This is a genomic window from Shewanella sp. GXUN23E (assembly GCF_050865035.1).
Lineage (GTDB): Bacteria > Pseudomonadota > Gammaproteobacteria > Enterobacterales > Shewanellaceae > Shewanella.
Map to the genome: position 1 here is coordinate 1 of NZ_JBOZWP010000019.1, position 57,671 is coordinate 57,671.

Below are 57,671 nucleotides of genomic sequence, written 5' to 3' on the forward strand. Positions count from 1 at the left end.
ATCATCGATGGATAACCTGCCGTTGGCACCCATTCTGACTTCAGACTCCGGAACAGTCTTTCCATCGGCGCATTGTCCCAACAATTTCCCCGGCGACTCATGCTTTGGGTGATGCGGTAGCGCCATAGGCGTTGTCGGAAAGCTCGACTGCTATATTGGCAACCTTGGTCCGAGTGGAACATCAGTCCGTTAGGTCTGCCTCTTTGCTCAAATGCCATATCCAGCGCTTTAATCGCCAACTCAGCGTCTGGCTTATTCGACAGCGCCCAGCCAACAACACGTCGGCTGTACAAGTCCATGACCGTTGCCAGATAACACCAGCGACTGCCTGCCCAGATGTAAGTGATATCGCCACACCAGGACTGATTCGGGATACTTGGCGCAAAGTCCCGAGCCAATCTATTAGGAATATCCGGTCGCTCAATCGTGGCGCTTTTATATGCGTGAGAGCCTGGCTGCTTGCATATCAGGCCCAACTCTTTCATGAGACTGCGCACTCGATAGCGACCAATCTTCTCCCCTTGTTCACGCAACATAGAAACCAACGTTCGGCTGCCCGCAGAAGACCGACTTTCTGTGAATAAGCGATTAACCTCGCTGCGTTGATGCAGTCGTTGTGCATTCACCAAACGTTTGCGGCTCAAGTAGTCATAAAAGCTGGATGGTGCGATATCAAATACTGAACAGACCAATTCCACAGCCTCCTGCCCTCTCAATTGGTCTATCAGCGCGTACGTTCGAGTTCGTCCTGCATCAAGAGAGCGGTTGCCTTTTTTAAGATGGCTTTCTCTCTCTCCAGTCGATTAATTCTGGCTTCCAGCTCCTGAATCTTTTGCTGCTCAGGCGTCAATGCTTTACTCAGTGGCGTTGCACCCCCACGTTCGGCTTCCAACTGATTGACCCATCGTCTGAGTGCAGTCTCGCCGATATCCAGTGAGCGACTGGCCTCTGGGATGGAATAATCTTGATCCAGTACCAAACTGGCGGCTTCAAGTTTGAACTCTGGAGTAAAGGAACGTCTTTTTCTGGTCATGAAACACCTCTTAATCAGGTGGTAACTGTACCACCTAAAATGGTGTCCGGGTTCATTAGACCACTACACACATTCGCCCACAAACTTAAGTGAGAAGCTTCATCTTAGGATGGGGCTTTTTGAGTTTTGTTTCCCGATGACCTCCGTCCAGAAAGAGCCATACGATCCCCCTGGTGGAGCGAGCAATTGCTGCTTCCTTTTCGTATTCACACCACTTCGGATTAACTCAGATTCACTGGCACCTTATGGCAAACCGGGTAGGCTGCTTAGTTATTTATCTATTTTGCAGGATACCTTTATGAAAGTGCAGATAACGACTCTGATGGCTCCTTTGATATTGGTAATGTCAGCCCCCGTGTTTGCCAATGACTTCTCTAACCAAAGCGCTTGGCAGGCGCTGCAGGGAACCGAAGGGCATTGGCAGGGGCAGATCAGGTACGCAAACTCCAATCCGCAGCTGGTCGACCTTAGAATGAATACTGAAGTCACTCCCGATCAGGAGACACTTATTCGTTACCTGACGTATGCCGATCAGGGACAGATGGTTTACGCCGTTAGTCTGATGACACAAAATCCGGAGACAGGGAATCTGGTAGAGTCATATTTTCGTAACGGCAATGGAACGTTACATAGATATCAGGTCAATAATGCGGAGTTTAATGATGTTGGCCATTGGCGTATTAGTTATCAGCGGCCTTCAGATGACGGTAACGGGATAACCAAGCTGAACTGGCAGCGACAGGGAGGTAAAATGGAAAGCAAAGAGTGGCAATGTCAGCCCAACGGCAGCCAGTGCCAATTGCTAACAGAAACCCGGCTTACACGTCAGCCGGCTCAATAGGCAGAGCTCAATAGCTGTAAACAGCATTTGTTTCTCCAGGAGAGTATATGGAAATACATGTGGTAAAAGGAGATATTACCAATCTGGCTGTGGATGCTATCGTTAATGCCGCCAATTGTTCCTTACTGGGCGGCGGTGAGGTTGATGGCGCCATTCACAGAGCCGCCGGGCCAGAGCTCTTGGAAGCTTGTCGGGCATTGGGAGGCTGCAACACAGGTCAGGTTAAAGTGACGCCAGGCTTTATGTTGCCTTCTCGGCATGTGTTTCACGCAGTGGGGCCCGTATGGCAGGGGGGCGATAATCATGAGGATATACTGCTTGCCAGTTGCTATCGCGAGGCTCTGGAGAGAGCCGCTGAGCTTGCCATTAAGAGTATTGCCTTTCCCTGTATCAGTACCTGAGTGTATGGATTCCCGAAGTTCAGAGCCGCACAGATTGCAGTGACCACAGTACGCAATTTACTTCCCCAATTACCACAGCTTAAGCAGTTGATCTTTGTTTGTTTTGAAGACGAAGATCTGAGTCTTTATCAGGCTTTATTGCAGTAATTCTGGCCGAATCAGAGGCTTTTTCACCGTTTTGCTTGAAAAAGCTGCAGTCGTTCGGTTTGTCCTGAAAAAGTGCTTTACCTTTACGGGGTGTTTTAGCATAATGCCCCACGTCGACAGGGGTGTAGTTCCAATTGGTAGAACAGCGGTCTCCAAAACCGATGGTTGCGGGTTCGAGTCCTGCCACCCCTGCCAATCTTCAGAAAAGCCGTTCAGCAATGAACGGCTTTTCGCTTTTCTAAATCCGGTAAATTACCACATCACGCCATCAATCTCCCAGCCGACGCTCACATAACTCAAACATCAGATATGAAAAAGGCCACCACAGGGGTGACCTTAATGTCGTCGGCGCCAGGCGTTTACAGGGTTAAAAAGAAGGTAATCATTACCGGTACCAGCAGACTTAAGATAAAGCCGCTGACAATGGCTGTAGGTACCAAGCTGTTGCCGCCGCTTTGCTGAATAACCGGTAAGGTAAAATCCATTGCGGTTGCGCCGGCATAGCCAACGGACGTGGCTGGATAACGGCTGATCAGCGCCGGGATCAGCATAATGGCCACCATTTCCCTGAGCAGCTCATTCAAAAATGCACCGCCCCCCAATACCGGTCCCAGATAGTCTGTGACCAGAATACCGGTCAAGGAGTACCAGCCAAACCCGGATGCCATCGCCAGTCCCTGATTCCAGGGAATGTCCAGCCACCAGGCCGCCAGCAAGCCGCCCGGCAGTGAGCTTAATACCACTACCAGCGCCAGCATCATGCCTTTGGTGTTGAGCAGTATTTGTTTGAGTGGCATGGCGCTGTTACGCAGTCCAATACCGATAAGCAACAGTAACAGCAGCAAAATGGCCTCACTGGCTTCATCGACCCAAAACAGGCTGCCGGGGTGCAGAGTGCGGACAATCAAACCCAGCAGTAGCCCGATAACGACTGCAAGAATGAGCTTTCCTGAGCCCAGCAACATGGCTTTGAAGGGCAGTTTGGCTTTGTGGGATTCAACCCTGGTGTGCCAGCGTTTATCCAGCAACGGCAGTGCCAGCAGGTTGCAGGCACTGATACAGACAAACAGAACTCCGGCAACCTGCAGTATTTGCAGCAAGTTCTGGCCGAGTTGGTCCATTTTGGCGAGGCTCAATCCCATCAGGAAGAGGATTACTGATACCAATTGGCCACAGATCTGGTCGATTCGGGCGAGGTGCCGGGAATTATTCAGCTTGATCATATAGCCAACGACCAAAGGGCTAATGACAAACAACAGTCCGCTGAGCATAGAAGGGTACTCTGATTATAATTTGCCGGTCACTCTAGCCACTGCCCGAACAGATGTAAATCGCCGAATTCACACAGAAATATAAATAATTGACGTAAATCCAATGAATTGTATCAAACGAAAGATATCAGCCTGTTTTATGAGGCTGATCTGCGATGTCTGCTTCCGGCCGGATATTGGAAGAGTTGGGCCTTAGATTAATGACAGCTGGGGCGAGGCCAATTGCAGTTTGGGCAGATGGATATCGGCAGGCAACTCGTTTGCCAGTTGCTGAGTTAGGCGTCTGGCCAGTTGTGGTGCCAGCACGTTATCCGGGGTATGAATGAACAAATAAGGCTGTTTACCTTCTTGTATCCAGTTGGCCAGTTTTACCAGCCAGGGGGCAAAAAACGTATCATTGGCTTCCAATACCGGATGACCGATAAAGCGTACTACAGGAAAATTGTCGGTAGCCAGCGCATGCACCGGGACCCTGGGTTTTTTACTGTGGGCATCAATCACTGCCGGCGAGTCTGCGGGGGCTGCAAATACCGGGCGGGTATCTATCATGATGCGCGAAGCGCCCCTGTCCATCAGTAATCGATTGAATGCCCGTTCGGCTTCTCCTTTGGCAAACAGCGCAGGATGCCGTACTTCGACACCACAATGATATCCCTCCGGCATCCATTCCAGAAAGCGTGCCAGAGCATCCAGGCCGTCCGGGCCAAACGACGGTGGCAGCTGAATTTTCCAGACGCCGGTTTTGTCGGCAATGGCAGACATTGTTTGCAAAAAATCGCACAGCTGCGCGCGGCAGTTTCGCAACTGCAATTGGTGAGTAATGGCTTGTGGCAATTTGAAGGTAAAACGGAAATCAGCAGGAGTTGCATCGCGCCAGGCAAGCACGGTTTGCACCGTCGGCGTAGCATAAAAAGTGGTGTTGCCTTCGACAGTATTGAACATGTCTGCATAGGCTGCGAGTTTATCTGCGCTGCCACCATAGATGCTGCTTTGCCAGTGTTGATGAGTCCACATGGGCAAGCCAACAAACAATGCGGTATCAGACAACGACATAACTCACCCGGAATAGAATGCAGACACCTATTGTGTCTGCATTTTCCGATCAGTCAATGATGGATGGGATGATGAGCTCTGTTGCCAGGCAATATCGTTTTATCCGGATTCCAGGGTATCAATGTTTGTCGAACAGACCATGACCACTGGTAAGCAACAGCGAGACCAGTTTATCGTTATCAAGTGGCTCACCGGACAGCACACTGGCGAGAATTTCGCTGCCAAACAATTGGGGCGACAGCATGACATCGGGTTTGACCTGTTTCACCTTATTCATATTCTTGGCATCGTTGACCGACAGCACAGTCTTGGTATCCGGGCTTGAGTCTTTCACAGACAATACAATAAAGGCGTTGAGAGCATCATCATTGGTCAGCGCCAATATGGCTTTGCACTGCTCAATACCGGCAGTTTGCAGCAAGGTATTATCGGTACAGTCACCCGACAGAATATCCAGCTTACAACCGGTTTTTTGCTCGATGGCGGGAAAATCTTCCTCGGGGGATGAGGTGAGCACTGTGACATCCTCGCCGCGACTCTTGAGCTGAGCGATAGTGCTGATGGCCAGAATCGAGGTGCCACACACAATAAAGTGGTTTTTACGGTTCATGGGTTTTGGGTTCCCTTTAACAAGTTTATCCAGACCGCCCTTGATGATGGGGCCAAATACGGTTGTCAGCGAGGTCGCGAACACGGTAATCCCTGCCACGATAACTGACACAGTGAACATCCGTGCGGCTTCTGATATTGGCGTTATGTCGCCGTAACCCACAGTCGTCATGGTGACCATGGAGAAGTAGAAGGCATCCATCAGATTGTTGATTGCCGGATGAAAGCCCTCGCCGAAATACAGGGCGCCATAGGTGGAGTAGAACAGCAACACCACGAAGCTAATGAAGGCGACAATCCCACCGGCGGTTGCGCTGGAGCAGTTAAAGTCCTGGCTCAGTAATAGCAGCAATACCAGCGCAGCGCCGCACAGGTTCAGGTGAACCGTCAAATCCGGATAAAAGTGCCAGGTAAACGCCAGAATAATCAACAACAGCATAATGCTGACTGCCCAGGCGATTCTGGCACGATACAGCAGGCCTATGGCATTGAGCATCAGAAAAATACCGAGTAATAACCAGGGACCGTTGGCGGCGCTGGCCCAGTCGATATTGCTGAAGCTTTTGATGTGAAACAGGGCGATAAGATTGTCTGTATTGCCCCAAACAGACAGAGAGATCATCAGACCGTTGGCAAATACCAGCATGGCCGCCAGTACATGTCGCAGCGATCGCCAAAGGGATAAGGTTGCATGCCAGAAGCGGGAAATAGGCTTCACGTCACCCTCCGTGAGTCGAAACAGGAAGCCAGTATAGCCCAATTGCCCAATGCTGTGTTTAGCACTGTGCCATCCTTTCAAAACCTGAATACAAATTAATGTCACGGGCAGTTTTTCCACATCAGCCTGCACTTGGGGCGTTGCTGCCGCAGTCGCAGGCAACTGAATGCCCCACCCGCATAACTCAGAGGGGTGTGATTCAGCTATCAGTCTACTGTTGATGAAAGTCTTTTATTTCAGCAAAAAATCCTCATTGAATTCTCAAAATACACTCTTTTATAAATGTCAAATCATTGATTTTATGGGTTTTTAAATTTTCATCTTTTCATCAGCTTGAAACGCAAAGCGAATGCGTGACAGTGCCCGTTTTTCTGTTTGCCAATGTAGAGAATAGGCAGCGCTCAAGTGTCGATGTCGTTCAGTGAACTGTCGGGTTTAGTTGAATAAAAAACTAAGAAATATTTAGGAGTGAATGATGAATCAATGGAAAAACAAAACAGCGCTCGGCGTGTTGTTTTGTCTTGGCACTGTAGCCAGTGCGACTTCATACGCCGCCCCCAAGGCAGGCGATCCTGGCTATGGCACCCACGAAATGGGCAAAACTGCCCAGGGTATTATTGCCAATCCTGATCTGACTGAAGAAAGCAAAGGCGTTAAGACCCTGCAGGATTACATCGTGCAGGAGAAAGAGCTGTTCGACTTCCTGTTCCAGAACCACCCAGTATTCAAGTATGAAGAAGCCGGTCGCCTGAAGGGTGTTTACATGGTTTCTGACCGTGGTGGCGAATACCTGGAAGAAGGTAACTCCCAGCTGTACTCCAAGCACAAAGGTCGTCCAATGGCGATCCAGTACCGCCTGGGCGAGAAGTCTATTCTGGACTTCCCAAACAAGTTTGTTGGTCCTGAGAAGTGTGGTGAGTGTCACGCTGCCCAGTACGAGAAGTGGAGCCGCTCTCGTCACGCCAAGACAGTTCGTTTCCCTGGTGAACACCCAGAGGTAAACAACGACATCGAAAAGACCATGTACAACACCAAGGATACCTCTATCCTGCCAGACGGTATTACCCCTGATGCCATCTACGCCACTATTGGTACTCCACGTACCAAGTACGGCTTCATGGACTCCTGGCTGGTGCGTGGTTCTTACCACGTTAAAGGTGGTCTGCTGGTAGACGGTACCGGTGTTCTGACTGCCGGTGCCAACCAGTTCTCCCGTGGTTGGGCTGAGTGGCTGACTCCTGAGAAAGCCAAAGAAATCCAGAAAGTAATTCCTGAGTTCCCAACCACGCTGGAAGAGATCGGTCTGTCTGGTTCTCACCAGTGGGGTATGAGCTCTTACGGTGCCAAGTACGAGAAAGAGTTCCTGTTCCAGCCTGCGTCTTCTTACTGTGAGGTGTGCCACACCTTCAAGTTTGACTTCAAGAACAAAGACGAATTCTTTGCGGCGCTGGGTAACCCTGAAGAACTGCGCAAGCACACTATCTCCAAAGGTATTACCTGTGAAGAGTGTCACGGCGCCGGTGGTCACCTGGACGGCGGTATCGGTGGCGGCATGCCATCCAACTGTGAGCGTTGTCACCAGCGTTTCAACTTCATTGATGACCTGGCCAACACTGAAGAAGGCAAAGAGAAACTGGATTACGCATTCGGCGTGAAGATGAAGTCTTCTTGCCCATCATGCGGTACTGAAGGTTCCCAGATGTACTCTTCCATGCACTATGACAAGGGTATGCGTTGTGCGACCTGTCACGATCCACACGAAGTGACCGGTAACGACTGGACCTCTAACTTCACCAAGCCTGCGATGAAGAAAGATTGTACCGACTGTCACGAAGCGCAGAAGATCGTTGCCAACAATGCCAAGACTCACACCAACCAGACCTGTCAGGCGTGTCACATGCCTAACACTGGTTCCTGTGAAAACTTCACCGGTATGCAGTTCCCGGATATGGCCGGTTTCGACTCTGTACGTCGCAGCCACGTTTGGAAGATTGACGTTCACCCAGAGCGCAAGCACCTGAACCCACCAGAAGGCAAGCCACGTGATGCCGCTGTGAAGGGCTGGACTGTTGCCAAGGATGAGAATGGTCACCACTACCTCGACCTGATGTGGTCTTGTGCCCGTACTTCTCCATCTGACGTAGACGTTGTTGAGAACAAAGGCTGTCACAGCCCATTCCAGTCTGAACTGGAAAAAGGCATGCACTTCGAAGACCAGATGGAAATCTACGGTGAAGTACAGAAGTGGCAGAAGCCAGTGAAGGAAACCTTCGCACAGGTTGAACAGGCCATCGAGCGTATCGACCAGCTGCTGGAAGTGACCAAGCTGTCCAACGACAAGAAGAGCCAGGTTTACATGCTGACTGAAAAAGCTCAGGAAGCACTGGATCTGATCAAGGCCGACGGTTCCTGGGGTGTTCACGGTCCACGTTACTCACAGAAGCGTCTGAACGCTGCTCTGGCTTACGTGACCGAAGCTCAGGCTATCATCGACGGCTCTCTGTCTGCCAAGAAGATGTAATACCGCCCAGTGCTTGCCGGGGCTCCCGGCAAGCCTGAGCAAACTCAGTCCCGGCCTTCCGGCCGGGACAACAGGGAAACACCATGAAGAAGTTAATAAACCAATTTTTGATGTCACTGGCCTTGTTGCTGAGCGCAGGCAGCTGTTTCGCCGGTGGTGGGGAAGAGATGTCACCGGCAATCCGTCACGATATCAACCCCAGATATGTGAGCTTGCTGGAAGCGGAAGTTCTGCACAAACGTGGCGATGTTTATTTTTTCGACGTAAACACGCTCGAAATCTGGGCTGAAGGTTTCATCCCGGGAGCGGTTTTCTTCAATGTTCGCAATTGGAGAGAGTTACTTCCAAAAAATAAAGACGCCGAGATGGTGTTCTACTGTGCCAACCGTCTGTGTACCGCCAGTGTGGTGGCTGCCCGCGAGGTAATGAAGCTGGGCTACACCAACGTGATGCAGATGCCGGATGGTATCTATGGCTGGCGCATGTCAGGCCGGCCACATGAGAAACCTTAAGCCATACGTTTATCGGCCGGCTCCATCCCCATCCTGTGGAGTCGGCCACCTCAGATAAGCACGATTAAAGTAAGCACTATTTCAAGCATTAGATTGAGAATTGGATTATGAAAATCTTTAAGCAAACCCTACTGGCTACCTTTACCACTCTGGTATTGAGCAGCACTGCCATGGCCACTGAACTGAAGTCTGAACTGGACCGTGAATCCTATGCACTGGGTTCTTCAGTCGGTAAGTACATGTCCAACCAAATTTACAACCAGGTTGAGCTGGGCGCCGAAGTGAACATGGATGCCGTGGTGGCCGGTTTTGTGGATGCCCTGAAAGATCAATCCAAAATCGAAGAGGGTGACGTGGTTACGCTGTTGAACCAGCGTCTGGAATTTCTGAATGCCAAGCGTGAAGCGCAGCTGGCCAAAGTCAAAGAGCAGAACAAGGCTGACAGCCAGGCTTACCTGATTGAAAACAAACTGAAAGACGGCGTAGTAGTGACTGACTCCGGGCTGCAGTACGAAGTGTTGACCATGGGCAATGGTAACAAGCCAAAGCCGGAAGATGTCGTGACCGTTAACTTCACCGGTAAGTTGCTGGACGGCACCGAGTTTGAATCTACCTACACCCAGAACAAGCCTGCACGTATGGCGATGATGACCCTTATTCCAGGTTGGAGCGAAGGTCTGCAGCTGATGCCGGAAGGCTCTACTTTCCGCTTCACCGTACCGGCAGAACTGGCCTATGGCAGTGAAGGCGCCGGTATGATCCCACCAGAATCAGCCCTGGTATTTGAAATCGAGCTGGTGAAGGTGGAAGTACAGAAAGACAAGCCTGCCGGTATGGGCATGGGAATGGGCATGGGTGGTATGGGCAGCATGATGTCTGGCCACGAGTAAGCCTGAGCGTAGCGTTACCGTAACGAGTTGAGATAAGGGGAACCTGGGATGAACAGTTTGATGATGGCGATGGCAGGGGTGTTTGCCTGTGTGAGCGGTGCGATTGTGCTGCATCACACCAGCTACCTGCGCTCAGCCCGTCAGGCTGCCGACTGTGCCGACACGCAGTGTTCATCCCGGGGCGCCGATTATCAACCTGCTGGCATGGGGATCCTGACACCCGTCGTGATGAGCCTGTTTGTGTTCGTCCTGGGACTTGGGATCTACAGCCAGACCGGTCGTTTCAACGACTGGAACCAGGGCAAGCTTGACGACAATATTGACTACCTGGTGGCAGCCGACATCACCAAGGGACGTCAGGCCGTTGAGCATGACCCGCAAAATGAGATTGCATTACTGAATCTGGCTCAATCCTATGCCGCCGGTGGCATGTACAAGGACGCCGTGGACACTCTGGATAAGCTCTTGGCCTTTAAAGGTGAAGATGCTGAACTGCTGGGGATGAAGGCGACTGCCATGTACTACCGGGATGACAGGGCGATTGCCCCGGAAACCGGCATTGTGATTGCCCGCGCGCTGGCGCTGTATCCACAGGAATTGCAAACCCGCTTGCTGCTGGCAACGGATGCATACCTTAACGGACAGTACGCCAAAGCTATTGGACACTGGGAAATCTTGCTTGAGAACCAAACCCAGGCGTTCAACCGGGATGCCATCAATAATGCGATCTTGAAAGCGCAGAGCAAACTGAACCCGCAGGGCTGACAAAGACCTGTTGGCCGGCCGCTCAGCCGGCCCAATGAGCGCGTTAACCGACGACACACTGAAGCGACTGAACAAAATTAAAGGTCGGCTTAGGCCGACAGATGGAGGATGTTTGTGAGTGAGATTCTAGAGAGACGTAAGTTTCTTAAAGGAGTCGGAGCTTGTTCTTTGCTGATGGCACCCCTGGGTTGCAGCTCAGTAAAAGAAGAGAGCGAGGGCGCCTATAAGCCTCATTACGTCATGGTGTTCGATCAGAACAAATGCGTGGGTTGTGGTGACTGTAAAGCGGCTTGTAACAAGGCCAATGATCTGCCGGAAGGCGTATCCAAGGTATTGCTGGAACAGCAGTCAGGTCGCGTTGAAGGCCAACCCTGTCCACATTGTGGCAAGCTGGATTGCGGCTGTGAGCGTAAGTTTGTACGTGTGTCTTGCCAGCAGTGCAAGAACGCGCCTTGCGTTGCCGTATGTCCTACCGGTGCGGCTCATAAAGATCCGAAGACCGGTGTTGTGACTATGGATGACTCCAAGTGCGCCGGTTGTAAGTACTGTATTGGTGCCTGTCCATACAATGCCCGCTTTATCAACGCCAACACTGATGTGGCGGATAACTGCGACTTCTGTCTGGAAAACAAGTTGTCCAAGGGTGAGTTGCCAGCCTGTGTGCAGGCCTGCCGCTACGACGCTCTGGTATTCGGTGATGCCAACGACCCGAACTCTTTCGTCAGCCGCCTGCTGGCCGTGAAGGATTCCGTGCGCATCAAGGCCCATATGGGTACCGAGCCAAGCCTGCGTTATATCCCAATCGTGAAACTGGGGGTTTAAACCATGGACGGAACTATTGAATTCACCATGGGCCTGACCGAAGGCTTTGCCTGGCCCTGGCCAATTGCGGTGTACCTGTTTTTCGCCGGTATTTCCGGTGGTGCACTGACCATTGCTCTGTGTCTGCGCTTCTTCAAGGGCCAGACCGAGAATACGCCATTTTTGAAGGCGGCTTCGCTGGTGTCTCTGGTGACCATCGCCCTGGGTATGATCTGCCTGGTGTTCGACTTAACCAACCCATTGTTCTTCTGGAAGATGCTGGTGTTCTACAACCTGGATTCCGTGATGAGCATCGGTGTTATCGCACTGTCGGCTTATATCCCGCTGGTTGCCCTGGTTACCCTGTTTGCGCTGGAAGAAGAAGTTCGTGCTATCAAGCAACTGAACTTCCTGATCCCGGTGCTGGAGATGCTGCGTAAGTTCCGCAGCCCGGCTGAAAAGCTGACTCTGGTGCTGGCCCTGTCTGTGTGTGCTTACACCGGCTTCCTGATCTCTGCACTGATCCGCTTCCCGCTGATCAACACCTCAGTACTGCCTGCGCTGTTTGTGGCGTCTGGTCTGTCTGCCGGTGGTGCTGCGGCCAAGATGCTGGCCGTGGGGCTATTCAAAGAAGACCTGCACAGCAGCGAAATGAAGCAGCTGCACGGTGCTGAGTGGCCAATCATGTTCTTCGAAGCCCTGTTCCTGTTCATGATCGCCGTATCGCTGATGACCGGTAATGCCGGCGCTCAGTATGCGTTCAGTGCTTTCGTTGAAGGTACCTGGGCGACGCTGTTCTGGGTTGGTGTAGTGGGTATTGGTTTTGTTGGTCCGCTGCTGCTGAACTTTGCCACCGGTAAACACTTCAGCCACTCGGCTCAGGCCTTCTATCTGTCAGGTGCCTGTGCCCTGACCGGCATGATGTGTCTGCGTATGTTCGTATTGTACGCAGGTCAGTATTACGCCATCTGAAAAATTGACGGCGGACTTCGTTTCATCATCTCCGGGGTCCGCTGTCACCTGATTTCAGGCAAGGGAGTGGGGGTATGTCATGCCTGTACCCTTTACTCGCCACCCCTCCGGTTATTTCCCTGTTATCGGCAGGGGTGGTGCTTGCCATTTGGTGCTTACCAACTAAAGTGACGCCGTTGCTTTACCTTCCTCTGTCGATGGTTCGGCGTTGTTGTTTAAATTCAATAGGTTCTGTAACGCCCATGAAAAAGCTGTTATCTCTGGCAATGTTCCCCCTGCTGTTTGCCTGCAATGAGGGCGATGCCGCCAATGTCCAGGTTGCGCCTGTGGCGATTGATGACCACGACAGATGCCATATCTGTGGCATGATGATCACCAAGTATCCAGGCCCCAAAGGCCAGGTATTCCTGAAATCCTCAGACAATATTCCCAAGTTCTGCTCTTCGCGGGACATGTTTAACTTTGCTCTGCAGACTGAAAACCAGCGACAGATCACCGCCATGTATGTGCATGATGCGGCGACGACCGATTGGGAGCATCCTGCCGACTCCGCCTTTATTGATGCCAGGACGGCTTACTATGTTTATGGCACCAGCAAGAAGGCGGTGATGGGGCCTGCAGTGGCTCCTTTCAGCTCGAAAGAAGCGGCTGAGAAGTTTGCTGCGCAGTACGGTGGCCGGGTACTGGATTTTGAATCCATCACCCTGGAGCTGCTGGCCGGAACCGAATAAGTTCCCGGCGCGGGTAAACCAAGGCCGTCAGTGATGGCCTTTTTACTGATATGAATTGTTATTAAATGCCAGTAGTTAAGTAATGGCTTGATTACATTTTGCCGAAGGTCAAATTTCGGGGACGGGAAGCAGGCCATTACTTTGAAAGGCATGGTGGCGGGAGTAAAATCACAAGCTTGTTTTACCCCATTTATCAGTCCCTGAGTGCCTTGTAAAAGCGTGCTGAATTTAGACTCCGGACAGGCCATAAGTTGAAAGTCACTTCTTTTCTCGTCCTTGACGAGGCTGAAAATCTGCTGCTGGATCTGCGAACCCAGGAGCAAATCACCCTGACCTTTTCCGAGGCAGCGGTGCTGGCGACATTGCTCAGACATCACGAGCAGGTGCTGGACAAGGACACCCTGCTGGCCGCAGGCTGGCCCGATCGGGTTGTCGCGCCCACCTCTCTGACCCAATGTATCTCCACGCTGCGCAAAAAGCTGTCTGCTTATCCTGAAATCAAGCTGCATACGCTGGCCCGTATGGGTTACCAGCTGCAGATTGAAGAGGAAGATGCCGAGCCTGATACGCCCGAGATCACTGAGCCCGCGCGCAAAAAGCGGCGCCCTTGGTTACTGCTGCTCATTCCTGTGCTGTGTCTGGGGGCGGTATTAGTGTGGCAATATCAGCAGCAGGGCATTGGCTGGAAACATGAAGATGAGATCCCGCTGAACATAGGCGGGGTGCAGGGACAGGCGGAACTGTTCTTCCCCAAAGGCGCTGATCGGCCCGCTCCCTGGCGCTGGCAAAAACATATTGCTCCCGAGAGCAATCTTATCCCCAACCTGAGGCACTTCAGTGCATTTGCGCTGGCAGAGGACAGTGCCTATTCGATGGCGATTTGTCCATCCGGTGATTATCGTAACTGCGATGGCAAAGGGTTGATGAACATAGTGGCGGTGGATGACAAGCCCGCCGGTCTGAAGATGACTGAATTTATCCCGTTGATGCACAAGATGGAGCAGCGGGTGCGTTATAACCGCATCACCATTCCCGAGGGGATGTGTAAAAAGTCCGATTTTAACGAACACAACTACCAGGCTGACGTATATTTCCCGGTCGCCAACAAGTTGCTTGAGCGTTATGACCTGAATATGTCGCTGGTGTACGACACCCAGGATACAGGTAGCTTTTATTTCTCGTCCTGTCTGACGGATCAGGACTGCCTGACAGCGCCCATCAAGTACACTTTCCGTGGTGATTTCGTGCAGGATCGTGCGCAGATAGGCCACTGGAACGTGGATGTGTTCAATATCAAGGTGAAGTGCAAGAACCTGTATAACCCTGAGAAAATTAATACCTCAGCGGCCTACTTCTTCCGCAATATCCGCAAGGACGATATTCAGGATGATGAACTGACTTTCTATCGCCTGTATCAGAACAATGCCAGCGCCATCTGGATTGTGCCGCGTATGGGCAACATAGTGGTGTGGACGCGTTACAAGAAGGTGGGGCTATAGGCGCCCCCTGCGCTGACAGGGTGTCAAAGGGCGCGGTTTACCGCGCCTTTTTTATGCCTGCAGGGCACAGATATAGCGAGTCGGTAGTCAGGGCGATGCTGTAGCAAAGTGAGTTCATCACGGCACAATTTGCACCATGAGCGGCTAGTACAGAAAATATGCTTCGGCAGAAGGGGAAAGCGGGTCGCGGACGGTTCAGGCGGTACAAAAAAGGCGGTGATAGCTGTCACCGCCTTTGGCAGATCAGACTGTCTGATATCAGAGGCTGTAGTTCACTGACAGCATCCACTCACGGCCGGCTCTTGGCAGACCCTCTGACTGGGCATAGTTCTCATCCAGCAGGTTGTTGAACTTGAGCTGCCAGCTCAGGCCTTCAATCGGCAGTTGTTGAGTCAGCCCCAGGTTAACCAGAGTGTAGTTGTCCAGCTCGATGCGTTTTTCCTGCTTACCCTGATATTGTACGCTGTCGCGGGCATGTTCGGCATCGGCAAACAGGCTCAGGTCGAAAGGCAGCTCAATGCGGACGTCGGCTTTATAGGTATGCTTGGGGCGACCCTGCAGCTGCTGGCGCTCGCTGTCGGCACCCAGATTCTCGGCGTCCAGGAAGCTGTACGCTACTCCCATCTCCAGCCAGTCAGTAACCGGGTAACGGGCGCTGGTATCCACACCGCTGAAGCGATACTTGTCGAAGTTCAGGTGCTTATCGATTTCTTCACCATTGATGTCCACCGCGACTTTCTCAATGTAATTGTCGATGTCGCTGGTGTAGGCGGTCAGGTTCAGCTCAAGTGCGCCAAAGTACTGCACTACGCCAAGTTCATAGTGCCAGGAGGTCTCAGGCTGCAGATCCGGGTTACCGGCGCCGGCTTCATACAGCTGGCGGAGATCGGGATAACGCACACGCTTGGCGGCGGAGGCAAAAATTCTTGAAGAATCGGTCAGTTGCCAGTAAGCCGATGCCAAACCCGCCTCATGCAGCTGTGAATCGATATCGCTGTAATACAGAGCACCACTCAGCGTTGCGCCGTAACCCCGGTCACTCTGGTACTGATATTCGATAACCAGATCCTGCTGGTTGATGGTTTCATCCAGATGCTCCGCAGCGGTTTGGTTGCCATCACCGCTGCCGCCACCGGAACCACCACCGGAGCCACCGCCAGTGCCGCCACCGGAGCCACCGCCGGAGCCACCGCCGGAGCCACCGCCGGAGCCACCGCCGGTACCACCACCGGTGCCGCCGGTACCACCACCGGTACCGCCGCCAGTACCGCCGGCTTTGGGCTGCGCAAAGGTCAGGGTATCAGATTCCCAGCTATTGCTACGTGCGCCCAATGAGGTCGTCAACATATGGTTATCTGAGGTCATGATCCATTGCAGGTTGGCCCCCAGACCATCGGTAATGGAATGCTGCTCGCTGTCCAGCGCGTCGAACTCCTCATCCAGATAGCTGTTCCACTGTCGCTCATCGCGGGTGTAGTACACAAAGCCGCGCAGGGCGTGATTTTCATTGAGACGGTGCGCTGCCGTGCCCTGTACGCTGTAGTTATCCATATCATCCAGGCGGTCATACTTGAGCTTGCTGGCGGTAGTACGATCGGGAATGCCCCATTGGGCCTGGCGATAGTTAAGGTTCAGTCCCAGGCGGGTATCTTCACTGGCCTGCCAGCCCATTGAGCCCAGTACCGCATGATCCCGGGTATCGCTGTTGGCACGCTCGCCGGCACCCTGAGTTGCCGTCGGGATGAAATCATCACTCAGGGGATAATCATTGCGCTTGTTGAACACATAGTTGCCGAAGAAATCCAGATTGCCAGAGGCACCGCCTGCAGACACTGAGGCTTTGTAACTGTCGTCATTGCCAACACCGGCCTGCAGGCGGGCACCTTCAAGATCACTGCCCTGTTTGGTGATGACGTTGATGACCCCGCCATTGGCACCACTGCCGTACAGCAATGAGGCTCCGCCACCGACAGTGATCTGCACTTCCTGGATCTGTTCAACCGGCACCAGCTGTGGATCGAACTGACTCTCATACGGGTCATTCATGGGGACGCCGTTGAGCAGGAAAGTCACATGGCGTGACTTGTAACCACGGATATCGATTTGCGGCACACCTTTACCACCGACCCTGACGTTGATGCCGGGCACATCTTCCAGTGCCTGGGCCAGGTTGGTCAGGCCTTTCATCTGCAATGACTCGCCACTCAGGGAGATCATTGAGGCTGATAGCTGTTGAGCTGAAGGTTGGGTGCCCTGCACCACAATCACTTCCTGAACATCGAGTAAGCCGGGTTGGGCTGCCAGTGCGGGCAGGGCACTGACGACCAGTGTCCCCAGTAGGGTTTTCTTGTACATGTTGCTGTCTCTGAATGATGTTAACCGGCCAAGTTTATAGAGTTAACTATTGGTTTTTAGCCATATTGCCCTGAGTTTGGGGAGAGATCACGCCGTAATGGAGTAAAAATCCTGTAGTTACTTAAACTAACTTTTATCGTGGGACAGATTGTCCATATTGGCGGTGGTTGTGAAGATAAGTAGACAAAATTGCGCAATCTGTCGTCAAAGGAAGGGATGAGTGGGCCGGATGATAACCCGGCCCACAGGCGTTATTGCAGCGTCAGTGCCAGCTCCCGATAAGCCAGCAATGCCATTTGCCCCTGATCTTTCAGCTCCAATGCCCGCACCCTGAACGGTGCCTGCAGGCCACTGGCACGAATACGCTGTTGATCCAGTGGCAGTGTCATTACGCTCGAGTCCGGTGTCAGCCAGGTGGCCGCTTCCGTTCGCATCAGCAGGTGTTCTTTACCGCGGTGATCGGTACCTGTGACGATGGCACTTAGCTGATACCGCCCCTCCGAGGCAACATCCAGAGTAAAACTCACACCATCGGGGACATGGTTTTGCCAATGACTGTTGGCATTGTCGGTGAATCGGGCGCTGTTCACATAGGCCTTGTAGGCTGACTTGATATTGCGCCGGACCGGTACACCGTCAACCTCAGTTGCAATGCTCAGATGCAGTTCATTGAGCCCGGCATTGCTGCCACTGCGGTGAATATCCGCAGGCAGTCGAATTTGCCAGCCTTCATCCCGGGGCAGAATATCGAGTTTGTGTTCACTGCCATCTGCCAGCCGCAGCATCGCCTTGGGTGACAGGTTGACAGTGCGGCCGGTCAAATTCAGCTGCACGGCGACGGTTTCCTCGGCGTTGCTGATCGCTGCGGGGGCTGACAGTGACAACAGGTAAGGGGAGTGCTTCTCCTTCACATTGACCAGATAGCTGGCCTCCGCAGGTAATGGTTGGCTGACTTTCAGCTGATAGGTTCCTGCCGGGGCCGTTGATGACAATTGCAGCGCGCTGGAGCGATCAGTCAATCCGGCTGTTGCCAGTGCATCGGCGTCGGCTTTGGAGCTAATCAATGTACTGGCAGATTTGATGCCAGGTTTGCTGATTGAAATGCTGTCCGGTGCGATGGCGTCAGGAACCACAGGAAAACCGCTGCTCAGGTCAGTTTTGGGGACCAGCCGGATAAGGCTGCCGGGCTGGCTTACCGCCAGTGGCAGCCCCTGGTTCAGCTCCCTGCCCGTGGCTCTGAACCAATACTCATCACTTTGGCTGGTTTGTTGCCACTGAGGTGAGGTTGCAATGAACTCTCCCTGCAGTGGCTGCATGAAGACAACCGGTTCCTGACGGGTATTCAGTCCAGGCTGGCTGGGCTCTGTAACGGCTTGCGGCGTCAGATCTGTGGCTGTCGGAGGGATTAAAATCTCTGCGTGAGTGACGTTTTGGGCTGTTGTGGCCGGGGATGAACTTACCTGCTGTTCGTCGCCGCAGCCCACCAGCGTCATCGCCAGTAACGAGCCGAAAATTATTGTGGTCTTGTTCATGATAAGGTTCCTAGAGGCGGTCACGGATAAGCACATCGAGGTTAAAACAGTCTCGGCGACTTTGCTGGTGGCTTAAGGGCTCCCGGCCGCGGGTCTTGTCTTTATCCCTGAACCAGACCGTTCCGGCCGCACTTTGTGAGCTGCAGTTAAGGAAGCCGTCTGAGCAGCTGTCCAGCCAGTTTTGCGTGGTTTCCAGCGCAACCTGATTCTGATAGCCGGCACAGTAGCTGTCGCTGTCCCAAATCGCAGAGTCCACATCTGTGCCGACTACCGTTTCGAAAGTGACGCCCAGTGAGGGACGACCGGCGGTACCATTCAACCAGCTGCTGTTGTAATGAGCCATCCAGCTGACCTGCTGTTGTTTCACCGCATCTGAGGCGTAACCCAGCAACCAGCCGAGCACCTGCTCAAATGCATTGCCATTCACTACGGCATCTGCCAGTGGTGTACCACCACTGGAGGGCGCCAGCGCGATGACTCTGCGGGTTTTATTGATGATATTGGGATAGCGACTGTCCCAGGTGGGGTTGGACAGGATCCAGCGAACTACGTTGCCGCCGTTGGAGTGAGTAACCAGCAGCAGATCACTGATCCCCTGATTACTGATGAAAGACTGCAACTGCCCGGCAAGACATCCGGCAGCGGCGTCAGTCCACATATATTGTTCAAAATCGCAGTTGATGACTGTGTATTTTGCCGGATTGGGCAGGCCCTGTCTGACGGAATCGACAAAGTCCCGGGTCCAGTAATCATTCAGTGCATCGGTCTGGTGGCCTGTGCCATGCACAAAAGCGACACCCGTGGTGGCTTGAGCGAGGGGAGCGACGGCTAACACTCCCAGAAGCAGATAATGTTTCATGGTGTGTTCCCTGTTGAAGGTGTGATATTTCCTTACAGCGCAGACCAAGTTAGTGGTGAAGATAACGTGTTACAAGTCTGCTTCCGGATATTTTTTCGGTGTAAATCTATGAATGAACTTACGTTTGTTTAAAACGTAGTTTGGGTATGTCTAATGCATTGTAAGTAAATGAAAAATGCTGAACACAAGCCAGGTCTGTGTTTAACTTTTGGAGGCAAAAAGTACATCCGGGCAATTGCCTCTCGCTGGTATTTTGAGTGTTTTTTGGTAGCTTGATCGCAGACATAAAAGGAGCGCACTATGACACAGGTTCATCATCCGCTGGATGACTTCACCGAATACCCTCAGGATGAGATGCTCAAGCGAGCCAGAGATCATTATGCCGACATTCGCCGGCGACATTCCGTTCGTCAATTTTCAGATCGACCCGTGCCGCGGGAAATTATTGAGCAGTGCATATTGGCCGCCGGAACGGCACCCAATGGTGCCAATCATCAACCCTGGCATTTTGTCGCTATCGAAAGTCAGGCGATTAAAACCAGGATCCGTCAGGAGGCTGAAGCGCTGGAACAGGCTTTTTATGCCGGCAGAGCCGGGGAGGAGTGGCTGGATGCGCTCAAACCACTGGGCACCAATGCCAGCAAACCTTATCTGGAGCACGCCCCCTGGCTGATTGCCATATTCAGCCAGAAACGTGGTGGGCAGCAGGAAGATGGCCAGAGTACCAATTACTATGTGCATGAGTCAGTTGGGATAGCGACAGGCTTTTTGATCCAGGCGCTGCATCATGCCGGTTTGGTCACTCTGACTCATACCCCTAAACCCATGAGTTTTCTCACTGATATCTGTGGCCGCGACAGAGACAATGAGCGGCCTTTTATGTTGCTGGTCGCCGGTTATCCGGCTGCCGGTGCCACGATACCCGGGCATGCGTTAATCAAAAAGCCGCTGGAGCAGATACTGACAGTGCTGTAATGACAGCGTTATGCGGATGACCGGATGTGTGTTGTCGGCGTTCGCGTATATCTACAGATATCACCTGTCGGGCGCCGTTTTTTGCGGCGCTGATATCGTTCAGGTGCTGCTCTCTTCTCTACGGCTGCTGGTTTCTTACTCAGTACAGGTTGTTAATCAAGGCGTTGAGTATCTGCGTTGTGATGTATTGTCTGGAGATGTGACGCTGGCTAAGGGACAATAGCGGCAGATGACCGCGCCGATTTTATTTGCTGTGGCTCAGTCGGGTTCAATGAAAAAAATGTCGTCAATGAGCCGCTTATCTTTCTCTGCCAAGTCATCTTCAACGAACAAACTATTTTCACTAACCCAGTTATGTCAGGGTAACCCCAAATGACCTCATCCATATTCCCCGATTGGCTGACCTCCGAGCGGCTGAAAGAACAGGTAACTCACTCCAATATTGAAGTGGGTGACTACAGTTACTATTCCGGTTTTTATCACGGTAAATCGTTCGAAGATCAGTGTGTTCGCTATCTGCTGGGCGACAAGGTGACGGCGGATGTGTGGGAGGCGGGCATCTGGGGTGAGGTGGATAGGCTGATTATTGGCAAGTTCTGCTCCATTGCTTCTGGGGTCACTTTTATGTTGGCGGGCAATCAGGGACACAGGCTTGACTGGATCTCGACCTTTCCTTTTGATCCGGCACAGTTTGGCGGCAAGGTGAAATCCGGTTTTCAGCGTGCCGGTGACACGGTAGTGGGGAATGATGTGTGGATTGGCTCTGAGGCCATGATCATGCCCGGGGTGCGCATTGGTGATGGCGCAGTGATTGGAGCTCGTGCGGTGATCAGCAAAGATGTTGAGCCCTACTCGATTGTAGTTGCCAACAACAGAGTAGTGCGCAAGCGGTTCACTGATACGCAGATAGATGCGCTGCTGACATTGCGCTGGTGGGATTGGCCTGAAGAAAAGTTAAAGGCCCATATGGAGATTATGTGCAGCGCAGATGTACAGGCATTGATTGACGCGGGCAAAGAGAGCTGAAATGGGGTCAGCCCTGCTTTGCCACACTATTGCATCAGGCGAGTTCTCTGGCATTTTCTTCCAGCACAGAGGCGGAGTCACTGATGGTAACCAGCGACGAGGATACCTGCGCCGACAACTCCTGGATCTGGTGCAGTTGCTGACTTATCTGCGATGAAGAGGTGGATTGCTCGGACGCAGACTGTGAAATACGACTATTGAGGGCGACGAAGTCTTCAGTCGCCTGGCTTATGCGGTTGAAGATTTCATTGAGGTTTTCAATATTGTCCCGGGACGAGACCATCATTCCTGCCGCCACTTTCACTGTGTTGTTGACCGATTGGGTCTTGTCCTGAAGATTGGTGATCATCTGCTCAATCTCCAGTGTTGAGTGCTGAGTTCGCTGTGCCAGCGAACGCACTTCGTCGGCAACCACGGCGAAGCCCCGTCCCTGTTCGCCTGCGCGGGCTGCTTCAATGGCGGCGTTCAGAGCCAGCAAATTAGTCTGCTCGGCAATAGTTTTAATCACATCCAGTACCCGGGACACTTGCTGACTTTCGCTGGCCAGTCCCTGCATGGCTTCCTGGGTTTTGTTGAATTCATTTTCCAGTGATGAGATTGAGTTGCTTGCCTGACGAACAGAGCTCATCCCGGTGGAAATGTTATTGCTGTTGGTTCTGGCCTGACTTTCAGCCTCGTGGGTGATCTCCTGGACCTGTGCCATTTGTTCGGCCAGCAGGTTGATGGTTTCACCGGCTTTAAGCACCTTGGTATCCAGTTGGCTGGAAAGCTCGGTGCAGCTGGCAACTGTGTCCCGGCTTTCTGCCGCCAGCTTGGTTACACCGGTTGCTACTCTGGCCGTGGTTTTGCTTTTCTGGTGCAGATTGCCCAAAAGTTGATTGATCAGCTGACTGATATTCAGTGCTTCACCTTTGGTATCAACTTTGATTTCAGTGTTCAGCTGGTTATTGCCAATCACATCTTTCAGCTGCTTACTGATGCTCACCAGAGGCGCGGCAATATTGCGGTTCACCAAGAAGAAGCCGGCGACTGATACCAGCAGCATGAGCAGCATGAATGTCAGGGTCACATAGGCGTCCTGCAACAATGAGTTGTAATGACCTTCCAATGCACTTTGAGTACGGTTTTCAAGTTGCTCAAAAAACTTGTCGATGGGGGCCATGATCTTGGCCTTTTCCGCATGATAAGTGGCTGAGTGCGTCAATTCTGCTGCCAGCGCCGTGTCGGGCTGACCCTGTTTGGTATATTGGCCTGTGGTCGGGTCCTGGAAAATCCCTTTAACGGCGTTCATCGCTTTGACTTCCAGAGCCACCAGAGCATCTGAATTACCCTGAGCCTCTTTGAGCAGCGCAAATTCCCTGTCGCTGAAGCCCAGATCTTTCATGCGTTGCTGCAATGAAATGGTTGGGCCATCGGCTTTGGGTTTATCACCATAATTCAATACCAAATCCCAATAAATCCGGTGAGAGTTCTGTGGGGTGGGTTTCTGACCATTGCGTATCGCCAGGATATCCAGGTACATCTTTTCGTAATCCGGATTGCCGGTCAGCGAGTAGGTTCTGGCCAGGCGGGTCAGATCATCTGAACTCTGTCTCAACTCGTCGGCGACCTGATAAGATTGGTAGCGGACTTCTGCAGTATTGAGCAGTTCCCTTGAATAGCTCAGTACGTTGAGCATGGTGATGATGGTCAGCAATGCGAACACGCAGATGCTGCCAAATACAAAACTCATGGTGGATTTGGTTGTCATGGTGGTCCCAAAGTAGCTTTCTGTGTTGGATATAAATAGCTTAGCTCAGCTTTTTGGAAAGATGATAAAAGCTGCAAATGGGTATAGGCTTTTTTAGAAGGCGGCATGCTGCTCACCGGAAGAATATTGCTGAACGGCAGTCAGTGGCGGCTGTTGCCTGTTGGCGTTTGAACCCGCCCCTGTAAAAAGATTGAATTGAGGTCGACATGGCTTCAGCTGATACCGGTACTGATGTACTGCGATTTGCTACCATCAACTTGTTGAATTTTATAGAACCTCCTCTGGCCTGCTATGAGTCAGATAACATTTATTCGCATGCTCAGTGGCAGGCCAAGTGCGCCTGGCTTAGCAGTTATATCAAGCGTCAGCAGCCGGATGTCATTGCGTTTCAGGAGGTGTTCAGCCCGGATGCATTAACCCGGCTGTTGACTCCGCTGGGATTCACTCTGGTAGCGGTGGAAGCCCCAGGTCTGGTGGATGGATATATCTATAACCGGCCGATTAACATGATTGCCAGCCGCTTTCCTGTGCTGGAGCTGGGGGAGGTGACGGTTGATTCGCAGGTTTGTCAGGCCATGGGACTGGACACAGGTTTCGGTTTCAGCCGTCGGCCCGTATGGTGCCGGGTGCAATTGCCTTTGGTTGGACAATGCGATGTGTATGCTGTTCATCTAAAGTCGAAGCGGCCGTCGCTCGATCCTTCTGGCGTGGGCGCTGTCACTGAGCCCGATGCGGTGCAGACGCTGTCCCGTCAGCTGGGCCGGGCCTGCTCAGATTTGCTGCGCGGCGCCGAGGCGGCCATGTTGATGCACCACATCATTGCCCGTCGCAGTCAGGACCGATTGCCGATTGCGTTGATGGGGGATTTTAATGATGGGCTGGGGTCAACTGTGCTGGATGTATTGCATATCGACAACCAGATAGACGCCTGGCTGGCGGCATCTCCGGACAGACGTGATGCCGGAGTGGATTTTTATGGCTTACGCGACAGTTTCCACCTGCATTGTCTGCATGTCGGGGCCGTTGAGCGGGCACCAACCCATTACTGGGGCGGGCGCGGCAATGTGCTGGACTATATTTTGCTGTCCTGCGAGTTTGATCCCCGCAGCAGCATGAGCACTATGGATGTCACTGATTTTAGGGTCTGCGATCGGCATCTGTTCGGGCCTCAAAGTGTGCTGGATCGGGAATCCAGTGATCATGCCCCCGTGCTGGTGGAGTTGACTCCCAGAAGCTGAATACAGCAAACCCGCACGAAGCGGGTTTGTTGTTTTGGTATTGCTGAGCACGCCAAATGCCGGTGATCATAATCTCATTCAACCTCAGCACCCGCAGAGTGATTTGACTGGATGAAGGTCAAGGTATGACAGTGGTCATGCGGCGTGGCGGGCAAAAAGTTTGTTTCGCTCCGCCAATTCAGCGCTGTCAATTTAGCTTCGCCAATCAATATCCCATTATTGCGCCTGGGTTTGCCGGCGACGTCGCTGTGGGTTTGAGGGCTTATTGTCTGCTCCGGCAGAAGGCTGCGCCTGATGTTCACTCCGACGGTTGCCCTGATACTTGCCTTTATTTGCCGAACTCTTTTGTCCCTGCGCAGGCTTATGCTGAGCGCTGCCCAAAGCTTTACCATTGCCGGATTTCGACGGTCTGGATGACGCCTGCTCTTTAGTGCGGCCACTGTCTTCTGGCTTGCCTGTTTTTGACGGCCTGTTGCGCTGTGTTCTGGCTTTCCCCTGATCGGCCTTGGCCTGGTCTCCCTTGTGTTGCGCAGCTTTGGTTTTCGGCTGTTTGGTCTGGGTCTTATCGTTTTGCAGCTGGTTCAGTACCCGGTCATCGGCCTTGCGGTCCTGGCGACGGCGATTGCGGTTGCCGTTAGCGGCATTACCGGCAGGTTTATCTGACTTCTGCTGGCCCTGACTCAGCTGAGTCTGTGGCAACGGCTGCGCTGGGGCAAACCCGCTGATCTCAGCGCGCTCAATATGACGGCCGATCAGTTTTTCAATGTCCCGCAGCTGCTTCACTTCTTCACTGCATACCAGTGATACCGCCTGACCGGAAGCGCCTGCGCGACCGGTACGACCGATGCGGTGCACATAGTCTTCCGGCACATTGGGCAGATCGAAGTTCACTACCTGAGGCAGCTGATCGATATCCAGACCCCGGGCCGCAATATCGGTGGCGACCATGACCCGGACGGCGCCGGACTTAAAGTTGGCCAGGGCGGCAGTACGGGCGTTCTGGCTCTTGTTACCATGGATGGCAACGGCAGAAATCTCTTTGCCGTCCAGATACTTGGCCAGTCGGTTGGCTCCGTGTTTGGTGCGCGAGAATACCAGCACCTGACGCCAGTCGTTGGACTTGATAAGTTCGGTCAGCAGTGCCGGTTTCTGACTCTTGTCTACCGGATAAATCCACTGTTCAACCGTCTGGGCCGTGGTGTTGCGCGGCGTCACGGATATTTCTACCGGGTCGTTAATCAGGCCCTTGGCCAGCGAGCGGATCTCATCGCTGAACGTGGCGGAGAACATCAGGTTCTGACGTTTGGCAGGCAACACCTTGAGGATACGGCGGATATCATGAATAAAGCCCATATCCAGCATACGGTCGGCTTCATCCAGTACCAACACTTCCAGTGCATCGAAACTGACGGCTTTTTGGGCATGCAGATCCAGCAGCCGGCCAGGCGTCGCTACCAGAATATCCACGCCCCGCTTGAGCGCGGTGATTTGCGGATTAATGGAAACCCCGCCAAATACCACGGTATTGCGGGATTTCAGATACTTGCCATAGGCGGTCACATTGTCATCAATCTGTGCGGCCAGCTCCCGGGTCGGGGTGATGATCAGCGCGCGTACCTGCAGCGCCGCCGGACGCTTACCTTTACTCAGCAGCTCGAGCAGTGGCAGAGTGAAGCCTGCTGTTTTACCTGTGCCTGTCTGGGCTGCTGCCATGACATCCCTACCGGTTAATACCGCGGGGATGGCCTGGGCTTGAATGGGGGAGGGGGTTTCGTAGCCCTGTTCGGCTACAGCTTTCAGGATTGGGGCTGACAGCCCCAGGGAAGAAAAACTCATGCTGTTCCAGTATCGTCGTTGGCGGCGGCCCTGACTGTTGCCACATTCTGGCGGCGGGCTGCCTGGCGGGGCGCAGCTTACCGTATCCGCGCCGATTTGGCTATGAAATACCCGGTCGCACCCCGATTAATTGGGATTTAACTCCCCGGCAGCCAGCCATAACGGGATGAATTAACAGACTTTGATCCAAATCAATTTTTGTGAATTGTCTAGCAAATCCAAAGTTGCAGGTTTATTCCGGTGACGAGTGTTGAGATACTGCCTGCCGTTGTATTGGATGTGACGCGGATCCCAATGGATAAATCGCTGGAAAAACAATTAACCCTCTGGCTGAGACAACAAAAGTCTGCCTGTGGTGTGTATTTGCGCCTGTCGGTGCTGATGGGCGTTTTCAATGGTATGGCGCTGGTGCTGCAGGCCTGGTTGGTCGCCGGCATGTTGCAGGGCGTGATTATTGACAGCCGTCCGGCTACGGACTTTTCATTGCAGCTGATACTGCTGGCGGGTTTGATCCTGCTTCGTGCGGTGCTCGCCTGGGCACGTGAGCGTCTGAGTTTTCAGGCGGGATTGCAGCTGCGACAAACGATTCGGGCCGCAGTATTGGATAAGCTTGAATGCCTGGGGCCTGCCTTTATCAAAGGTAAACCGGCTGGCAGCTGGGCCAGCATAGTGCTCGAGCAGGTTGAAGATCTGCAGGACTTTTACGCCCGTTATCTGCCGCAGATGAGCCTGGCAGCATTTATTCCGCTGATTATTCTGGCGGTGGTGTTTCCACTGAACTGGGCCGGCGGCCTGATCCTGCTGGTAACGGCGCCGCTTATTCCGCTGTTTATGATTTTGGTGGGCTGGGGCGCAGCCGATGCCAACCGCAAAAACTTTGCGGCACTTTCCCGTCTGTCGGGACACTTCATGGATCGCCTCAAAGGTTTGCCAACCCTCAAGTTATTTTTCCGGCAGGAGCAGGAACTCCGCAAGATTGAGCAGGCTTCGGAAGAGTTTCGCAGCCGCACCATGGCGGTGCTGCGGATGGCGTTTTTAAGCTCCGCCGTACTGGAGTTTTTCGCCGCTGTCTCGATTGCAGTGCTGGCTGTGTACTTTGGTTTCAGTTATTTGGGACACCTGGACTTTGGCCACTATGGGGCGCCGATCTCTCTGTTTACCGGCATGTTTGTGCTGATCCTGGCGCCTGAGTTTTATCAGCCGCTGCGCGATATGGGGACTCATTATCACGCCAAAGCCCAGGCAATTGGTGCCGCCGAAGCACTGATGACACTGCTGGAGCATCCACAGCCAGAGGGGGAAGGCTTGCACAGCGTCAGCGGCCCACTGACTATCGACGCGCGAGATCTGCAGGTGATGAGCGTTGATGGCAAATGTCTGTTGGGGCCGGTCAGTTTCAGCATTAAACCCGGTCAGCATCTGGCGCTGGTAGGCCCAAGTGGCGCCGGTAAAACTTCGCTGATGAACGCTTTGCTGGGCTTTTTGCCTGTTCGTGGTGAACTCACGGTTAACGGTATCGCCCTGGCGCAGCTGGGTAAAGCCGTGCTCAGAAAACAGCTGGCCTGGCTTGGACAGGAGCCGCAATTGTTTCATGCCAGTATCAGAGACAATGTGGCGCTGGGTAATCCGCAGCTGGATGATGCGCAAATCCTCGGGTTGCTTGAACGCGCCTGTGTGCGTGAGCTGGTGGATGAGCAGCCTCAGGGGTTGGATTATCGGGTGGGCGAGCAGGGACAGGGGCTGTCGGTTGGTCAGGCGCAGCGCATCGCCCTGGCGCGGTCGCTGGCACAGAATGCTTGTGTGTATCTGCTGGATGAGCCGACCGCCAGTCTGGACAGTTTGAGTGAACGTTTGGTGCAACAGGCGCTGAATGACGCCACCGCAGATCATAGCAGCCTGATGATTACCCATCGTCTGGAGGAGCTGCGTCGCTGTGATGAAATTCTGGTGATGGATAAGGGCCTGATTGTACAGCGTGGTGACTATCAATCTCTGGCCGGTTCGCCCGGGCTGTTTGCCGATATGCTGGCCCAGAGTCAGGCCACAGCCGTGGATATTCTTGCCGGTGAGTCGTCGCCGCAGCCTGAGCAGAGTCAGGGAGTTCAATCATGAAAGCATTGTTGCCCTTTATTCGGCTGTTTAAACGCCAGTGGCTGATGATGTTTGTCGGTCTGTTTTTAAGTATCACCACCCTGATGGCCGGGATGGGACTGCTGTCCCTGTCTGGCTGGTTTTTGTCGGCTACCGCAGTTGCCGGACTGTCGGTGGTCACGGCGCAGGCCTTCAATTTCTTTACTCCCGCCGGTGGGGTGCGTTTTTTATCGATTATGCGAACCGCCAGTCGCTATGGTGAGCGATTGGCAACCCACGAAGCGACGTTCAGATTACTGACGGATTTGCGTATCTGGGTGTGGCGCAAACTGATGCCGTTGTCAGAAAAAAATCTGGCCGGTGTGCGCCGGGGTGATCTGCTCAATCGTCTGGTTGCCGATATCGACACCCTGGATCATATCTATCTGCGCCTGCTGACGCCTCTGGGCGCATCACTGGTGATGATTGGCCTGCTGTACCTGTTCCTGTCCTGGTTTGATGTCACCCTGGCCGCCAGCCTGTGTGGTGCCCTGCTGCTGGCGTGGTTTGCTTTGCCGCTGGTGTTTTATGTGCTGGGTAAAGCGCCCGGCCGACAGTTGGTGCAGGCGCGGCGCAACTATCGGGTAGAGCTGCTGGAATATTTGCAGGGACAGGCAGAACTGACCTTGTTTGGGGCCCGGGAACAATACCGCAGTCGTCTTAACAGCACAGAGCAGCAACTGCTTGGCGCACAGCGCTCCATGGCCGCCGTGACGGCTCTCAGCCAGGGGGCTCTGGTGCTGGCCAGTGGCGCGATGTTGCTGTTGATGCTGACGTTGGCAGCCAATGGTGTGGGCGAGCATGTGCCACCCGGGCCGCTGTTTGCCACCATGGTCTTTGCTGCGCTGGCCAGTGTGGAGATGCTGATGCCGCTGGCGGGCTCGTTTCAGCATTTGTCTTCCTGCATCATGGCAGCGCAGCGGGTGACTGAGATTACCGCTCAGCAACCGGATATCCTCTATCCCGCTCAGTCGCAGGCGCATATCAGCCGTGGCGCACTGCAGCTTAACGATATCAGCTTTGGTTATGATCCCGCCCGGCCGGTGCTGCGGCAGATTAATCTGACTCTGCAAGCCGGTAAGAAAGTGGCGCTGCTGGGGCAGACCGGCTGCGGCAAGTCGACACTGCTGTCGCTTGTTACCCGTCAGTGGCAGGCGGACAGCGGCAGCATCAGTATTGATGGTCAGGCGCTGACAGATTTCACCCAGGCGCAGCTGTGCGCGGGCATTTCTGTCGTGAGTCAGCGGGTTTACCTGTTTGCTGCCACCCTGAGGGACAATCTGAGTATCGCGCTGATGCCCGATGAGCAGGGCAAGGCGGTGAAAGTGGATGATGCTCACTTACTGGCAGTGCTTGAACGTGTCGGCCTGCAGACTCTGACGCAGGGTGAGCGGCCGCTGGATACCTGGCTTGGCGAAGGTGGACGCCAGTTGTCCGGTGGTGAACTGCGGCGTATCGGCATTGCCAGGGTATTGCTGCGCGATGCCCCGCTGCTGCTGCTTGATGAGCCCACTGAAGGCCTGGATAAGCGCACCGAGCGGGAGATCCTGTCGGTGTTGTTTGAGTTCGCCAAAGACAGGACTGTGCTGATGATTTCCCATCGGCTGACTGCGATGGCACAGATGGACCAAATCCACCTGCTGGAAGCGGGGCAGATCACCGCCAGTGGCACCCATGACAGCTTGCTGGCCACCAACGCTTATTACCAGAGCCTGTATCACCGGCTTTGAGTGCTGCGCGCAGCGATGACAAAAACGGCCCATTGGCCGTTTTTTGTTTATCTATTGCTTAATATTTGATTTTTGGCGCTCGGTCACTGATTTATCACGCCCGGCTTTGCACAATAGTTTCTGGCATATGCCAGAAACCAGTGAATCGATGAGGCCGGTATGGCAAGACCCAAGAAGTGCCGACATCTCAGTGCCCATGTGCCCTGTAACCTGTTCAAGCCCAACGGCATCAGGGGCTGTGAGCTGGAGAAGCTGATACTCGACGCCGACGAATTTGAGGCGTTGCATCTGGCCGATGTGCTCAGGTTGCAACAATTGCAGGCCGCTGAGCAGATGGGCATATCCCGCCAGACCTTTGGCAATCTTATCGGCAGCGCCAGGCACAAGGTTGCCCGGGCCATTATTGAAGGCAAGGCCCTGGTCTTGCCTCAACCAATAAAGGATTGAAAAAACATGATTATTGCAGTACCTCTGAGCCGGGGAAGACTGGCCAGACACTTTACCAAGGCACCTCAGATCGCCTTTTTCAATGCTGAGCACCAGCTGATGGAAACCCTGGATAATCCGGCAATGGCAGGTGGCTGCGCCGCCAAAAAAGCCATGTTGAATCTGATTAAATCCCGTGGCTGCAGCATGGTGCTGGTGGACCAGATTGGCGAGCGCATGCTGGGCAAACTGCTGGCGACCGGCGCAGTGATAAGTCGTGGTGACAGCGCCCGGCCACTGGAGCAGGTACTGGCGGCAAGTCATGACAATGCCCGTTATCTGACGCAGGCAAGCCAGGGGCGGGCTTCCTTGAATCATGCCAAAAAGGGGGGCTGCGGCGGTGGCTGTGGTTGTGGCGGTCACAGCAAGGCCAAGGCTCAGCCCAGCCTGCTGACCAAAGCTGATACTGTGGCCTCACTGAGCTTTCGCGGCTTCAAAAAGCTCTGAAGACCGGCGACATCGACCCGGGCTGATTGACTCATCCCGTCGCAGATATGCTGATGTAACTGATTGAATGGCGGTTTTTACCGCCATTCTTGCACTGCGACAAGTTTACCTCGAAAAACAAAAGCTATCCCGGGGGGCAAACTAATGTGCCTCGTCACTCCTCTTTCCTCTGTCTAGACTGTGAAACCAGATAACGGATTGCACAGGAGCGACACAAGATGAACAAACAGCAGCAGGCGACGGCGGCTCAGTCCTGGATTGAGCTGAATGCAGATTTCAGTGCCGCGGTAATACTGTCAGCCCCGGCGCTGAAATATGCTCCCACACCTATGCCCGGTGTCAGGCGCATGATGTTCGAACGGGTGGGCGATGAAGTTGCCCGCCGGGCCACTTCCTGCGTGACCTATCAGGCGGGCAGCCATTTCAGTCCCCACACTCATCCCGGTGGTGAGGAGTATCTGGTGCTGTCCGGCACATTTTCAGATCAGCGCGGGGATTTCTCGGCTGGCTGGTATGTGCGTAATCCTCCGGGCTCATCCCACGCTCCCTTTACCCGCGAGGGCTGCGAAATATTCGTTAAGCTGTCGCAGATCCCCGATGACGAGACTGACTTTCTGCAACTGGATACCCGTGCGGCCAACTGGCAGTCGTTGTCTGATGCCGAGGAAGAATTATTGCTGTGGCAATCGGGCAATGAGCTGACCTGTCTGCATCGGGTGCAGGCGGGCTTCTGCAGGCAGTATAGGGAGTCTGACGTGCTGGAGCTGTTTGTGATTGATGGCGCGATTGACTTCAATGGGCAGTTGCTTGCCGAACACTCCTGGTTGCGTATGCCGCCCCACAGCCGGATAACGCTCAAGGCTCACGGTGCGGCGCAGTTTTATTTGAAAATCGGTCGTGGCGCCGTGCGTTACTGAGCACTAACCACAGGGCCAAGCCGTTTAGCGCCGTTCAGCGCCCAATCCCAATCCCAACTATTCAATCAGGACGCCGTCGCGTCAGGGGGAAGTTATGTCGGAAAAAGCAATCCAACTTTATGAAACCACTGGTTTTCCAAATCCAGCCAGGATCCGCGCGGCTTTGAGTTACAAAGGCATTACAGATCAGGTGTCTTTTATTGAAGTTGATGTGATGGCCAAGGCCCACCGCACTCCTGAGTTTTATCGGATGAATCCCACCGGCACCGTACCGGTGCTGAAAACCGCTGAAGGCGTCTATTTATCGGAAAGTACCGCCATTACCGAATATCTGGATGGGCGCTTTGCAAAGCGGAATCTGACCGGAGAAACCCCGCTGGAGCGCGGATTAATCCACATGATGCAGCGACGAGCGGAATCCATGGTGATGGACGCGGTGGGCGCCTATTTTCACCACGGGACCGCCGGGTTGGGACCGGAACTTGAAACCAATCAATGCCCGGCCTGGGGACTGTTGCAAAAAGCGGCTGCCGGTCGCGGGCTGGCGTATTTCAATCAGGTGCTCAGCGACCATGAGTTTGTAGCCGCCGACAGATTTTCCATGGCAGATATCACGCTGTTTTACGGCTTGGCTTTTGCCGATTTTGCGGCCGTTGAGGTGCCATTGTCGCTGACGGCACTGCACGCCTGGCGAGAACGGGTAAAGTCGATTATTCAGGTGCCAGGCCAATGATCCCTGAGGTGATACATGCAGGTATTCAGCTTTTACCATGACAGCTCAGGCTCAATCAGCTATGTGGTGACCGCGAACGGTCAGGCGATGATTACCGACCCTGTGCTGGATGGGAATGGCATTGGATTTCTTAAGGATTTTGCCGATCAGTTGCTCAACCGTATTCACCAACTCGGGGTGAAGCTGAAGTCATTGCTGGAAAGCCATGTACATGCGGGCCACCTCTCTGACGTCGCTTATGTGCGCCGGCAGCTGGGTAACGTGCGCGGTGGACAGAGTGAGCAGGCGGTGTTTGCACGCTGACAGGGTTTGAGCTGCTGCGTGATGACAGGACTGAGCCGGATTTGGGCGGTCAGTCAGTGCGGTCGGCCCGTGCAGTTAGCAGAAATGCCGGGAAATACTCCATCCTGCGTCAGTATTCTGGCTGCGCCTGCTTTGATGAATATCGCCGTGGCCTTCACTCTGCCCTTTCGGCTTGCAAACAGTACCTTGGGGTGATGCTGGCCTGAGCGTGCAGCCAGCTGCGGAAATCGGCCATTGCCCGGGAGCAGATCTTGTCTGCCGGCCAGACGATATAGTAGGCCATGGACGAAGTCATCCAGAAGCGGTTGGTGCCAAATGGGCACACCAGACGGCCTGACTGCAGCTCTTCGGACACCAGAATTTCCCTGCCCAGCGCGACGCCCTGAGCGCGGATAGCGGCATCAATCAACTCGGCTGAGCTGTTGATTTTCATTCCTTTCAGTGGTGCAGGCGGCAGTCCCTGTGAGCGAAACCAGCCTGCCCAGTCGGGATAGTCAGGGTCTGAGGCCACAGACATATCAAAAAGTATCGGCAAGTCGGACAGTTGCTCAGGCCTGCTGAGTCCTGCTTGTTGAATCGTTGGTGCACACACGGGAAATACCCGCTCCTGCATCAGTAATTCGCTTTGCATTCCGGCCCAATGGCCTTTGCCGTATCTGATACCTATGTCTATGCCTGTCGTAAGGTAGTTCTGCAGTTCGATGCCTGTTTGAATGCTGAGGGAAATGTCCGGGAATTGCTGCTGAAACTCCGCCAGTCGGGGCATCAGCCATTTACTGGCAATGGAGGGGCTGAGTGAGATGGTCAATTGTCCCTGGGCCTGGCTTTTCAGCAGCTCAAGACCGCTTGCCAGATGATTGAGCCCGGTCTGAAAGGCCTGCAGCGCCAATTCAGCCTGAGGGGTAGGTGTCAGGCGGTTGTTGCCGGACTGACTGCGCATGAACAGCTTTTGTCCCAGCCAATCCTCCAGTTGCCGCACCTGCTGACCGACTGCGGCCGGCGTGACATTCAGCTCCTTGGCCGCGAGGGCAAAACTCCGGTGACGCGCGGCCGCTTCGAAGGCTCTGATGCCATTCAGGTGAGTCAGTTTGTGCATTTGAATCCGCATTTTCCAGGGCAACATCTGATTATTCGACTGTAAGTCAGAATATTGCTTTGGTCGAGGCGAGATTTCAGACACAAAAAAGACGCCCGGAGGCGTCTTTTCATCACTGCTGAGGTGGATTAATCGTTGTCGATTTCAACCCGGCAGTTGTCCAGCAAGTTGTCTGCAGTGCGTTCACAGCTGGCTTCAACCTGCTTGCCAACCAGGTTGGTGTTGAATTGGTTGCCTACAGTCTGATAGCCAATCAGGGTCAGATTGTTCAGCCCGTCTTTCACAACAATACCTTCAAGTTCAACATGATAAGTATTGTCGCCGGCTTCTGATTCAACTTCCTGCACCATGTATTCGCCAGCTTGCTGGTAGCCGGAGAATTCAACCCACTGATGGGCGAAGTTGGTGTCTTTGTTCAGGTTATCTTCAAACTGAGTACGTGGGTTCACGTAGAACTGCAGGCCATTCATGGTGATGACACCGGTGGTGGCATTGTAGTCGGCATAACCTTCAGCCTCGAATTCTGGCAGATCAACAGTCACGTCATCGTCATGATCGCCGCCGTCAAATTCGATTTCAGACGCGTTCAAACGCATGGCATTCAGATCCCACGCGCCTTCCACTTCAACCAGAGCACCTGGCTTGAGCTGTGCCTTGTTGCCGTCTTCAAATTCGGTATTGCCCAGAATGCCGACTGCCAGATTCTGGTTGACCACCATGTGAGTCAGATCCTGAGCCACCCAGCTGATGCGACCTGAAACTTCGATATCACCGTCGATGTCAGCAAAATCCGGGGTATCAATCTCGACGTCGGCATTGTTGATGGTCAGTTTGGTCCAGACATCAGACGCTTTGTCTGCGTCCAGAGTACCGTTTACCTCTACCCACACGCCGTTTTTCAGCAGCTCAGGTTTGTCAATGTATTGAGCTTTCACCAGAACATTACCCAGCATAAATTCAGTCTTGGCATCATTCAATTGGGTGACGGCACCTTCGATTGAACTGGCAATGTCGTCATCCGCCGCCACATAGGTTGCCTGAATACGGTTGGCATCCAGTGGGTAACCACTGACTTCCACCATCTGACCCAGCGTAAACTTACTGATGTCCTGCTTGGTGACGATTTCAAATCCCGCCACTTCCAGCTTGCCGTTTTTGTTGGAGGTCACCGGCGCAGTCAGCAGGTCGTCGAACTGGATCTGGCTGACGACACCTTCCGGATTGGCCTGGACGGTCAGCAGCATGCCCACTTTCAGCTGGCTTAAATCAGCACTGCGGCCAATGCTGGCGCCTGACAGGTTGAGCTGGTGATTGCCTATGGTCGCGGCACCTGTTTGAGTATCCAGTTTGGTCAGCTCACCGCTGATCAGGCTCGGAACCGGTTGTGGAGTCGGCGTCGCAGGTCCGCCATCATGGCCACCGCTGCAGGCACCGAGGGACGCAACCAAAGGAAGCAATATAAGTCTGGATTTCATGGCGGAATTCTCTATACAAAGGACTGAAAACCTGCGTATTTTATTGCCGGGTATGAGGTTTGGCGATACCCCCTTTGGGTTGTTACATTTGATACGTACAAGGGCACCGCAGACTATTCTGTAACTGATTGAATTGACGGGATCAAAATGCGGCGCAAAGGCAAAAATAACGGAATTTTGCGATCTGCATCTCTTTATTAATTTTTGATGAATATCAATTGACCCAAAAAGAGTTGCAACTGTAAAAAAAGAGCCTGAACAGGCTCTTTTTTGTGTTGTCAAAGAATGGTTGTTGTTAACCGAGTCGCTTGGAGAACTCCAGATAACGCATCACTTCGGGCTCTGGAAACTTCAGCTCTTCACCGTCTTCAACACTGCTCAGCAGGTTTTCTCTGGCATAACGCTTAATCGTGGTTGGTGACTTACCCAGGATTTCGCAGACTTCATCCAGAGAAAGCAGTTTTTCACTCATAGTGGGTACCCTCACTTGTCCTTGATGATCTCTCTGGATTGAGTATAGACAAGGATGTGGGTTCTGCTTTTTGCGGCATTGATTACAGTGAAATGGTCGGGCTGCAGCGGTTTTGTCAGCCCAACCTGTGGTTCATCAAAACGCCATAAACAAACCTACGATTGTGGCTGACATCAGGTTAGCCAGAGTCGCAGCCAGCAGTACTTTCATACCCACAGACGCAATATAACCTGACTGTTTGGGGATCATGGTGCTCAGCGCGGCAACCACCATGGACACTGAACCGATATTGGCGAAACCACACAGGGCAACAGTCAGTACGGCAACGGTTTTTGGCGTCATGGCTTCACCGGTGGAGGCAACGACCGCCGCGCCATCGATGTAAGGTGCGAAACCTGCGAAGGCGACAAACTCGTTCAGCACCAGCTTCTGGGCGATAAAGTTACCGGCCACGTTGGCTTCATTCCAGGGGATACCGATAAGCCAGGCCACAGGAGCGAACAGGTAACCCAGGATCAGTTCCAGTGTCAGGTTTTCTTTGCCAAACAGGCTGCCAAACCAGCCAATAATGCCGTTGAGCATCTCCATCAGGCCGATACAGGCGATCAGGATGGCACCTACAACCACTGCGATTTTCAGACCATTGATGGCACCTTTGGCGATGGCATCGATAAAGTTGGTCGGCTTTTCATCATCCGGCAGCTCAGGCACGTCGTTGACCGGGGTTTCGGTCTCAGGGATCAGCAGCTTGGCAAACAGCAGACCGGCCGGGGCTGACATAAAGCAGGCCATCACCAGGTACTCAATGTCCACGCCCATACCAGCCAGACCCGCCAGAATAGAGCCGGCAATCGAGGCCAGACCACCAACCATGATGGCGAAGATTTCAGATTTGGTCAGATAGGGGTGATAAGGCTTCACAAACAGCGGTGACTCAGTCTGGCCACACACAGTGTTGGCGATGGAGTTCATCGACTCTGCCTTGGACGAGCCAATCACCTTCTGCAGGCCACCGCCCAGGATCTTGACGAACAGCTGCATGATGCCCAGATAGTGCAGCAGACTGACCAGTGCAGAGGTAAAGATAATGGCAGGCAGCACCTGGAAGGCGAAGATAAAGCCGAGATTTTCAACCTGGAAGGTCACCAGGTTTCCGAACACGAAGGAGATACCTTTAGAAGCGTAACCCAATACGTTGGACACACCATTGGAGATGGACAGCAGTACACTGGCGCCAAAGTCAGTGGCCAACACAAAACCGGCGACCGCCAGCTGGATCAGCAGAGCACCGCCAACGGTGCGCCAGTTGATGTGGTTTTTGGCTGCTGAGCAAACGAAGCCCAGCGCCAACAGGGCGATAATGCCAAGTAGGGATTGCAGCATGGTGATATTACCTGTGAATGCTTATTGGTTGGTTTTTGTTATTGCCTGAAGCAGTTGTTCAGTGTGAGTGCGAACCAGTTGCATGACCTGATCAGCGTTGCCACCTTCACTTTCGGTGGAGTTCATCTCGAAAGTAATGACCTCATCAACGATAGTCATTTGGGCCGCTTTGATGGGATGCACTGCCGCCTGCAGGTACTGGCTCAGTGGGAGGAAATTAAACTCCCCCGGATGGTAGGACTGTGCCGTCGCGCCGCAGGTGATCGACAGGATCACTTTCTTGTTCTTGAGCTTGTCGCCCGCTGGACCAAAGGCAAAGTTGTAGGTAAACACCTCATCAAACCAGATTTTCAAAATGGCAGGATAGGTTGACCAATACAGGGGAAACTGAAAAATCACAGTATCCGCAGCCAGCAGGGCTTGCTGCTCAGCGGCGATGTCGATTCGATAATCGGGATACAGCTGGTCCAGCTTGCGGACGATGATATGGGGTTCATCGGCCAGCAGGGCCAGAATGGCTTGATTGGCTACAGATGCTTGCAGGTTTGGATGACCTGAAATCAACAGGGTTTTACTCACAACGACTCCCGCGCCCAGGGCGAACAGAATTTAAACGTAACTGTCGTTTTTATCGGCGGGTTTGGTAATAAAATTTCACTCAAGTAATATTATGAATATAAAAAACCGATATTGTCGGTAATTATTCTAATGATACTGTTTAAAAGTGTTATTTGATTACCTGTCCACATAATATAGGGTCATCCATTGACTTGGCCGGATAAAATCGGGCGCTAATATTACACAAGTGAGTATTAGTGTGGATACGAATTAGTAAATAATGGAATTAACATCACAAATTATATTTAGCTGTGAAATCAAGCCGGAATGCGATGCGCAGGCGTAAATCATGACGACGATGACAAATAGATTCTGAGGCAGTTGATGATGTTTAACCTATTGTTTATTCGTGAGTGATATTAAGTGGCTGGGCTTCTGTAGAGTACAAATTACGGCATTTGTTGATATAACAAACTGCTTGCGTAATTCGATTTCAATAAATACCGTTCAATTCAGGTTTTGCACTTTTATTTTGTAATAAATAAAACATAATTGAGGCTGGTAAGAATATCGCTATATCAGCGTTGGTTAATTTAATTTGTCTGATTGGGAGTCGGTTGCTCTGAGTTGTTTTGTATGGTGAATAATCTCATTCTGGATAGTCTGCCGGGTTCTGTACAGAGCAGATACCGTATTCTCTGAGTGACCTCTGGCGGCGAACATTTTCAGCATTTGTCGCACAGCAGGCGATACTGCAGAGACAATGCCACATTCCCTTCGTCGCTGCGCCGAGCATCACGGTGGTCTCCAACTTCGGAGTTTGTCACCTGTGTCGCAAATCCGACCTCTGGCATGGCTGCTGATTCGCGTCGTGTCCGGTGCAGTGGTATTCTGGGGCGATTTGATTCGATTGAGGTAGAAAATGAAACTGGACAAAGTAGATAACAAATCCCGCCGTTTACGCAAAAAGCTGTATCTTGGCGAGTTCGCGGTGTTTGGCTGCCAGTTGCAGTGCCAGTTGAGTTGCACCAGTGCGCAGGAGCATGATGATTTCACCGATGCTCTGATGGCTTTCCTTGAGTCACGTGAACTTTGCTGTTTGTGCGGCGCGTCCAATGGTGTATGTGATGCGATCATTTTGCCTGAGGCCCGATATGGTGCGCCTTCGGCTGACGATCTGCAGGCGTTGACCTCCTGGTTGCAGGCACAGGACAAGGTGACCGGATTCCAGCTGGGCGAACTGCTGGATCTGAACTACGGTGATTTTGACTACTGCTGCGAATAATCCGCAGAAGCTCTGTGGCCACAGGGTACTACAGACAGGTGTCAACGCGCTTGGATGATGTTGCCCTGGCGCTGACAGGGTACAAAAAGGCTCCCGGGGGGAGCCTTTTTTGTTGTGTCCAGATCCTGGTTAGACTAATACCAACTTCATTAATAGTTTGATCAATTCAGAGCGTGTCAGGGATACTGATCCAAGGCGCATTGATTGACTAAGAGGGGCTCCCTTTGAGAGCAATGCAACACCGAAGCAAGATGCCTGACACGCTCACGCAGTGCGGGTTCCAATGCACTTGATACTGTGCCCTGCCGTCTTGACATAGCAGCACTTTGACTGCATGGATGCAGGAGGCAGAGCAACGCAGGAGCCGTTGCCCAGGAGCGGTTAATGACCTTGCCTCAAGCGCATTGAACTCCCGCTGAAACAGAGCAACGAGTAAATGAAATTGGTATAACGTTCACAATAGATCTTTTGCCGCTTAGACCGTCCATTCTGAGCTTTACCATACGGGAGTTGCCAGTGGATATCGTGATTCGCAAATGGCGTCAGGCTGATGCTGCCGTGCTCAGAGTGCTGTTTGAGCAGACTGTGCTGAGGGTTAATTGCAGGGATTACCATCCGCAGCAGTTGGTCGCCTGGGTTAATCCGGATATGACCGCGGATGAGTGGCTACAGCGAATACAGGCGATATCTCCCTATGTCGCATGCGTCGGCGAGCAGATCCTGGGGTATGCCGATGTTCAGGCCGATGGGCTTATCGATCATTTTTTTGTGCATCATGAATATCAGCGACAGGGCGTTGGTCAGGTGTTGATGCAGCATCTTCATTTACAGGCAGAGACGGCAGAAATTGGTCGTTTGTACGCCCATGTCAGTCTGACTGCCAAAGCCTTTTTTGAATATGCCGGATTTCGCGTGATTGACGCGCGGATAGTGCATATTCGCGGCCAGCAACTGGACAATTTTCTGATGGAAAAGCCATTGCTCCGGTAATTTTCGGGATTCGGTTTATGGCTGTGACTGAACAGAGGATGAATACCGGATGAAGCCTGCGCCGAATTGTTGATAATGTTAGCGGCTTCTAAATTTCTTCATGTCGCAGTAGTCGCCGGGAGATTCGGGCGTTATTGTGCCGCTCAATTTCTGCTGTTGTTGAGAATACAATGAAAAAACTGTTTGCTGCTGCCACGCTGGCCATCGCAGGTTTTGGCGCTGTCGCCCCTGTCATGGCTGCTGATCATATCACCCTGGGCCGTACCATTTTGCTGGAAGACGGTCACCATGGCGCCAAAATCCCACTGCTGGTGTGTCGCAAGACTGATGCCATCAAAATCAAGGCTGAGCGTGATTTGCGTCTGAACAAGGCGGTATTTACCTTCCGTAATGGTGAGACCCGAACCATCAATTTCTACCGCAACCTGAAGAAGAATGAGACGACAGACTGGCGCAAATTCGCCTATCGCCGCTGTGTAAAGCACATCGAGGTGTACGGTGAAGCCAAAGATGGTACTGCCGGTGTGAAAGTGCTGGGACGTGAAAAGGACTGATATCGGCAGGTTATTGCTGAATCATAGCCGGAGCATTGCTCCGGCTTTTTTATGTGAATAGACGCAACGGAGGGCTTATACCAACTTCATGAATAGTTTGATCAATTCAGAACGTGTCAGGGATTCTGATTCAATGCACTTGATACTGTGTCCAGCCGTCTTGACATAGCGCCACAATGACGTCGCCAGCTCGTAAGCCACAAGTATGTGGCGAATGTCATTAACGCACGACTGCATGGATGCAGAGCAACGCAGGAGCTGTTGCCGAGGAGCGGTTAATGACCTTGTCGCAAGCGCATTGAAATCCCGTTGAAACAGATCAACTAATTGAAATTGGTATTACACCCGGTATTGCTCGATAATGTCCTCATCCAGCTCAATACCCAGTCCAGGAGTATCAGGAACTGTCACATAGCCGTTGTCGAACTGGATCTGATTGGCAACCAGCTTTCTGAACAGTGGACTGTTGCTCTGAGAGAACTCCATCAGCGTGCCATGCTCGGTTGCCGCCAGGAAGTGCACCGAGGCAGACAGCAGAATACCTGTGCTGAAACCGTGCGGGATCAGCTGGGTACCGTGCATTTGCGCCAGATCGTAGATCTTCTTCATCTCGGTAATACCGCCACAACGGGTGATATCCGGCTGCACTATGTCTACCTTGGATTTCTCCAGAAACTCGGCAAACTCGAAGCGGGTCGTCAGTGACTCACCACCGGCAACCTTCTGTGGGATCCGGCCAGACAGCTTGGCATAGCTGTTCAGGCAGTCAGCCAGTACCGGCTCCTCCACCCAGTTGAGATTGAATTTTTCCAGACGGCGACACATCTCCATGGAGTGACCACAGGTCTTCCATTGGGAGGCCAGATCGATTTGAACTTCAATCTCATCGCCCACGGCTTCACGCACGTGTCGGACAATTTCATAGTCCGTGTCCGGGTCGTGACCGAAGATACCACCGCCGAACTTAATGCTGGTGAAGCCCTGAGCCACCAGATCCTGAGCAATCTTACGGTTGTCCTCCGGCTTATCGGCTGGAATAAAGGTGCCGTAGCAACGGATACGGTCACGGTACTTGCCACCCAGCAGGGTATGAGTCGGCACGCCATAGAACTGACCTGCGATATCCCACAGGGCGATATCGATGGCGCTGATGGCATGAATCCCGGCACCGCGACGGCCCATGTAGTTGGAGGCCCAGTACATCTTGTTCCACAGGCGTTCTATTTCCAGTGGATTTTCACCAATCAACAGACGCTTGAGACCATTGCAGTAGAAGTTGGTCTGTGGCGCTTCGATACAGGCCTGAACTACCAGAGGGCTGGAATCGGCTTCGCCGACACCGACTATCCCCTTATCTGTGTGAACTTTAACAACGACGGCGTCTTCACCCCATTCACAGTCAGCTTCCATGGCAGGAACACGCAGGTGAATAACTTCAATATCAGTAATTTTCATCAATTAATTCTCGAACTTATGATTTGCCAGGAATTTTTTCAGGCCGAACAAACAGAGCACTAATACCAGAATGAATGGCGCAGCGGTCAGGGTTACCGCGGTTTTGAGGGTGTCCAGACTGGCGTCGATATACAGCATGGCCAGTGGCAGCAGGCTGAGCATCACACACCAGAAGATACGCAGCGGACGGGCCGGGTCTTCACCCTGTTTCATGTTTTTGGTGCTTACCGCTGCCACCGTGTAGGCAATGGCATCCAGGTGAGAGGCCAGGAACACCATCATCAGCAGGAAGTAGAACACTGACAGCAGAGTGCCGAATGGCAGATTGGCCAGCAGCTGAGCGACAGCCAGGTCGCCGGTGGCAGTGTTCAGCAGCTCAGGGGCATTGATGATGCCTGAGTTGAACATGTCCACCGAGTAGCCGGTCAGGGCGCCAAAGAAGAACCAACAACCCGCACAGCCACCGGCGATCAGGCCAAACACCACCTGACGGATAGTACGGCCCTTGGAGATACGGGTCACGAAGATAGCCACACCCGGACAGTAGGTCAGCCAGTACAGCCAGTAGAAGACGGTCCAGTCTTTGTTGAAGCTGCCATTGTTGGTGGCATCGGTGAACAGGCTCATTTCAACAAAGTTGCTCAGGGTCAGACCCAGAGAGTTAACTATGTAATCGATGATAAAGGTGGTGTCACCCAGCAGCAGGACCACCAGAGCGAACACAAAACACATACCACAGGCGGCATGGGCAATTTTCTGCAGACCTTCGCTGATACCAATGTAGGAGCTGAGGGTGAAGGTCAGAGTGATCAATGCCAGCAGAATGACTTCAAACAGGAAGGAGTTCTGGAAGTTGAACAGCTCGGAAAAGCCGGTGGACACTGTGTTTACCGTCACAGTGGTGGTCAGAATAAGGCCGCCAAAGGTGGCAAACAGGAAGACCAGATCCAGGGCCCGGCCCAGTACCTTGCTGGCGACGCTGTCAGGCTTCATATTCAGCACTGAGACCATCAGCGAGGACAGATTCAGACCTTTGGCGCGGTTTACATGGAAATGGTAAGCCATGGCGACAGATGCCAGCGCATAGATAGCCCAGGGGGTAATGCCCCAGTGGAACATCTCGTAAGACAAACTGGTACGCAGGGCTTCATTGGTCTGAGGATCAATGTTCAGACCCAGACCATTGTAATAGTATGCCCATTCCATAAAGGCCCAGTACATGGTGGCGCTGCCAAGACCGGCACAGATAAACATAAACAGCCAGCTGCTGTTACTGTATTCAGGCGCGCCTTCGCCCAGCTTGATTTCACCGTACTTGCTTATCGCCACGTAGACGATGGAACATACGATAACAAAAGCGAATAGTTGCACCAGGGAGCCAATGTTGTTGGTGAGGCCCTGAAACATGTTTTTGGCCACGTCCTGTGACGCCTGCGGGAACGCCATTAACATGGCGATGGTCGCAAACACGAATATCAAACTGATTGATATCAATGTCTTGTCAAACTTACTGTCGTGCTCGTTGCTGCACGCCTTGGAATCTACTTCGGTCAGCATAATTCACCTTTGGGAGTGATTACTTTTTTATGTGGTTTGGTTACTGTCGGGGCTGTTAATCTGTCGGTTCCGGTGTCACCAGAGCGACTTCAACCCTCTAAAAAGCCGAATAGATTTTCATGATTCCCTTAAGTATCATCCAACAACATTGTCTTATTTATCTATAACGAAACCTTATGCAAGACGCCTCAAATTCGGTGAATTACTCGCGAATGCCTCATCTGGCGTGGTTTTTGGCATTCAAGGCGGTTGCTGAACGTCAAAGTTTTACACTTGCGAGTCGTGATCTGCATCTCACACAGCCTGCCGTCAGTCAGCAGGTGGCGAAGCTGGAGGCGTTGCTGAAAACCCGCCTTTTTTTCCGTAGCCCGAGAAAGGTGGAACTGACTGAAGAAGGCAAGCGTTTGTACAAGAGAATTGAGCTGCCTTTTAATGCCTTGCTCAATATTGTTGATGACTTCCATGTGCACGCCGATGGCTACATTCTCAATATTGAGTCTGAGCCGGTGTTCAGCCGGATTGTGATCACCAAACAGCTGCCACACTATCTGACCAATCATCAGCATGTGCGGGTGCGACAGGTGCTGACCACGCATCATCTGGACTTTCTGCCGGAGACAGAGCTGGCGATCAAGTGGGGACAGGGTTATTGGCCTGGATTCGACGCCAAATTTCTGTACGGATTGCACTATGTACCCGTTTGCTCTCCTGAATATCAGGCATCACTGGGGCTGGATGACCCCGAGGATCTGGCCAGGGCGACCTTTATCCACGAGCGGGATTACAGCGACTGGCAATATTGGCTTAAGCATTATCCGGTTATCGGACTGGATGCCCACAGCGGTCATGTGGCCGGTGAATCTGATGTGGTGACGGCGATGGCGATGGAAGGGCTGGGCATTGCGCTGTGCGGTTATGAGTTGGTCAGGGAGCATCTGGATAGTGGCGCGCTGGTGATGCCATTTCCGCAATTGAAGGTGCTACATCACAAGGCCTATTACATTTTGACAAGGCAGGAGCAGCCGTTATCGGGTGAGGCGCTGGACTTTATTCGCTCGCTTGATGAGGTGATTCTGCAGATGCAGAGTGAGTCTGGGCAGGCCAAATAGCGAAATTCAGTCCACTGATGAAATTAAAACGCCGGACAACTATCCGGCGTTTGCTGTTAATTAAGGGCAGATGTCTATCAGTCTGCATCACCCAAAGACAACAGCGTGGCATTACCACCAATGGCAGTAATGTTGTTGGTGCGAGTCTTTTCGGTGACAAAGCGGGTCAGATAGTGTGGGCCACCGGCCTTGGGGCCTGTGCCTGACAATCCCTGACCGCCAAAGGGCTGCACACCCACCACGGCGCCAATCTGGTTGCGGTTGATATAGACGTTGCCCACATCTACCTTATCTGCCAGCTCCATGGCATGGCCTTCATTGCGGCTGTGAATGCCGAAGGTCAGGCCATAACCGGTGGAGTTGATTTCAGCTATCACCTTATCCAGCTCATCGGCCTGGTAACGCACCACGTGCAGCACCGGACCAAAGTGTTCCTTTTCCAGCACATTGATGGACGGAATTTCTACCGCGGTTGGTGCCACAAAGTGGCCATGCTCGCACTCGGCTGGCAAGTCGACTGTGTGGATCAGCTTGCCAATGGTTTGAATGCGCTCGATATGAGCCTTGAGGTTGGCCTGGGCGGTGGCATCAATCACTGGGCCGACATCGGTTTTGATGCTGCCGGGATGACCTATCACCAGCTCATTCATAGCGCCTTTGAGCAGCTCAAGAATACGTGGGGCAATGTCCTGTTGCAGATACAGTACCCGCAGTGCTGAGCAGCGCTGACCGGCGCTGGTAAAGGATGACGACACCACATCGGACACCACCTGCTCCGGCAGTGAGGTGGAGTCCACCACCATGGCATTCTGGCCACCGGTTTCGGCGATCAGTGGCACGATGGCGCCATCACGCTGCGCCAGTGTCAGGTTGATGCGCTTGGCGGTGGCGGTGGAGCCGGTGAAACACACGCCGCTGACCCGCTCATCGGCAGTCAGGGCGGCGCCCACCACGGCACCTGTACCGGGCAGATACTGCAGTACATCTTTGGGAATACCTGCCTCATGGGCCAGTTGCACCGCACGGAAACCCACCAGACAGGTCTGCTCGGCAGGTTTGGCGATGACGCAGTTGCCTGTGGCCAGGGCGGCGGTGATTTGTCCCAGGAAAATCGCCAGCGGGAAGTTCCAGGGGCTGATGCAGGCAAATACGCCACGCCCCTGCAGGAACAGCTGGTTCAGTTCACCTGTCGGGCCAGGCAGCAGTTCCGGCTTGGCCATCATCTTCTTGGCATTGATGGCATAGTAGCGGCAGAAATCCACGGCTTCACGGACTTCATCAATACCATCCTGCAGTGACTTACCGGCTTCGCGGGTACACAGGGCAATCAATTCTTCACGGTTTTCTTCCAACAGATCGGCCAGCTTCTGCAGCGCACCCGCTCGGCTTTCCACCGGGGTGCGACACCAGCGAGGGAAGGCGGCATGGGCAACGGTCAGTGCCTGCTCGATGGCAGCGCTGTCGGCATAGGCCACGGTACCTACCTGAATGCGACTATCGAAGGGGCTGACGACCTGATGCTGCTCGCCTGCAACCCGTTCGCCATTGACCAGCGGACAGGCCTGCCATTGAGTGTTTTGGTACTGCTCCAGTGCCTTGAAGAAGGGAGCTGCTTCAGATTGAATGTTCATATTCAGTCCTTTGGAATTTTTGCGCTCTGCGCCAAAAATGTCGCCTGGTTTGACGATCTTGTTGTTGGATAGGGTTTTATAGCTGGTCAGCTTACGCACCGGATGCTCGATTAGCGTCTCGATCGGCGTCTTGGGGTCCACCAGTTTGTGCACAAAGGAGGTGTTGGCGCCATTTTCCAGCAGGCGCCGTACCAGATAAGGCAGCAACTCTTTATGGGCACCGACCGGTGCATAAATGCGCACCAGCGCATTGCCGTTGTCCTTCAGGAAGGTGTCGTATAATTCCTGCCCCATGCCGTGCAGGCGCTGGAATTCATAGTTGCGGCCTTTGGCCATATCAACGATCGATGCAACTGTCTGGGCGTTGTGGCTGGCAAACTGCGGGTAGATAGCACCGCGGGTGGCATCGCTCAGCAGATAGCGGGCACAGGCCAGATAGGACACATCGGTCGCCGCTTTGCGGGTATACAGCGGATAACCGCCTTCACCGGCCATTTGGGCCCACTTGATCTCACTGTCCCAATAAGCACCTTTCACCAGACGTACCGGGATTTCATCGCCCTGATTGCGGGCCAGACGGGTCAGCCACAGCAATACCGGCAGACAGCGTTTGGAGTATGCCTGCACGACGATACCAAGCAGACCCCAATCCTTGGCTTCTGCAGAGTTGTAGAGTTTCTTAAACAGTTTGAGTGACAGCTCCAGCCTGTCGACTTCTTCAGCATCGATAGAGATACCGATATCCACTGAGCGCGCCAGTTTAATCAGCTCAATCACAGTGGCATACAGCTCGCTCAGCACTCTGTCTTCGTTGGCCACTTCATAGCGTGGGTGCAGCGCCGAGAGTTTGATGGAAATGGTCGGACGGGGAGAGTGGCGGGTATCGTAACTGTGCTTGCCCAGCTCGCGAATGGCACTGGCATAGTCGTTGAAATACTTGCTGGCATCAGCGGCAGTCAGCGCCGCTTCACCCAGCATGTCATAGCTGTGGGTATAGCCCAGCTCGCGGGCATCTTCGCTGTTTTTCAGGGCTTCCTGGATATTGCGGCCAAGTACAAACTGACGCCCCATGATCTTCATGGCCGCATACATTGCCTGACGGATCACCGGCTCACCCATCTTGTTCACCAGGCGGTTAAGCATGTTGCTTGGGGTACCGTCGACTTTTTTGTCCAGTTTGACCACTTTGCCGGTCAGCATCAGGCCCCAGGTGGAGGCATTGACCAGCATGGAGTCACTTTGCTTGAGGTGCTTGTCCCACTGGGCGCCGGACAGTTTGTCTTCAATCAGCGCATCGGCGGTGGCCGCATCCGGGATGCGCAGCAGGGCTTCTGCCAGACACATCAGGATAATGCCTTCCTGGGTGTCCAGACTGTATTGTTGCAGGAAGGCGTCGATGCCGACCATCAGGCCTTTCTTCTCAAACTGACGCACTTTGCTGACCATCCGGTGAGCCGATGCCGTAACTCTGCGGATGTCATCATCGCTGGCCGGTACCAGGGGGAGAAGCTCTTTCAGATACGCTTCTTCGTCCACTATGTAGTTATTAGTTATTGCTGTGAACAGCTCATCCAGACTGGCATTATCGAAACGCCCGTCCAGTACTTCGCTCGCTTTAAACATAGAAAAGTATCCACCGCTATCAGAAGAGTTATTAAAACCTCAATGTAATCAGTGTGTTTTAATTTTTGTATACAATATTACATCGGGGCCAAAAAATTATACTATGAAACTGTGAGCTGTGGCACACGCAGTGTTTCGAAATAGGGTGTTTGTGGTGTGTTGTTTGTAAATATTTAGATACGGTTGATGGGGGCTCTGTGGTGGCAGGGTTATTGTATGAAGCCAAATTCACTGAAGGTAACAGGAGAAAGGGTTAGCATGTGAAAATTAATGCTGCTCAAGAGGTCGACATGCTGTCGTTGAAGAAGTTTCTGCGTACCCCCGTCATGGTGGGCTGGTTGATGATTTGTTACCTGCTTACCCTGGTTGGGTTGGTTGTGGCGCTGCCCAAAACACTGGCAATGGGAGTGACGCTGCAGAATCTGCGCATGGCGATGACAGGTTGTTATCTGCAATATCTGGATGCCAACGAGTTTGTCAGTACCGGCAAATATGGCACCCGTCTGGTGACGGCTTTTAAAGAGTTCAGAAAGTAAAACACCACCCTGAGGTGGTGTTTAGATTGAAATACCTGGGTTCAATTCATCCAGCGGCTTTTACTGCGTCGCTGCGGACGGGGTAGATAGGCAATCAGCAAGCCGAGCAGCAAGCCAGCACCGGCAATCAGGCCTCCCTGACGCCACATCTCGTAATCCTGATCTTCCAGCAGGGAATTCAGTTCTGCATTGGCTTTATCCCGCTCCTGAGTCACTTGGGCAAGTTGGCTTTCAAGACGGCTAATTTCTTCTGATACATTGGCCAGTTTCAGGCTCTGTGCTTCATTGCCACTGCGGGTTTGTTTCAGCTGCTTTTCAACACCTGTCAGCTTGCCTTCCAGTTCAGGTACCACAATCCGGAAAGAAGGAGTGGATTGCAGTTGGTCTGTTCTGACCCAGCCTTCTCTGTCTTTGTGATCACGGACTTTGGAGTAATCGCCCTCGGTTTCACCCAACAGAGTGACAGGTTGACCGGCTTCCACGCTGCCAATAATTCGGTATTGAGTACCTGGGCCGCCATGGATGAATACGTAAATGTCTTCTGAAATATAGCGGTCCTGTGGTGCCGCCATCAGGTTTGGAGAGGCCAGCAACACGGCGACCAATGCGAGCAATCTTAACACTAAGGTATTCTCTGTCTATTGGAATTGCCCCACATGCTAGGGATTCAGGGGCGCTAATGCAAGAGGGAAGTCATATGACTTCCCTCTGTTAACTGCGTATTTTACTGCGATTTATTGGAACGCGCCTTTGATCATATAGAAGAAGATGATCGACAGGAATGCACCGGCAGGCAGGGTCACAACCCAGGACACCACAATGTTACGCACGACGCCAATGTTGATGGCGGCAATACCACGGGCCATACCAACACCCAATACTGCACCCACCAGCGTTTGCGTGGTGGAGATTGGCAGACCGGTACCGGACGCGATAACCACAGTGGAAGCTGCTGCCAGCTCGGCGGCAAAGCCACGGCTTGGGGTCAGGTGAGTGATGTTCTTACCAATGGTTTGCATTACGCGCTTACCAAAGATAGCCAAGCCGAATACGATACCAAAGGCACCCAGAGGCAGAATCCACCATGCCAGCGCTGACTTGGAAGCAATTTCACCACCACTGCCAACCACAGACACAACTGCAGCCAGCGGGCCAATAGCGTTGGCAACGTCGTTGGAACCGTGAGCAAAGGCCATGCAACAGGCGGTCACTACCATCAGGATGGCGAATACTTTCTCAACATCACCGAAGTGTCTGTCACGACGGGTACCTTCAGCGCCGGACATTTTCAGACGGCTGATAGCGACTTTACCCAGCAGGCCTACGACTGCTGCGATAGCCAGTGCCAGCAAATAGGCTTCATTGGATGTCAGGTTCAGACCAATGTGCTTCAGACCTTTGGTAATGGTTACCAGTGACATAATGAAACCAGCCAGTGCCATATAGAAAGGCACATAACGCTTGGCATTGGCCAGTGGATCATTGGTGTTGAAAATCAGCTTCTGTACGCTCTGGAAAATCAGGAAGGCGATAAAACCAGAGATAGCCGGGGTGATCACCCAGGAACCTACGATGCCACCAACTTTGCTCCAGGCAACGGCTTCTGTACCAACACCTACCGCGGCGAAACCAATAATGGCGCCTACGATGGAGTGGGTGGTAGATACCGGCCAACCCAGTGCAGACGCCACTACCAGCCAGATACCTGCTGCCAGCAGCGCAGAGATCATGCCGTACACCAGCAGTTCAGGCTGATGGGTAAAATAAGAGGAGTCAATAATCCCGTTACGGATTGTTGAAGTTACCTCGCCGCCTGCCAGATAGGCACCGGCAAATTCAAAAATCATCGCAATGATGATTGCCTGTTTGATTGTGATGGCGTTAGAACCTACGGAGGTACCCATGGCATTTGCCACGTCATTGGCACCAATCCCCCAGGCCATCAAAAAACCAAACATCGCCGCCATTCCGATCAATAGCGTGCCATGGGTTACTAATACATCGACCATGTTGTTACCTTGAAAATTTGTTATCAGACGCGAGCCAGCATCAGCTCCAGGCGGGAACCTACGCGCTCGGCCAAATCGGCCAGGTCACCTACCCATTCGAAAATTTTGTAGAGGAACATTACATCGACAGGGTTCAGTTCAGCTTCCATGGCAAACAGCTGACGACGTACCTGAATTTGAAGATCATCAGTATCTTCCTCGATGGCATCGAGTTGACTGATCATCTTTTCCACCAGTTCTACTTCACGACCACGGAAACCTGTTTCCAACAGATCTTCCATTTCATTGATGGCCTGTTTCGCCAACTCAACCGCGTCAACACAACGGGTCAGGTAAGCGATAAAAGGAGCCTGGATGGCTTGTGGGATAAGAAGTTCACGACCGATTACCCGGCCTGAGATGTCTTTTGCTTTATTGGCGATTTTATCCTGTTGAGTCACCAGTTCCAGCAAATCAGTCCGTTCTACCGGCATAAACAGCCCACCGGGCAGGTTTAAACGGATTTCACGCTTCAGTGCGTCGGCTTCACGTTCCAGTTGACTGATTTGTTTTCTCTGTGCGACAGCGCTATCCCAGTCACCTGCGATAGTTGCTTCGAAAAATGGGACAAGTATTGATGCGCAATCGTATACTTTGTCGATGTGCTCTTGCAGAGGCTTGATTGGCGATTTTGCAAACACGCCCAAAATAGAGTTTACTGGCATAGCCGTGTACCTATTTAGGTTATTCCCTTGGTGGAAAATGCGGGCGAATGTTACCCCATGCGTCCGCGTAATGAAACTGTGTTTTTTTGTACCCATGCACAGTTTTTATACTAACGAGTTATAAATTAACTCTGGGTGCGAATCCTAGAGACCTTTTATGACAGCAATATGACATTATGAATAACTAATGACATTTTGATGAACTTTTGATTACTAAGTAACCCGTCTATTCATGGCCGCAGAAATCGAACTCAAGCTCTTCTTTAACCCTGCCGATCGTCAGCTGCTGACTGAAAAACTCAACAGTCTGGAACATGCAGAGGCATTGCCGACCAAACAGCTCACCAACCGCTATTTTGACACTCCAGACCTGCAGCTTCGCCGCTGGGACATGGGGCTCAGAGTGAGAGGGGAAGGCGAACGGCGCGAACAAACTATCAAAACTGCAGGACAGGTTGTCGGCGGTATCCATTCGCGACCAGAGTACAACATAGACATAGACGGCGATAGTCCGCTCCTGAAATTATTCCCGGCGGATATCTGGCCGGAGAATGCTGATTTGGACGCGGTTCAACAGCAGCTGATTTGTTTTTTTGATACCGATTTTAATCGTCAGCTTTGGCATGTTTATGTGGGCAACAGCATGGTTGAGATTGCACTGGATACCGGCTGGATATCGGCAGGTGAGCAGCGCGAAGCCATTTGTGAACTGGAATTTGAACTGCTGGCTGGTGAGGTATCTGCGCTGCTGGAGCTGGCGCATACGGTTGCTCAGTGGCTGCCGGTGAGATTGGGCAAGGCCAGCAAAGCGCAACGGGGCTATCGTCTGGCATCCGGTGCCCGGCCATTGACGCTGGATGCGCTGTCATATGTTGCGTTGGAAGGACATCATGATATTCACAGTGCTTTGCAAACCTTGCTCGAGACCTGCATAGAGCGATGGCAACTGCTCGAGCAGGCGATCGCTCAGTCCGCCGAGGTACCATTGCAATGTGCACAGTACTGGCAGCGTCTGCGCAGTATTATTCGGTTGCTCAAGATGACATTGCGACATGTTGAACTTGGTGATGAAACTTATGATGCCTGCTTCCATGCCATAGAATCCCGCATCGGATTTGTCGATGATGCCCTGAGTCTTGCCGTGGTGATTGAAGAGCAATTACTCGCCAGACATGAATTGGCTGAACAGTTTGAGTCGATGGCCGCAGCACGTCTGGCACAGTGTGATTTGGGTGGGAAATTGCAGGCGCTGCAACAGCTGCCGCAATATGGCCAGTTGCAGCTGGCGGTCGTGCAATTATTGCTGGATTTGAGTAAAGGTCTGGTCATTTTACCTGCCCGGCAATTAAAACAAATGGCAGACAGCATGCAGGAAGCATCGTGGCAGCAGATTCTGATGTTGATGCCACCGGATAACGCATTGTCTGAAAGCGAGTTTTTGGCCGCCGCGAAAACCCTGGATGATGCCATTCTGGTCGGGTTTGCCTATGGTGAGTTGTATCCCGTGGCCTCCCGTGACAGTTTCAGGGCACCCTGGCGCGACCTGGCCCATGGGATCCGTGCACTAGCGGGTTATGCTGTGCTGGATGACATGAGTCAGGCGACTGATGCACAGCTGCATGACTGGCTTTGCAATAAACGCCAGAGCCTGATTCTGGCGCTGGATTTTTCCCGAAAGTCGGCTCAGGCCATGACACCCTATTGGCGATAAAATTTGCGCGGGCAAAGGCTGATTGGCGATGGATATTTCATTATGCTCGCCAATCATCTCAACCCCGGGGCTTTTATGTCTTTGCTCTGATTGCCTGAAGGTTGCTTGCTGCGAGCGGTAACAGATGAGCGCTGATACGGTGCTGACCATTCTCTCATTCAGGTAGAGCCTGACTGGCAATGCCTGCCATTCCAATATCTCCCCCCGTATGCCCACTGGCGAACTGAAGTTGATGCACTAGAGTTTAATTATCCCCCTCAGCCAGTTAGTTGCGAGCGGGGCGGCAATGGCATGCCATCAATCCGGTTCTCAACAGGGAGGTTCCGTTTGAGGGATACACTATGCTGCGAAGGCTGAGCTGGTTTTTTCTGATGGTAGTGCTTCAGTTTGGCTGCAGTGATGAGTCCGAAATCAGCCAGCACGCTGTGCAACTGGCATTGGCCCCGGTCGTTGAGCGCAATGACAATAATCCTCCCCGTATCGAACTGCTGGTTATCCGTATGCAGCAAGGTCAACAGCAAACGATTGATCTTACTCATCAGGTCACTGCTGACGTCCCCTGGACCATCAATCAAATAACCCATGTTTCCGGCAACATAACTGCAACGTTAAACAACACCTCGCAAATTGATATTACGGCCCTGTCGGCCGGTTTTGGCGAAATCATTTATCTGCTGGAAAGTGGCGGGGAATATTATCCGGGGTATTTGGCAGTGCTGATTTCGGCAGCGCAAAATACCCCTCCAGAAGCCGCAGATATTCGTGTGACATCCGATGGTACGATGCCGCTGACACTCGACCTCGGCGCCTATATCACCGATGCCGAGCAGGATGAAATTCAAATCGACAGTCTGTTACAAACCGCCAATCGCTTTACCCTGAATGGCACTACTGTTCAATACACCCCGGCGGGCTTTGTGGGTATTGACGTTGCCACATACATAGCCAGCGATGGTAAGGGTGGCTGGGCGGCGGGATTGATTGAAGTGACTGTGACTGACGCCAGTCCCGCTCCCGTGACCCTGTCCACCGAGCCATTAATCCGGGAGATGCTGGTGGGCCAAAGCCTGGCGTTGGATATCAGTCCGGCGGTGAGCGCGTCAGCACCCTGGATGCTGGAGAGTGTCAGCGCCTCCAACAATCTGGTTGATGTCAGTATCTCGGGCAGCAATCTGATATTAAGCGCGCAGGCTCAGGGGCTCACTGAGGTGCGCTATCAGGTTACGGCTTTCCAGGAAGGCAATACGGCTGTCAGTGCAGAAGGCTTACTGGTGGTGGCAGTCAGTGTGCCGGACAACCAGGCGCCCTATGCCAATGATGTGCAGCTGCAAACCGCTCATGACAGCAATTTAAGTATCTCACTCGATGCTTATATTGGGGATGATGATGGCGATGTCGTTGCTATCGACAGCCTGCTGCAAACCGCTAGTCGCTTTACCTTGATTGGCACCAGTGTTCAATACAGCCCGGCTGGGTTTGTGGGTGTCGACAGCGCTACTTATATCGTCAGCGATGGTAAAGGTGGCTGGGCGGCGGGGCTGATTGAAGTGACTGTGACTGACGCCAGCCCTGCTCCCGTGACGCTATTCACCGAGCCGTTAATCAGGGAGATGTTGGTGGGACAGAACCTGACTTTAGATATCAGTCCAGCGGTGAGCGCCTCCGCACCCTGGAAACTCGATAGCGTCAGCGCTTCCAACAATCTGGTGGATGTCAGTCTCTCGGGCAGCAATTTGATATTAAATGCACAGGCTGCCGGCGTTGCTGAGATTAGCTATCAAGTCAGTGCTGCAGGTGAGCAGCAATCAGGACTGCTGGTGGTGGCGGTTAGTGATACTGATAATCAGCAGCCCTTTGCCAACAATATCAGTGCCTCTACCGACAGTGACAGCGCGATTCAACTGTCGCTGGCAACCGCCTATGGTGATCTGGACGGTGATACCGTCAGTGTCACCGGGCTGCTTCAGGGCGCAGATCGTTTCAGTTTGAGCGGCGATACCCTCAGTTATACACCTTCAGGTTTTATTGGGGTGGATACTGTGACCTATCTGGTGGTTGACGGTCGCGGTGGGTTGGCTGCTGGTTTGGTCGTGGTCAATGTCGCGGATGCTTCGCCACCTGTCAGTAATGCCGCACCGACAGCGGCGAATTACAGTTTTGCCACTGACAGTGCGACCACCGTCTTACTCGATTTTGCCGCACTGTCTTTGGTTGCTGATACCGACGGCGACTCACTGGCCTTGACTGTGTATGGGGGGGATGGTCGGGTGAGTGTCAGTGGCTTGCAGCTGACCTATGATCCCAACGGTTATGTCGGCGCAGATGAGTTTACTTATCAGGTCAGCGACGGCAAAGGCGGCAGTGCATTGGGGCATGTTTCCGTCACTGTATCAGATGCGGTGCCTGCCAATCAGGTTCCGGTGGCGGCATCGACCAGTCTGAGCCTGACGCTGGCGCAGATTAACGCAAGTGCCCAACGTATTATCGATCTCAGTGCATTGGTCTCCGACGCCGATGGCGACACGCTTACTGTCACGCAGGTGTATGCGGCGCTGGGCAGTGTTGTTATCTCCGGGGCACTGGAGCTGACCTATACCGCCTCTGCCTCCGTGGCGGCGGACAACTTTTCTTATGTTGTCAGCGATGGCAAGGGTGGGTATGCCCAGGCCAGTATTTCGGTCAGTATCAGCAATCAGGCCCCCACATCTCAGGCCATTTCTCTGGCGATTGACCCCTATGGCGGTGGCAATCTGACCATCGATTTGGCGGCGTACACTGCCGATGCTGATGGCGATACGCTGAGCCTGGCTGATTTGGGGAGTGCCACATCTCCGGCCCAGATCAGTAGTAATGGGCTGGTGCTGACCTATGCCCCCAATGGTTTTGTTGGCACAGAGGTCATTCAGTATGCGGTGACCGATGGGCTGGCAGTCAGCAGCAATACCCTGAAAATTACCTCCAGCTCTCAGGCGGTGCTGACAGCCAATAACTTGAGTGCCGGCCCCTATGCCATGGACGCTGGCGCACAAACCATTGATCTATCGACTTATGTATCCAACAGCAGTGGCCGCAGTATGTCGATTGCCAGTGTATACGGTGCGACACTGGGCAGTGTTACTGTGCAATCCGGGACTCTGAATCTTACTTATACTCCCAATGACATCAGCTACGGCACAGATATCTTTTACTATCAGGTTGAGGATGGTGAAGGTAACACGGCTACCGCGCAGATCACAGTGACTGTCGGTGCTCCTGCTGCGCCTGCGATCACCAGTCTCACACTGGATTATGCCGGTGCCCTTCAGGCCCGTCTGGTGTGCGATAACTGCAGTCATCCATCTCTCACACGCTATCAGTTCGATGTGGATGGATTGCCGGTTTCCGGCATTGGCGACAGTTATGCACTGGTGAATGATGATAAGGACAAGCCGCTGGCGGTGACGGCAACCGTAATGAATAAATACTGTAATGCCGATGGCTCCGGGGTCAATGGCAGCAATGCCTGCCGCCAGTCAAGGGCAAGAAGTGTCATTCAGGCTGTGTATGTTAAGCAGGTTTATCCGTCGAAATACGCCTTTACGGCACTGAAATCCGATGGCAGTGCCATCGCCTGGGGCGATGCCAACTATGGCGGCGACAGCAGTGCAGTGCAAAGTCAGTTGGTTGATATTGTTGAAATCACCCAATCGGAACGGGCCTTTGCCGCACTGAAATCAGATGGCACAGTCGTGGCATGGGGCAGTTCATTGTATGGCGGGGATGCCAGCAGCGTGCAGTCCGACTTGGTGGATGTGGTAAAGGTGTATGCCAATCAGGCTGCCTTTGCGGCGGTGAAAGCAGACGGTTCTGTGGTCACCTGGGGATGGATTGGCAGAGGCGGCAACAGCAGTGCGGTACAGGCACAATTGACCAATGTCAGTCAGATATTTTCAACAGATAGGGCGTTTGCAGCCTTAAAGGCCGACGGCACAGTAGTGACCTGGGGAGAAACCGGCTATGGCGCCGATTCCACTGCTGTGTCTGCATCCCTGGTGAATGTCAAAACCATCTCCGCCACACTGTTTGCGTTCGCTGCTCTGAAACATGATGGCACTGTGGTTGCCTGGGGGGATAGCAGCTATGGCGGTGACAGCAGCGCAGTGCAGGCCAGTTTAACCAATGTCAGTTTTATTCATCCCAATTGGCGGGCTTTTGCTGCAGTGAAACATGACGGTACTGTAGTCACCTGGGGCTGGCATGCCTACGGAGGTGACAGCAGTGCGGTGCAAGCGCTGTTGACCGGGGTCACCTCTGTGTCCAACACGACTCACACATTCGCTGCGCGCAAATCCGATGGCAGCGTAGTCACCTGGGGAGCGGCCACCATAGGGGGAGACAGCAGTGCGGTGCAGTCGCAGTTGACCGGCGTGGAGCAAATATTTGCATCAACCTTTGCCTATGCA

Annotated in this window: 46 protein-coding genes, 1 tRNA gene and 1 pseudogene (1 of these 48 running past the window's edge); 28 read left to right on the top strand and 20 right to left on the bottom strand. The window is 52.9% G+C overall.

The annotated features are described in order from the left end of the window. A pseudogene (locus tag ACRRUX_RS15230) lies at positions 1–1,033 on the bottom strand (IS3 family transposase); the annotation flags it as partial. Between the two features lie 298 nt (positions 1,034–1,331). Between ACRRUX_RS15230 and ACRRUX_RS15235 the strand changes: the two are divergent. The 3 genes from ACRRUX_RS15235 to ACRRUX_RS15245 all read left to right on the top strand — a co-directional run bounded on the left by ACRRUX_RS15235 (position 1,332) and on the right by ACRRUX_RS15245 (position 2,617). Continuing rightward, the gene (locus ACRRUX_RS15235) at positions 1,332–1,874 is read left to right on the top strand and encodes a hypothetical protein (RefSeq protein WP_432531844.1); all 543 of its coding nucleotides are present in this window, start codon (positions 1,332–1,334) and stop codon (positions 1,872–1,874) included. Between the two features lie 47 nt (positions 1,875–1,921). Beyond that, the gene (locus tag ACRRUX_RS15240; RefSeq protein ID WP_432531846.1) at positions 1,922–2,275 is read left to right on the top strand and encodes a macro domain-containing protein; all 354 of its coding nucleotides are present in this window, start codon (positions 1,922–1,924) and stop codon (positions 2,273–2,275) included. 265 nt (positions 2,276–2,540) lie between these two features. Next, positions 2,541–2,617, top strand: a tRNA-Trp gene (locus ACRRUX_RS15245). Between the two features lie 164 nt (positions 2,618–2,781). Here ACRRUX_RS15245 and ACRRUX_RS15250 read toward each other — a convergent pair. From ACRRUX_RS15250 to kch, 3 genes are all read right to left on the bottom strand, one after another. Then, positions 2,782–3,543: a lysine exporter LysO family protein gene (locus ACRRUX_RS15250; protein ID WP_432531848.1), complete on the bottom strand. Its 762-nt coding sequence runs from the start codon at positions 3,541–3,543 to the stop codon at positions 2,782–2,784. Positions 3,544–3,885: 342 nt separating this feature from the next. Next, the gene (locus ACRRUX_RS15255; protein WP_432531850.1) at positions 3,886–4,746 is read right to left on the bottom strand and encodes a DUF72 domain-containing protein; all 861 of its coding nucleotides are present in this window, start codon (positions 4,744–4,746) and stop codon (positions 3,886–3,888) included. A 118-nt stretch (positions 4,747–4,864) separates the two neighbouring features. Continuing rightward, positions 4,865–6,073 (bottom strand): voltage-gated potassium channel protein, encoded by a 1,209-nt coding sequence (kch, locus tag ACRRUX_RS15260; protein ID WP_432531852.1) that lies wholly within the window; start codon positions 6,071–6,073, stop codon positions 4,865–4,867. 475 nt (positions 6,074–6,548) lie between these two features. Here kch and ACRRUX_RS15265 point away from each other — a divergent pair, with 475 nt between their 5' ends. From ACRRUX_RS15265 to ACRRUX_RS15300, 8 genes are all read left to right on the top strand, one after another. Continuing rightward, positions 6,549–8,594: a multiheme c-type cytochrome gene (locus tag ACRRUX_RS15265; protein ID WP_432531997.1), complete on the top strand. Its 2,046-nt coding sequence runs from the start codon at positions 6,549–6,551 to the stop codon at positions 8,592–8,594. 83 nt (positions 8,595–8,677) lie between these two features. After that, positions 8,678–9,106, top strand: a complete 429-nt coding sequence (locus ACRRUX_RS15270; RefSeq protein ID WP_432531854.1) for a rhodanese-like domain-containing protein — start codon at positions 8,678–8,680, stop codon at positions 9,104–9,106. Positions 9,107–9,213: 107 nt separating this feature from the next. Then, positions 9,214–9,996, top strand: coding sequence for an FKBP-type peptidyl-prolyl cis-trans isomerase (locus ACRRUX_RS15275; protein ID WP_432531856.1), 783 nt, complete (start codon positions 9,214–9,216; stop codon positions 9,994–9,996). Positions 9,997–10,044: 48 nt separating this feature from the next. After that, positions 10,045–10,761 carry a tetratricopeptide repeat protein gene (locus ACRRUX_RS15280; protein WP_432531858.1) on the top strand — a complete coding sequence of 239 codons (717 nt, stop codon included), beginning with the start codon at positions 10,045–10,047 and terminating at the stop codon, positions 10,759–10,761. A 114-nt stretch (positions 10,762–10,875) separates the two neighbouring features. Then, a complete protein-coding gene (locus tag ACRRUX_RS15285) occupies positions 10,876–11,583 on the top strand; it encodes a 4Fe-4S dicluster domain-containing protein (protein WP_432531860.1) in 708 nt (235 codons plus the stop codon). Positions 11,584–11,586: 3 nt separating this feature from the next. After that, positions 11,587–12,534 carry an NrfD/PsrC family molybdoenzyme membrane anchor subunit gene (gene nrfD, locus ACRRUX_RS15290; protein ID WP_432531862.1) on the top strand — a complete coding sequence of 316 codons (948 nt, stop codon included), beginning with the start codon at positions 11,587–11,589 and terminating at the stop codon, positions 12,532–12,534. Positions 12,535–12,776: 242 nt separating this feature from the next. Beyond that, the gene (locus tag ACRRUX_RS15295) at positions 12,777–13,265 is read left to right on the top strand and encodes a nitrous oxide reductase accessory protein NosL (protein ID WP_432531864.1); all 489 of its coding nucleotides are present in this window, start codon (positions 12,777–12,779) and stop codon (positions 13,263–13,265) included. A 251-nt stretch (positions 13,266–13,516) separates the two neighbouring features. Beyond that, positions 13,517–14,764: a winged helix-turn-helix domain-containing protein gene (locus tag ACRRUX_RS15300; protein ID WP_432531866.1), complete on the top strand. Its 1,248-nt coding sequence runs from the start codon at positions 13,517–13,519 to the stop codon at positions 14,762–14,764. Between the two features lie 258 nt (positions 14,765–15,022). Here the strand turns inward: ACRRUX_RS15300 and ACRRUX_RS15305 are convergent, their stop codons facing one another. The 3 genes from ACRRUX_RS15305 to ACRRUX_RS15315 form a co-directional block, all read right to left on the bottom strand. Further along, positions 15,023–17,119 (bottom strand): TonB-dependent receptor plug domain-containing protein, encoded by a 2,097-nt coding sequence (locus tag ACRRUX_RS15305; RefSeq protein WP_432531868.1) that lies wholly within the window; start codon positions 17,117–17,119, stop codon positions 15,023–15,025. Positions 17,120–17,370: 251 nt separating this feature from the next. Next, positions 17,371–18,651, bottom strand: a complete 1,281-nt coding sequence (locus ACRRUX_RS15310; RefSeq protein ID WP_432531870.1) for a DUF4785 domain-containing protein — start codon at positions 18,649–18,651, stop codon at positions 17,371–17,373. 10 nt (positions 18,652–18,661) lie between these two features. Further along, positions 18,662–19,510, bottom strand: a complete 849-nt coding sequence (locus ACRRUX_RS15315; protein ID WP_432531872.1) for a hypothetical protein — start codon at positions 19,508–19,510, stop codon at positions 18,662–18,664. 300 nt (positions 19,511–19,810) lie between these two features. Here ACRRUX_RS15315 and ACRRUX_RS15320 point away from each other — a divergent pair, with 300 nt between their 5' ends. Both ACRRUX_RS15320 and ACRRUX_RS15325 read left to right on the top strand, forming a co-directional pair. Continuing rightward, the gene (locus ACRRUX_RS15320) at positions 19,811–20,485 is read left to right on the top strand and encodes a nitroreductase family protein (protein ID WP_432531874.1); all 675 of its coding nucleotides are present in this window, start codon (positions 19,811–19,813) and stop codon (positions 20,483–20,485) included. A 372-nt stretch (positions 20,486–20,857) separates the two neighbouring features. Continuing rightward, positions 20,858–21,511, top strand: a complete 654-nt coding sequence (locus tag ACRRUX_RS15325; protein ID WP_432531876.1) for a CatB-related O-acetyltransferase — start codon at positions 20,858–20,860, stop codon at positions 21,509–21,511. A gap of 34 nt (positions 21,512–21,545) precedes the next feature. Here ACRRUX_RS15325 and ACRRUX_RS15330 read toward each other — a convergent pair whose 3' ends face one another. Beyond that, positions 21,546–23,261, bottom strand: a complete 1,716-nt coding sequence (locus ACRRUX_RS15330) for a methyl-accepting chemotaxis protein (RefSeq protein WP_432531878.1) — start codon at positions 23,259–23,261, stop codon at positions 21,546–21,548. 206 nt (positions 23,262–23,467) lie between these two features. Between ACRRUX_RS15330 and ACRRUX_RS15335 the strand changes: the two genes are divergently transcribed. Beyond that, positions 23,468–24,499, top strand: coding sequence for an endonuclease/exonuclease/phosphatase family protein (locus ACRRUX_RS15335; RefSeq protein WP_432531880.1), 1,032 nt, complete (start codon positions 23,468–23,470; stop codon positions 24,497–24,499). A 216-nt stretch (positions 24,500–24,715) separates the two neighbouring features. Here the strand turns inward: ACRRUX_RS15335 and ACRRUX_RS15340 are convergent, their stop codons facing one another. Further along, complete coding sequence (locus ACRRUX_RS15340) at positions 24,716–26,335, bottom strand: DEAD/DEAH box helicase (RefSeq protein WP_432531882.1); 1,620 nt, start codon at positions 26,333–26,335, stop codon at positions 24,716–24,718. Between the two features lie 294 nt (positions 26,336–26,629). Here ACRRUX_RS15340 and cydD point away from each other — a divergent pair, with 294 nt between their 5' ends. The 7 genes from cydD (at position 26,630) to ACRRUX_RS15375 (ending at position 33,081) form a co-directional block, all read left to right on the top strand. After that, positions 26,630–28,447: a heme ABC transporter permease/ATP-binding protein CydD gene (cydD, locus tag ACRRUX_RS15345; protein WP_432531884.1), complete on the top strand. Its 1,818-nt coding sequence runs from the start codon at positions 26,630–26,632 to the stop codon at positions 28,445–28,447. Continuing rightward, the gene (gene cydC, locus ACRRUX_RS15350) at positions 28,444–30,195 is read left to right on the top strand and encodes a heme ABC transporter ATP-binding protein/permease CydC (RefSeq protein WP_432531886.1); all 1,752 of its coding nucleotides are present in this window, start codon (positions 28,444–28,446) and stop codon (positions 30,193–30,195) included. The genes cydD and cydC overlap by 4 nt, the downstream gene beginning before the upstream one ends. Before the next feature lie 159 nt (positions 30,196–30,354). Further along, positions 30,355–30,642, top strand: a complete 288-nt coding sequence (locus ACRRUX_RS15355; RefSeq protein ID WP_432531888.1) for a DUF134 domain-containing protein — start codon at positions 30,355–30,357, stop codon at positions 30,640–30,642. A 6-nt stretch (positions 30,643–30,648) separates the two neighbouring features. Continuing rightward, on the top strand, positions 30,649–31,128 hold the full coding sequence (locus ACRRUX_RS15360) for a NifB/NifX family molybdenum-iron cluster-binding protein (protein WP_432531890.1): 480 nt from the start codon (positions 30,649–30,651) through the stop codon (positions 31,126–31,128). A gap of 218 nt (positions 31,129–31,346) precedes the next feature. Beyond that, on the top strand, positions 31,347–32,045 hold the full coding sequence (locus ACRRUX_RS15365) for a cupin domain-containing protein (protein ID WP_432531892.1): 699 nt from the start codon (positions 31,347–31,349) through the stop codon (positions 32,043–32,045). A gap of 109 nt (positions 32,046–32,154) precedes the next feature. Then, entirely contained in the window at positions 32,155–32,778 is a 624-nt protein-coding gene (locus ACRRUX_RS15370) for a glutathione S-transferase family protein (RefSeq protein WP_432531999.1), read from the top strand. A gap of 15 nt (positions 32,779–32,793) precedes the next feature. Then, on the top strand, positions 32,794–33,081 hold the full coding sequence (locus ACRRUX_RS15375) for an MBL fold metallo-hydrolase (protein ID WP_432531894.1): 288 nt from the start codon (positions 32,794–32,796) through the stop codon (positions 33,079–33,081). A 154-nt stretch (positions 33,082–33,235) separates the two neighbouring features. Here ACRRUX_RS15375 and ACRRUX_RS15380 read toward each other — a convergent pair whose 3' ends face one another. The 5 genes from ACRRUX_RS15380 to ACRRUX_RS15400 all read right to left on the bottom strand — a co-directional run bounded on the left by ACRRUX_RS15380 (position 33,236) and on the right by ACRRUX_RS15400 (position 38,086). Further along, entirely contained in the window at positions 33,236–34,177 is a 942-nt protein-coding gene (locus ACRRUX_RS15380) for a LysR substrate-binding domain-containing protein (RefSeq protein WP_432531896.1), read from the bottom strand. Between the two features lie 128 nt (positions 34,178–34,305). Beyond that, on the bottom strand, positions 34,306–35,652 hold the full coding sequence (locus ACRRUX_RS15385) for a DUF5666 domain-containing protein (RefSeq protein ID WP_432531898.1): 1,347 nt from the start codon (positions 35,650–35,652) through the stop codon (positions 34,306–34,308). Positions 35,653–35,947: 295 nt separating this feature from the next. Further along, the gene (locus tag ACRRUX_RS15390) at positions 35,948–36,124 is read right to left on the bottom strand and encodes a helix-turn-helix domain-containing protein (RefSeq protein ID WP_432531900.1); all 177 of its coding nucleotides are present in this window, start codon (positions 36,122–36,124) and stop codon (positions 35,948–35,950) included. 135 nt (positions 36,125–36,259) lie between these two features. Further along, complete coding sequence (locus tag ACRRUX_RS15395; protein WP_432531902.1) at positions 36,260–37,507, bottom strand: NupC/NupG family nucleoside CNT transporter; 1,248 nt, start codon at positions 37,505–37,507, stop codon at positions 36,260–36,262. Positions 37,508–37,528: 21 nt separating this feature from the next. Further along, the gene (locus ACRRUX_RS15400) at positions 37,529–38,086 is read right to left on the bottom strand and encodes an NAD(P)H-dependent oxidoreductase (protein WP_432531904.1); all 558 of its coding nucleotides are present in this window, start codon (positions 38,084–38,086) and stop codon (positions 37,529–37,531) included. A 901-nt stretch (positions 38,087–38,987) separates the two neighbouring features. On the opposite strand from ACRRUX_RS15400, the gene ACRRUX_RS15405 reads away from it, so the two are divergent. The 3 genes from ACRRUX_RS15405 to ACRRUX_RS15415 all read left to right on the top strand — a co-directional run bounded on the left by ACRRUX_RS15405 (position 38,988) and on the right by ACRRUX_RS15415 (position 40,894). Further along, positions 38,988–39,350, top strand: coding sequence for a 50S ribosome-binding protein YggL (locus ACRRUX_RS15405; RefSeq protein WP_432531906.1), 363 nt, complete (start codon positions 38,988–38,990; stop codon positions 39,348–39,350). 516 nt (positions 39,351–39,866) lie between these two features. Further along, positions 39,867–40,340 (top strand): GNAT family N-acetyltransferase, encoded by a 474-nt coding sequence (locus ACRRUX_RS15410; RefSeq protein ID WP_432531908.1) that lies wholly within the window; start codon positions 39,867–39,869, stop codon positions 40,338–40,340. 170 nt (positions 40,341–40,510) lie between these two features. Next, positions 40,511–40,894 carry a DUF2541 family protein gene (locus ACRRUX_RS15415; RefSeq protein ID WP_432531910.1) on the top strand — a complete coding sequence of 128 codons (384 nt, stop codon included), beginning with the start codon at positions 40,511–40,513 and terminating at the stop codon, positions 40,892–40,894. 339 nt (positions 40,895–41,233) lie between these two features. On the opposite strand, the gene ACRRUX_RS15420 is transcribed toward ACRRUX_RS15415, so the two are convergent. After that, the gene (locus ACRRUX_RS15420; protein ID WP_432531912.1) at positions 41,234–42,349 is read right to left on the bottom strand and encodes a mandelate racemase/muconate lactonizing enzyme family protein; all 1,116 of its coding nucleotides are present in this window, start codon (positions 42,347–42,349) and stop codon (positions 41,234–41,236) included. Between the two features lie 3 nt (positions 42,350–42,352). Beyond that, complete coding sequence (locus ACRRUX_RS15425; RefSeq protein ID WP_432531914.1) at positions 42,353–43,906, bottom strand: BCCT family transporter; 1,554 nt, start codon at positions 43,904–43,906, stop codon at positions 42,353–42,355. Positions 43,907–44,082: 176 nt separating this feature from the next. Between ACRRUX_RS15425 and ACRRUX_RS15430 the strand changes: the two genes are divergently transcribed. Further along, a complete protein-coding gene (locus tag ACRRUX_RS15430) occupies positions 44,083–45,015 on the top strand; it encodes a LysR family transcriptional regulator (RefSeq protein ID WP_432531916.1) in 933 nt (310 codons plus the stop codon). A gap of 77 nt (positions 45,016–45,092) precedes the next feature. On the opposite strand, the gene putA is transcribed toward ACRRUX_RS15430, so the two are convergent. Continuing rightward, positions 45,093–48,269, bottom strand: coding sequence for a bifunctional proline dehydrogenase/L-glutamate gamma-semialdehyde dehydrogenase PutA (gene putA, locus ACRRUX_RS15435; protein WP_432531918.1), 3,177 nt, complete (start codon positions 48,267–48,269; stop codon positions 45,093–45,095). Positions 48,270–48,529: 260 nt separating this feature from the next. Here putA and ACRRUX_RS15440 point away from each other — a divergent pair, with 260 nt between their 5' ends. Next, positions 48,530–48,805 carry a hypothetical protein gene (locus ACRRUX_RS15440; RefSeq protein WP_432531920.1) on the top strand — a complete coding sequence of 92 codons (276 nt, stop codon included), beginning with the start codon at positions 48,530–48,532 and terminating at the stop codon, positions 48,803–48,805. Between the two features lie 41 nt (positions 48,806–48,846). On the opposite strand, the gene ACRRUX_RS15445 is transcribed toward ACRRUX_RS15440, so the two are convergent. From ACRRUX_RS15445 to ACRRUX_RS15455, 3 genes are all read right to left on the bottom strand, one after another. Further along, complete coding sequence (locus ACRRUX_RS15445) at positions 48,847–49,428, bottom strand: TIGR04211 family SH3 domain-containing protein (RefSeq protein WP_432531922.1); 582 nt, start codon at positions 49,426–49,428, stop codon at positions 48,847–48,849. 111 nt (positions 49,429–49,539) lie between these two features. Next, on the bottom strand, positions 49,540–50,814 hold the full coding sequence (locus tag ACRRUX_RS15450) for an inorganic phosphate transporter (RefSeq protein ID WP_432531924.1): 1,275 nt from the start codon (positions 50,812–50,814) through the stop codon (positions 49,540–49,542). A gap of 23 nt (positions 50,815–50,837) precedes the next feature. Next, a complete protein-coding gene (locus ACRRUX_RS15455) occupies positions 50,838–51,518 on the bottom strand; it encodes a TIGR00153 family protein (protein ID WP_432531926.1) in 681 nt (226 codons plus the stop codon). Positions 51,519–51,750: 232 nt separating this feature from the next. Between ACRRUX_RS15455 and ACRRUX_RS15460 the strand changes: the two genes are divergently transcribed. Both ACRRUX_RS15460 and ACRRUX_RS15465 read left to right on the top strand, forming a co-directional pair. After that, positions 51,751–53,229, top strand: a complete 1,479-nt coding sequence (locus tag ACRRUX_RS15460) for an inorganic triphosphatase (protein ID WP_432531928.1) — start codon at positions 51,751–51,753, stop codon at positions 53,227–53,229. 341 nt (positions 53,230–53,570) lie between these two features. Next, positions 53,571–57,671, top strand: the 5' portion of a protein-coding gene (locus ACRRUX_RS15465) for an Ig-like domain-containing protein (protein WP_432531930.1). 366 nt of this gene lie beyond the right edge of the window; only the first 4,101 of its 4,467 coding nucleotides appear in the window; it begins with the start codon at positions 53,571–53,573; its stop codon lies beyond the right edge, outside the window.

Bases quoted from the DNA above. Each gene is read 5' to 3' on its own strand.
- ACRRUX_RS15235 (WP_432531844.1), top strand. From the start codon at position 1,332: ATGAAAGTGCAGATAACGACTCTGATGGCTCCTTTGATATTGGTAATG.
- ACRRUX_RS15240 (WP_432531846.1), top strand. From the start codon at position 1,922: ATGGAAATACATGTGGTAAAAGGAGATATTACCAATCTGGCTGTGGAT.
- ACRRUX_RS15250 (WP_432531848.1), bottom strand. From the start codon at position 3,543: ATGGACCAACTCGGCCAGAACTTGCTGCAAATACTGCAGGTTGCCGGA.
- ACRRUX_RS15255 (WP_432531850.1), bottom strand. From the start codon at position 4,746: ATGTCGTTGTCTGATACCGCATTGTTTGTTGGCTTGCCCATGTGGACT.
- ACRRUX_RS15265 (WP_432531997.1), top strand. From the start codon at position 6,549: ATGAATCAATGGAAAAACAAAACAGCGCTCGGCGTGTTGTTTTGTCTT.
- ACRRUX_RS15270 (WP_432531854.1), top strand. From the start codon at position 8,678: ATGAAGAAGTTAATAAACCAATTTTTGATGTCACTGGCCTTGTTGCTG.
- ACRRUX_RS15275 (WP_432531856.1), top strand. From the start codon at position 9,214: ATGAAAATCTTTAAGCAAACCCTACTGGCTACCTTTACCACTCTGGTA.
- ACRRUX_RS15280 (WP_432531858.1), top strand. From the start codon at position 10,045: ATGAACAGTTTGATGATGGCGATGGCAGGGGTGTTTGCCTGTGTGAGC.
- nrfD (WP_432531862.1), top strand. From the start codon at position 11,587: ATGGACGGAACTATTGAATTCACCATGGGCCTGACCGAAGGCTTTGCC.
- ACRRUX_RS15295 (WP_432531864.1), top strand. From the start codon at position 12,777: ATGAAAAAGCTGTTATCTCTGGCAATGTTCCCCCTGCTGTTTGCCTGC.
- ACRRUX_RS15305 (WP_432531868.1), bottom strand. From the start codon at position 17,119: ATGTACAAGAAAACCCTACTGGGGACACTGGTCGTCAGTGCCCTGCCC.
- ACRRUX_RS15310 (WP_432531870.1), bottom strand. From the start codon at position 18,651: ATGAACAAGACCACAATAATTTTCGGCTCGTTACTGGCGATGACGCTG.
- ACRRUX_RS15315 (WP_432531872.1), bottom strand. From the start codon at position 19,510: ATGAAACATTATCTGCTTCTGGGAGTGTTAGCCGTCGCTCCCCTCGCT.
- ACRRUX_RS15320 (WP_432531874.1), top strand. From the start codon at position 19,811: ATGACACAGGTTCATCATCCGCTGGATGACTTCACCGAATACCCTCAG.
- ACRRUX_RS15325 (WP_432531876.1), top strand. From the start codon at position 20,858: ATGACCTCATCCATATTCCCCGATTGGCTGACCTCCGAGCGGCTGAAA.
- ACRRUX_RS15330 (WP_432531878.1), bottom strand. From the start codon at position 23,261: ATGACAACCAAATCCACCATGAGTTTTGTATTTGGCAGCATCTGCGTG.
- ACRRUX_RS15335 (WP_432531880.1), top strand. From the start codon at position 23,468: ATGGCTTCAGCTGATACCGGTACTGATGTACTGCGATTTGCTACCATC.
- ACRRUX_RS15340 (WP_432531882.1), bottom strand. From the start codon at position 26,335: ATGAGTTTTTCTTCCCTGGGGCTGTCAGCCCCAATCCTGAAAGCTGTA.
- cydD (WP_432531884.1), top strand. From the start codon at position 26,630: ATGGATAAATCGCTGGAAAAACAATTAACCCTCTGGCTGAGACAACAA.
- cydC (WP_432531886.1), top strand. From the start codon at position 28,444: ATGAAAGCATTGTTGCCCTTTATTCGGCTGTTTAAACGCCAGTGGCTG.
- ACRRUX_RS15355 (WP_432531888.1), top strand. From the start codon at position 30,355: ATGGCAAGACCCAAGAAGTGCCGACATCTCAGTGCCCATGTGCCCTGT.
- ACRRUX_RS15360 (WP_432531890.1), top strand. From the start codon at position 30,649: ATGATTATTGCAGTACCTCTGAGCCGGGGAAGACTGGCCAGACACTTT.
- ACRRUX_RS15365 (WP_432531892.1), top strand. From the start codon at position 31,347: ATGAACAAACAGCAGCAGGCGACGGCGGCTCAGTCCTGGATTGAGCTG.
- ACRRUX_RS15375 (WP_432531894.1), top strand. From the start codon at position 32,794: ATGCAGGTATTCAGCTTTTACCATGACAGCTCAGGCTCAATCAGCTAT.
- ACRRUX_RS15380 (WP_432531896.1), bottom strand. From the start codon at position 34,177: ATGCACAAACTGACTCACCTGAATGGCATCAGAGCCTTCGAAGCGGCC.
- ACRRUX_RS15385 (WP_432531898.1), bottom strand. From the start codon at position 35,652: ATGAAATCCAGACTTATATTGCTTCCTTTGGTTGCGTCCCTCGGTGCC.
- ACRRUX_RS15390 (WP_432531900.1), bottom strand. From the start codon at position 36,124: ATGAGTGAAAAACTGCTTTCTCTGGATGAAGTCTGCGAAATCCTGGGT.
- ACRRUX_RS15395 (WP_432531902.1), bottom strand. From the start codon at position 37,507: ATGCTGCAATCCCTACTTGGCATTATCGCCCTGTTGGCGCTGGGCTTC.
- ACRRUX_RS15405 (WP_432531906.1), top strand. From the start codon at position 38,988: ATGAAACTGGACAAAGTAGATAACAAATCCCGCCGTTTACGCAAAAAG.
- ACRRUX_RS15415 (WP_432531910.1), top strand. From the start codon at position 40,511: ATGAAAAAACTGTTTGCTGCTGCCACGCTGGCCATCGCAGGTTTTGGC.
- ACRRUX_RS15420 (WP_432531912.1), bottom strand. From the start codon at position 42,349: ATGAAAATTACTGATATTGAAGTTATTCACCTGCGTGTTCCTGCCATG.
- ACRRUX_RS15425 (WP_432531914.1), bottom strand. From the start codon at position 43,906: ATGCTGACCGAAGTAGATTCCAAGGCGTGCAGCAACGAGCACGACAGT.
- ACRRUX_RS15430 (WP_432531916.1), top strand. From the start codon at position 44,083: ATGCAAGACGCCTCAAATTCGGTGAATTACTCGCGAATGCCTCATCTG.
- putA (WP_432531918.1), bottom strand. From the start codon at position 48,269: ATGTTTAAAGCGAGCGAAGTACTGGACGGGCGTTTCGATAATGCCAGT.
- ACRRUX_RS15450 (WP_432531924.1), bottom strand. From the start codon at position 50,814: ATGGTCGATGTATTAGTAACCCATGGCACGCTATTGATCGGAATGGCG.
- ACRRUX_RS15455 (WP_432531926.1), bottom strand. From the start codon at position 51,518: ATGCCAGTAAACTCTATTTTGGGCGTGTTTGCAAAATCGCCAATCAAG.
- ACRRUX_RS15460 (WP_432531928.1), top strand. From the start codon at position 51,751: ATGGCCGCAGAAATCGAACTCAAGCTCTTCTTTAACCCTGCCGATCGT.